The sequence below is a fragment of the Streptomyces sp. Isolate_45 genome (assembly GCF_024721315.2).
In the GTDB taxonomy this organism is placed as follows: Bacteria; Actinomycetota; Actinomycetes; order Streptomycetales; family Streptomycetaceae; genus Streptomyces.
Map to the genome: position 1 here is coordinate 1 of NZ_JANFAK020000007.1, position 55,212 is coordinate 55,212.

Below are 55,212 nucleotides of genomic sequence, written 5' to 3' on the forward strand. Positions count from 1 at the left end.
ACTGGAACACGGCGGAACGGTCCGGGGACTGGGCGAACAGGCTACTGCCGGCGGACACACCGCAGTTCGTGCTCGTCATGGTGATCGGGCTGTCGGGGTTCAAGACCAGCGGCCCCTGCCCCTGAAGGACGGGGTTGACGATGTGCTGGTTGTCGGCGTCCTGGTCGCTGCTGGGGTTGTAGAGCTGCTCGTAGTGCAGGTGGGGCCTGCCTTCCGAACCGACGTCCCCCATGTAGCCGACCACGTCGCCGCGCTTGACCCACGTGCCTTCCCTCGCCACGCCGGTCATGTGCATGTACGTGGTGAACCATCCGCCGCCGTGCCGGATCTCCAGCCCGCCCGGCGAGAAGGTCTCGTGCACGTAGCCGTCGGCCGAGGCCAGGACGGGGCTGCCCTCCCGCATGCCCTGCCGGTACATGTCCATCTTCTTGTCGTCCGGGTTGTGACCTCGGTAGGTCTTCACTTCGATCACGCTGCTACAGGGGAACGGAAGTAAGAAGTCCGGCCGTTCTGCCGCCGCGTTCACCTGTCGAGCCGGGGCGGAGGCCGAGGCGGGCGTGGGCGCGATCGGTGCGAGCAGCAGCGCTGCCGCCGCCGCTGCCAGGAGGCCGACCCGTGTGATTCTCATGCGTCTCCTTGGAGTGAGATGGACTCTGAAGGCCGTACGACTCGGGGTCGCGGAACGGCGTCAGTATGGTTTCTCGGGGCCTGGATATGGAACAAGTTTCTAGAAAAATATTTTAGTTTGGCGGGATGACGCTGCCGGAGCAACACGGCCCGACCCATCCGAAGCGGCCGCGAGGCCGGGCGGTTCTCACTGGCCGGCCCGCCCCGGCACGCGACCGCGCCGGGGCCCGAGATCCGCCACCCGGCGCACACTTCCGGTCGCGCACTAAACTCTCCGCCCATGGCAATGAAGCAGTCCCGTGGCGAGATCACCGTCGAACGCTTGCTGGCCGCGGCACTCCAGGTGTACGCCGCCGAGGGCCAGGCCGGCTTCACGGTCCACGCGATCACCTCGGCCAGCGGGGTCAGCCTGGGCAGCCTGTACCACCACTTCGGCAGCGTCGACGGTTTGGCCGCCGCGCTCTACTCGCGCTGTCTGGAGCGGCAGTACGGCGAGGTCCTCACCGCCTTCGGCCGGGCAAGGAGCGCCCGTACCGGAATCCGCGCACTGGTGACCACGTACCTGCGGTTCACGAGGGAGAACCCGGAGATGGCCCGGTTCCTGCACGGCTCGGCCTACTCCAGCTACCTGCCCGTCCACGCGGACCCGGCCCGCGGGGTCGAGCCGGACCACTTTCCGCGCGTCGCCGACCATTTGCGGCCGTGGGTGGAGGCGGGTGAGATCGCGGCGCTGCCCGATGCGCTGCTGGAGGTCCTGGTCGTCGGGCCGGTGGCGGTGGCCGCCCACCGCTGGCTGGCCACTCCGCAGGACATCGACCTCACCGAGGCCGCCCGTGTCCTGTCCGAACGCATCTGGCGTTCGATCCAGCCGTAGTCCCGGGCCGGGCACGGAGAAGGATCTCGTCACGGGTGATCGGGCCGCCCACGTCCGACCGGACGGGCTGGGCGGAGCGGAGACCGATGCCGTTTCCGGCGGCACTGGCCCCGGATCCCGTCGCGAGGACGTTTGCGCCTGCGAGGGATGTCGCAGCCGAAAGTCCACCGGCGGCTCTGAGGAGCGCTCTGCGGGAGGGACGGTGTGCGCTCACAACGGGCTCCTGGTCGGTAGCGGTACGAGGCACTACGGAAAAGGGACCCGTCGCGGTCGCGCTGGGTCACAGTGTGATCGCGCTCAAAGCTACCGAGAGGGACACGGCCCGGGGATCCGGAGAATTACGGGTGGTCACCCGCGGCCCCTCCCGCTAAGGCTCGCGCGCTTTGCCCGTCGGGCCCGTCAGGCCCCTCAGGCCCGTCATGTGATCATTCGGCGGTCTTGATCAGGTCGTCGATCCAGATCACTGCGGCGCGGAGGTGGAGGCCGGCGAGGTGGCCGACAGGGGTCTTGTCGACGAGTAGGCCTTGTCCTTGGCCACCGCGCCCGGCTTGGTGCGGGGACGACCGAGGGCCAGGCTGATTCTCACCTTCGCGAGCACCGGGACGAACTGCGGGCTGTCCCCGGCCTGCCCGACGGTCAAGACCAGTGCGAGCGGACGGCACAGTCTGTTCCTCCCGTGCGGGCACCCTCGGTGATCAGGCCTTCCAGTAGGGCGGTGAAGACACCGGCGTCCCGCCGGACGCGGAAGCGTTCGTGGACGGCGGCCCAGGGGCCATCCGACAGTTGCCTTCACGACATCACGCAGGTCCTAGAGGACGCGAGCCGGTTCTGTCAGTCCGTAAGGTTCCGGATACTCCTCCCGGGCGGTGATCACTAGCCTCCAAATCGCCCGTGCCGCCGGGACGGCAACCGGATCCCCAGTCAGCTCGCCCACAGGAGGTCACCTTGACCACGCAGAACCCCACCCGCAGGAGCATCCTCACGTCCGCGGGCGGGCTCGCCGCCGCGGTGGCCCTGGGAGCCGGCGGCGTTCTCGCGTCGGCGTCGGCGGCCTCGGCGGCCGACGACTTCCTGCGCGTCACGGAACGCAACGAGCAGGATCACCGGATGTGGTACTACCGGTTCCAAACCTCCGCCATCGGCGGCTGGACACCGGCCGTCAACGTGCTGCTCCCCGACGGCTACCACACCAGCGGGCGCCGCTACCCCGTTCTCTACCTGCTCCACGGTGGCCTGGAGGATTTCATCACCTTCGACGCGCACCACGACATCCGGGGCCTGACGGCCTGGAAGGACCTCATCGTCGTGATGCCCGACGGCGGGCGCGCCGGCTGGTACTCCAACGCGGTGAGCTCCAACATCGGCGCCCGGAACTGGGAGTACTTCCACATCGGGCAGCTGATCCCGTGGATCGACGCGAACTTCCGCACCTACGCCGAGTACGACGGCCGCGCCGTCTCCGGGTTCTCCATGGGCGGCTTCGGCGCCCTGAAGTACGCGGCCAAGTACTACGGCCACTTCGCCTCGGTCAGCGCCCACTCCGGCCCGGCCAACCTGCGCGGCGGCAACGGTGACCTGGTGACCCACTGGGCCAACGTCTCTTCCGCCGCCGTGGAACTGAACGGCGGCAGCGTCTACGGCGCGCCCTTCTGGGACCAGGCCCGGGTCAGCGCGGACAACCCGTGCGAGCGCGTCGAGAGCTACCGGCACAAGCGGGTCTTCCTGGTTGCCGGCACCAGCCCCCAGGACATCCAGGGTTACGCCAACGAGACCTTGGTGCTCGCCACCCAGCGGGAGTTCAAGTGGCACCTCGACCGCGCGGGCATCCCCTACGAGCAGCATGAGGTGGACGGCGGCCACTGGGTCCGCCGGCATCTGCTGGAGCGCGACATCAACGGCGTCATCGACCGCCTGCGCAAGGCGTGAAGGGGATACCTCGCGTGATGTCCCCATCGACCGCCTGCGGCAGGGCCCGGAGTGCGGATCGCGCCACGTTGAAGGGGTGAAAGGGCGGTTCCGCCGGGCCGTGCCCTCTCGGGCACGGTGACCTTGCCCACCCCGGCAGGTCCCGTACGCGACGTCCGCGACCGGGGGCGCAAGGGCCGATCCCGCACAGCCACTGGGACGCGGGGCCGGGCACGCGCGGCTGATCCGCCTCCTGGACTCCTTCGTCCTTGAGGCCCCGGACCGCCCCGCCCTGGACGGCCCGGAGTGCGCGGCGGCCGGCACGATCCGGGTGTTCAACGCGGAGAAGGGCTGCCAGGAGCGGGCCGACCGGGACCCGCAGTGCGGTCTGGGCCTGGCGATCGACCCGATGCGCCAGTACACCGCAGACAACGTCGTACTGTCCCGGGTGTGGCACGGTGACGTCCTCGCGGTCGACTGCCAGTTGCCCAACGGCCGGGTCGTCATCGACGAGGCGGACCCGCAGTCCACCCGCTGGTTCAACGTCCGCCTCCCGCCCGGCTCCACACCCCCGACAGCGTGGCTCCCCGTCGTCCGCACGAAGGACCGCCCGGCGCTGCAGGGGTGCGCGCACCCCGCGACCGGCCGCTGACGCTCCCGGCCGGTACGGCCGTAGCCCGACCAGCGGTGCGCGCAACGCTCTGCGCCGGGGAAGGCGTAGGTCTGAGCCTGCGTCGATGACGGACTCACCTGCCACGAACCGTTCCAGCTCCGCCGCAGCGGCCATCCCGAGCGGGTCGACGAGGGCGCGGGCACCAGCACCTGGCCGGAAGGACGGCCGGGTGGCTCGTACCGCCCCACCTCACAGGCTCGTACCGCCCCCCACCTCACAGGATGGTGATCACTCCGCTCGTCGGGGTGGGTCGGACCGCCGGTGGTCCGCCGGCGTCGTAGAGGACCTTTCCGGTGACGGTGTTGACCGTGGCCGCGAAGAGTTGCTCGCGGCCACCGACCGAGGCCCTGACGAAGTGACCTCCGTCGGCGTCGCGCTCCAGCGCGATGAACTCGATGTCGGCGCCTCCGGACACCTCGATCACGTCGTCGGCGTCGAAAGCTCCTTCGGCGTCGGGGCGGGTGGTGCCGGATTCGGTGGGCGCGCCGACTTCGTACACCGCCACGATCCGCCCCGTGGGGTCGACGACGTCGAGCCGGGCGGGAATCGAGGTCCCGCCGAACGCCACGAGTTCGGGTCCCTCGTCGCGGTAGTACAGAGCCAGCGTCGCCACGCTTCTGTCGGACACGGCTACCCCCTTGGCAGTCGAACGTTCACGGGACTCGGACGAACCCGTCACGGACTCCGCTGCGCGAAATCCCGCACCGCACGCGCGGTCCATCCGATTCGGGCCTGCCGCTCTGCTGCCCCGGGCCTCGAAGTTCAACCCGTACTCGGCGGGCCGCTCCCCGTCCCGGGACAGGGAGCGGCCCGGCCGACCGAGGCGGTGCACGTCACGGCGCACGCCACACGGTGCCCACCGTGCCGGCGCCCCGGCCGCGGCCCCGAGGGCTCACGGTTTTGTGGCTGACAGATCATCCGGGAGGTGCTTATGATGCCGGTGATGAACAACTTCCCCTGTTTCGGATTGGGGGAATCGTCCACGCAAGGTGAGTGCTGATGGCAACTCACTTCGTGGAACCGATTCCCGCCCGCCTACTGATGTGGCAGCGCGTACGCGATTACGCCGTGCCACCGTCCATGATCGAGAACGCGACCGCGCGCCGCGCTGTCGGTGACTGGGCCGGTGCCTGCGCCGTCGCCCGGATTGACGTCGATCTCGATCTGCGCGCCGTGCGCCACAGCCACGGCACTGAACTCGCCACCCGCCTAAGGGCGGATCTGCGCCGACTGGCGCCGGAACTGCTGCGCTGGAACATGCCCCGGATCGCCCCCGACGGGCGGCTCCGGCCCGGTCTCACCCTTTCGCTCGCCCGCTACGGAGCCCGGAGCCCCGCCGCGCCGCAGCTCGTCGTGCGGACGCCACCCGCCTGGGCGGACGCAGGTCAGCGGATGTCCCTGGCGCTCTGGGAGGATTCGCGGAGCGACGCACCGGAGCACCATCCGCATCCCCACCCCGACCGGCGTTTCCGCCTCGACCTGCACCGACACCTCTGGGACGCCACGCGCAGCGCCGAGCTGGCACAAAGGTGCGGCGCGGACGCGCCGTACCGAACCGACGGCCGTGGTCCCTCGTGGCCGCCCGACCACTGGGCCCACGAGGCGGAACTGCTCCTGCGGGCCGAGGGCCGTCCTCGCGGGGCCCTCACCGTGCGGCTCGGTGCGCGCAGCCACTCCGTGCTCGAACTCGTCGCCCCCGACGACAGCCATGCCCCGGTGCTCCGGCCGGTACGGGAGATGCCGCCGCCGCAGCGGGTCGCGGCGCTCCCGCTGCTTCCGGAGGCCGCTGCCCGGCCGCATCCGGACCTGGAGTTGCTGCGGGCCGGCCTGCTCCGTGTCGAACGGCTGCACCCGCTGGTCGCGGCAGCGCTGTCCGCGCCCGAAGTCGTGGGCTCGGCTTCCGGTCGGGTGGCGGTGCGCGACCTCGGAGGGACGGCGGACGAACCGGCCCCCGGGCCCACGGATCCGCATCGGGTCGAGTGCGTCGGGGAGGTCCACCGAATCGCGCTGCGAAACGGGACGCTGACGGCGGTCGACCATCATCCGGCCCAACTGGCCCGTGAGGAACTCCTCATGGCCCTCGGCGGGCCTGGACTGCCCTGCCTCAGGGCGATCGACACGGTGCACCGCACCCCCGAGGCGCTGCCGGCAGTCCGTGAACGGCTCGGCCACGGCGACGTGACCGGTGCCCTGGGCGTGGTCGAGGGGTTGCTCGGTCCCGGCGCCGTCCTGCGAGAAGGGCCCCTGCGGGAAGCACTGGAAGCGGCTGTGACCGGACGCCTCGACCACGGGGCCTTCCGCTCGGGGCTGGTACCGGTGCATCCCGCCGCGACGGCGACGGGGGACCCGGGCCACCGGCCACGGCTCGACCGTCGTCTGCCGGGGGAGATGCGCCGCAAGCGGGGCAGCCGTACCCGACCCCGGACCGGCCTGCAGAGCTGAAGGACCGTCGCGCCCGCGTCCGCGGGGCGGGTCGGCCGCACGGTCTCGTCCGAGAGCCCTCCGGCACCTGACTCACACCGGCAACGGCCCGGCCCGGACCCGGCCCGGCAGCCGGCCCCGACCCCTGCGGGCACTGCGCATGGCGCGCGTACGGCGCCCACGCCGTCGTGCGCCGCTGAACGACGACAACATCCAGGACGGTTCCCGTCCCCGAACACACCCAGGTGATGCCCGTGAACTCAAGCACCCTCCTCCCCGTCCCCGTCCCCGTGCCGATTCCGGCCGGTCGCACGCAACTCTCCCTCGCCGAAGACCTCCGAACCCTCCTGCGGACGACCACGACCGAGCCGCGCCCCGACGAGCAACTGGAGGCACTCACCCTGGCCGTCGCGGCCGACTTGCCCGTCCTGCTCTGGGGCGAGCCCGGTATCGGCAAGACGGCCGCGCTGACCCAGCTCGCCGCCTCCTTCGAACTGCCGCTGACGACAGTGATCGCCAGCGTCCACGAGCCGACCGACTTCTCCGGGCTGCCCATCGTGGGCGACGACCCCGCAGCGAACGGCGTGCCCATGGCCCCGCCGCAATGGGCCGTGGAGCTGGCGCGCGCCGGGCGGGGGCTGCTCTTCTTCGACGAACTGTCCACCGCCACCCCCGCCGTCCAGGCCGCACTGCTACGGGTCGTCCTGGAGCGGAGGGTCGGCACGCTGCAACTGCCGCCAGGCGTACGGATCGTGGCCGCGGCCAATCCGCGTGCGTCGGCCGCGGACGGATGGGAACTGAGCCCGCCGCTGGCGAACCGGTTCGTGCACCTGTACTGGGTGCACGACCGGGACGTGGTGGTGCGCGGTCTCGGTGGGGTCTGGCCGCGCGCGGAACTGCCCCGGCTCGACCCGGCGGGACTGCCGGAGGCGGTGGCGTTCGCCCGCCGCGCGGTCTGCGGCTTCCTGAACGCCCGGCCGACCCTCATCCACCGGCTGCCGACCACCGAGACGAAGCGCGGTGGCGCATGGCCCTCGCCTCGCAGCTGGGAGGCCGCGATGTCCCTGCTCGCCTTCGGTACGGCGGCTTCCGTCTCCCGGGACGTGCTGGCAACGCTGGTCCGAGGTGCGGTCGGTGACGGGCCGGGCCTCGAACTGCTCGCCCACATCGACCGGATGGAGCTGCCCGACCCGGAGTCGCTGCTCGCCGACCCGGCCGCCGCCGAACTGCCCGAGCGCGGCGACCTGCGCCAGGCCACCCTGGAAGCGGTGGTCGCCGCCGTCGGGGCGCGTCCGGAGCGGGAGCGCTGGGAGGCGGGCTGGGCGGTGCTGGTCAGGGCGCTGGAGACCGGCGCACCGGATCTGCTGGTCGCCCCGGCGAAGGCGCTGGCGGCGCTGCGTCGCGACGGCTGGGAGGTTCCGGACGCGGTGGAGCGCCTCGCCGCGGTCGTCGGCCTCGCCCGGCGGGTGGAGGATTCGGTGACCCGTACCGCGGCGGCCGCGGGCGTCAGGAGCGCGGCGGGTGGGCGCCGATGAGCGGGGCCGTGAAGCAGCCGCCGCCGCGCCCGCTACCGCGCCCCATGTCCCCGCCCCCACCGCCGCGGCCGGTGCGAATCGCGGTTCCCGGGGCACCGCCGGGCCCCGTGGTCCCGCTGGACATGGACAAGCTTCTGGCAGCGCGGCTGTACGCGGTCGCCGTCCGGCCGTACCTCGCCGGCGCGCTCTTCGCGCTCCACGTGGTGGAGGACCGGTCGGTGCCGACCATGGCGGTGGACGCCTACTGGCGCTGCTACGTCTCCCCGTCCTTCGTGTCGCGCACTCCAATGGAAGAGCTGGCGGGCGTCTGGGTGCACGAAGTCTCCCACCTCCTTCGGGACCACCACGAACGCAGCGCGCGGTACGCCCGGGAGCACGGGGAACAAGGGCCGGGGCAGCGGCTGAGGCAGAACGTCGCGGCCGACTTCGAGATCAACGACGACATCTACGGCGATGGCCTGCCGAAGCCGGCGGGGGCGGTGCTCCCGGCGTTGGTGGGCCTGCCCGAAGGGCTGCTCATGGAGGAGTACCTGCGGCGGTTCTCGATGGCGGGTCGCACACCACGGCTGGCCTGGCTGGACTGCGGCAGCGGCGCCGACGGGCACGCGCGGCCCTGGGAGTTGGGGCCCGAGGGATCGCACGGCCTGAGCCGGCAGCAGCGTGACGCGGTGCGCTTCCGGGTGGCCGAGGCGATCACCGGCCGGCCCGGGGACGCTCCGGAAGGGTGGCGGCGTTGGGCGGACGAGGCGTTCCACCCTCCGCAACCGTGGCGGCAGTTGCTCGGTGCGGCGCTCCGCGCGGCCGCGGGAGCTCCGGGGCCGGGCGAGGACCACAGTTACCGGCGTCCGTCCCGTCGCTCGGCCGGCGTCCCCGGCGTCGTGCTGCCGAGCCTGCGCCGGATGCCGCCCCGGGTCTGCGTCGTGATCGACACCTCCGGGTCGGTGAGCGACGCCGAGCTGGGCGGCGCGCTGCTGGAGGTGGCGGCGATCTCACGGGCGGTGGGCGGGCAGCGCGACCTGGTCTCCGTGATCTCCTGCGACGCGGCGGCGGGCGTCGCGGTACCGCTGTGCCGGGCCGAGAACCTCGAACTGATCGGCGGCGGTGGCACGGACCTGCGGTCCGGCTTCGCCCGTGCGCTGCGCTCCCGCCCCCGCCCGGACGTGATCGTCGCGCTGACGGACGGGCAAACGCCCTGGCCCTCCGCGCAACCGTCCTGCCGCACGGTCGTCGGCCTCTTCCCCCGTCCCCTCCGCACCGTGAACGAGGAGGATCCGGACTACGTTCCTGACGCTCCGCCCGCGTGGGCCCGCGTCGTTCCCATCGGCTGAGCGAGGCCGCCGGCGCGGGTCCACCCCTTCGCGGATCGCGGCCGTCCGTCGTCCGGAGGGGCGGAGGGGACCCTGGTCCACTCGGGCACCATGCCCCGGTGACCGGCGGTGGTGGCGGCCGGCCGGGGCGGCGCGGGCATGTCCTCCCGCTCGCGCCGCGCCCCCCGGGCGGGCCCGAGGGGCGCGGACACCTGGGGGTCGTGCCCTCCGCTTTCGTCGTCGCCGCGGAGATTGGCGCTCCGCGTGGTGGGCAGGGGTCGAACAGGATCCCTTCGCGGTCCGACCGCAACGTCGTCGGTTCTGCGGCCCGGGCCGGTATCGTGCGGTGGCGGTACGGGCAGGTCGGGCAATCCTAGGGAGGCTGGCTGTGAGAGCGGCGCGAGCCCTGACGAGACTGGACGAGGTCGAGCTCGGCGACCACGTGTGCTGGCGCATGGACCCGACCGCGACCCTGCTCACCGACGTGCGGGCGTACGTGGCCGACGGAGCCCTCTACGGGGACAAGGTCGTGATGATCGGCTCGACCGGTGCCGCCACGACCGCGCGTGACTGTTCCCCGGCGGCGTCGGTGATCCTCGACCTGCCGGACCTGGCGGACACGGACGTGATGCTGGCAGCGGTACGCCGCGAGGCCCGCACGGCCGTCCGCCAGGGCTTCCGATCGGTCCGTGTCCTCACGGAGCGGGCACCGATGACCGCGCCCGGCGGGGCCGAGGAAATGCTGGCGCAGGAACTCAAGCTCGACGAGTTCGCCTCCGAGAGCGGCGCCATCGTGGTGTGCGCCTTCCGGTCGTCGCTGTGGGACGCGCCGTCGATGGAGCGGGCGGCGTGTATGCATCCTCACGAGATGGGCACGCGCGCTGAGCGTCCGGCGTTTCGGATGTTCAGCACCGGTGCCAACGAGTGGAGCGTGGACGGAGTGATCGACTCGGAGGGCGCGGACGCGTTCAACGCCGCAGCGAGGGCCGCGATACGGCACACGCCCACCATGAAGCTGCGGTTCGACACCCTGGAGATGATCGACGCCGCCGGCATGCACGCGCTCGTGGACGCGGCCCGTCACCTGCCGGACCGCCGGATCGAGGTGGAAGGCGCGAACGAGACCGTGCGCCTGTGCTGGGAGCTCGCGGGCTACGCGACCGACGGAGTACCGGTGGTGATGGCGGCATGACCGCGACCGTGCCCTCGAAGCCGTCCGGAGAGGACCGGAGTCCCTTCCGTCACGAGCTGTACCCCTACCGCGGCGAGGCACAGTTCCTGTCCGGGACCCTGGGCTTCATCCACGAGGCCTTGGAGGGCGGTGAGGCGGTCGTCGTCGCCGTCCCCTCCGACAAGAGCTCGCTCCTGCGCGGCGAACTCGCCGACGAACCGGCCGTCACCTTCGTCGACACGACGACGGCGGGCCCGAACCCCGGCCGTCTCGTCGCCGCCTGGACCGCGTGGATGAAGGAGCGCGGCGAGGGCGACAGGCCCGTGCGCGGCATCGGTGAAACCGCGTGGCGCGAGGCGCGCAGCGCCGCGCACCTGTCCGAACTGCGCTACAACGAATGGCTGTTGAACCGGGCCTTCGCGCGCAGTTCCACCTGGTCGATGCTGTGTCCCTACGACGCGGCCGACGAGGACCAGGACGCCCTGCGGTCGCTGTCGATCTGCCACCCGCTGATCCGCCGGGACGGTCGGCAGGCGCCGAACGAGGACTACCTCGCCGGCGAGGAGTACGCCTTCGAGGCCCAGGGCGCCCCGTGCGACCCGTTCCAGGAGCTGAGCTATACGCAGGGCGACCTGGCGGCGATCCGTTCGAAGGTATCCCAGTGCGCGTCCGACGCGGGAGTGCCGCACGACCGGCTGTCCAAGCTGGCCGTGGCCGTCACGGAGATCGCGACGAACAGCATCCGCCACGGAGGGGGCGGCGGCACCCTGCGCACCTGGACCCAGGACGCGACCTTCCTCTGCGAGTTCCGCGACTCCGGCTACATCTCCGACGTCATGGCGGGCCGCAGCCGTCCCGACGCCCACCAGCTGGGAGGCCGTGGGCTGTGGCTCGCCCACCAGCTCTGCGACCTGGTCGAGATCCGCTCCACCCGCGACCAGGGGACCACGGTCCGCCTGCACATGGACGTACCGAGGTAGTACTGCCCGCGGCCCCGACGGGACCCACCCCGACGGGCGCCCTCCCGTAGGCCCCGCCGTGACGCCCGGGCCGGCGGCAGCGTCGGCAGACGGCCGGCCGGCCGCGCCGGCGCACGTGCCCGTCCGGGCCCGCCCCTCGGCCGGTACCTTGTTGCACATAAGTTGCAACTGCTTGATTGGTGCGAAAGGGGTCGTCGTGGGCTCTCCGGTGGTGCTGGGCATCGAGTCGTCCTGTGATGAGACGGGGGCCGGGATCGTCTCGGGCGGGCGGCTCCTGGCGCACGTGGTGGCGTCGAGCATGGACGAACACGCGCGCTTCGGCGGAGTGGTGCCGGAGATCGCCGCCCGCGCCCACCTGCAGGCCTTCAACCCGGTCGTCCAGGAGGCGCTTGACCGGGCGGGGCTGCGGATCTCGGACATCACCGCCGTGGCCGTGACCACCGGGCCGGGGCTGTCGGGTGCGCTGCAGGTGGGGCTGGCCGGGGCGAAGACCCTCGCGTACTCCGCGGGCGTGCCGCTGTACGGCGTGCACCACCTGGCCGGACACGTCGCCGCCGACACGCTGGAGCACGGGCCGCTCCCCAACCCGTGCATGGTGTTGATCGTGTCGGGAGGCCACACCTCGCTGCTGTTCGTACGGGACCTCGTACGGGACCCGATCCTGCACATCGGCGACACCGTCGACGATGCCGCCGGGGAGTGCTTCGACAAGGTGGCACGGGTCTTCGGACTGCCCTACCCGGGCGGACCCGCGATCGACCGGGCGGCCCGCGGGGGCGACGGGTGCGCGGTGGCGTTCCCGCGCCCCCTCACACGTCCGGGTGACGCCCCGTACGCCTTCTCCTTCTCCGGCCTCAAGACCGCCGCCGCCCGCTGGGCCGAGCAGCACCGCCTCGGCGGCGAGGAGCTCCCCCTCGCCGACGGCGCCGCCTCCCTGCAGGAGGCCGTCGCGGACGTGCTGACGCGCAAGGCGCTGGCCGCCTGCGAGGAGTACGGGGCGCGCACCCTCGTGGTGGTGGGTGGGGTCGCCGCGAACTCCAGGGTGCGCGCGCTGGCGGAGGAGCGCTGCGCGGCGGCCGGGGTCGAACTGAGGGTCCCCCCGTTGACCCTGTGCACCGACAACGGGGCGATGATCGCCGCCGTCGGCGACCTCCTGGTGCGGGCCGGCGCGGCTCCGGCGCGGCTCGACCTGTCGATCGACCCGTCGGCGCCCCTGGAACACGCCTCCCTGCACCCCGTCGCCCGCGGCGCCGTCCCGCTTCCCCTCTGATCGACCCGGTCCGTGGCGCTGAACGAGGCCGTCCGCGAGGTGCGTCGTCCGCTCCGGGGGAGGCGGACGCAGCCGCCCTGTCCGCCGGACTACCGAATCGCCTGTTCGAGGTCGGGCCGATCGACCTGGTCCAGGACCCGGACCGGGCCGTGTTCCTCCTTCGGCCGGTGGCGCGGCTACCGTCGACGGCATGACAGCTGACTCCCTGCGCTCCGTCACCGTCGAGCGGACCGGTCCGGGCACGTTCACCGCGACCAACTCCCGCGGTGACACCATCGCTTTCGCCACCGGGTCCGGCGGGGGCTTCACCCCCGTCGAGCTCTTCCTCGCCGCGATCGGCGGCTGCTCCGCGGCCGACGTGGACGTCGCCACCACCCGACACGCCGAACCCGGCGCGTTCTCCGTCGCCGTGCACGGGCACAAGGTCGAGGACGCGGGCGGCAACCGCATGACGGACCTGGAAGCCGCCTTCACCGTCCGATTTCCCGCAGGTGAGGGCGGCGACCGGGCCCGTGCGATCCTGCCGCGCGCCGTGAAGACCTCCCACGACAAGCTCTGCACGGTCAGCCGCACCGTGGAGGCCGGCACCCCCGTCACCGTGAAGGTCCTCGACACGGACTGACCGACCGTGACCAGCGCCAAGGATCCCGTCGCACCGGTGCGGGCGTGCCGGTGCGACGGCGCCTCGGCGGACGGCCGGTCGCGACCCCGTGCCGGGCTCCTGGTAGAACCGGTGCATGACATACAGGTTCACGGCCCGCGCGTTCGCAGCCGAGGCCGACGTCGATGGTGAGACGCAGGCCGGGGTCGCGGAGTACGAGGACGAGGACGGCTTCCTCCTGCTGTTCACGCGCGCCGTCGCCGAGCCGTCCGCGCAGGACGTCTCGCTCGGGCTCGACACGTACCGCGTGACGACCGAGGACCAGTGCACCGCCTACGGCTGCGTCCGCGAGGTGGCCCTGACGGGCAACCTGCTCACGGTGTCGCTGGATCCCGACCGCCTGGACGACTTGGAGTTGCAGGACGCGGAGATCGAGGCCGTGCTCGACATGCCGACCGAGGCCGTGGACGAGTTGCGCGAGGCACTCGTGAAGGTGCTGAACCACGGACGCCGGGAAGCCCGACCGCTGTTCACCGGTTTCCCGGTGGACCCGTGACCAGGGCCCGCGGGGTGGAGCGGGGCTCCTCGCCGCGCCCCGCCGCTCCTATGCGCTCGCCCGCTCCTACGCGCTCGCCCGGTCCCCTTCGGTCGGCGCGGGCACGGCGTACGGGCGGAGCACCATGAGGCGGTCCTCCGAGGTCGCCACCATGGCGAAGGGGAACCGGTCGAGTTCGAGACAGAGCGCGACGTCATCGGGATGCACTCCCTGACGCACCCCCTGCGCCAGCTCCGCGGCGGCGCGTGACTCGGCGCCGCGGCGGAGGAACCCGGTCGCGTCCGTCGCGGTCCCGTCGGCCCGCCGGGCGATGTACTGGGCGCAGGCCAGGTCCTCGTCGGCCCGCCCGTCCTCGCCGGTGACCACGAACGTGACGGCGTCGCACCCCCGCGTCCGCAGGAGCCGGGCCGTCGCCTCCGCCACCACGAAGCCGGCGCACAGCACCAGCGACGCCTCCTTGACCGCGAGCGCGCCGACCGTTCCCGCCGTGGTCTTCTGCACGACAGTGCGTCCGGTGAGGTCGACGGACCGCAGCAGGCCCGGCGAGTTGACGGCGTCGAACCCGGGCGCGTGCGCACCGTCCTTGAGCGCCACCCAATCCGGGTGCCGGGCCTTGAGCGCCAGGGCCTCGTCCGGTGACTCGGCGAGGACGATCTTCTCCGCGCCCTGGGCGAAGGCCCAGGCGGCCACCGTGTAAGCACGCATGACGTCGACCACGACCGCCACGGAGGGGGTTTCGACCAGTTCCGGGATACCAAGGAAACGAGCGTCCATGCTGTCATGATCACGCACGTCCGGCCCGAGGGGTCCGGGTGGTGGCGCGGGTCACACCGACGGCCCGGGAAGCCCGTGGGCGCCGCGCGCCCCGAGGCCTCCCGCGCCCCTGATCGGGGACGGCGGAGGCGTCGGGGCGCACGGGGTGGCGGGGTGTCAGACGTGTTCCGCGACCGGGGCGCGGAGCATCGTCGCGCAGCGGTGGAGTTCCGAGGCGAGGGCGTGACAGCGGCGCAGCAGTGCTTCGTCCGGCACGGGGGCGGTGCCGTGCGGTCCGGGGACGAAGTCGGCGGGACACGACGCGATCTGGGTGGGGGCCACCCAGCCCCCGAGTGCCCTGGCCACCGTACGCAGGTGTTCGCACACCACGCTGCCGGTCCGCGGGCCGGCGCCGTGGGCGAGGACCCCGACCGCCGTGTCGGCCAGCCAGTCGCCCGGCAGCTCGTCCAGCGCGAGCTTGAGCAGGCCGGAGTAGCTGGCGTGGTGGACGGGGCTGGCCAGGACGACGGCGTCGTAGGTCCGCGGCGCGCCCCGAAGGCGCGGCCCCGAGGCCCGCGCCAGTTCGAGGGACGTCACGGTGGTACCCCGGGCGCGCAGGGCGTCACCCACCAGCGCGGCCAGCGCGGTGGTGCCGGAGCCCACCCGGGGGCTTCCGCTGATCAGCAGGGCGTGCACGGTCGGTCGTCCTTTCCTCGGGCGGGTGGCGGCAGGGGCGCGGGCGGCGGGCCCTCGTCCCTCATGCGGCGTCGATCAACGTCCACGGCACGGTACGGCCGAGGGCCTGACGGGGCTTGCTCCGCGCCCAGTGCAGCACCGACGCCGCCATCACCCCGCCCGGGTCGGCGACCTTGTGCGTGGGTTCGAAGGGCTCGCTCATGCTCGTGTAGCTCTGGAACATCGCCAGCAGCTTCACGGCCTCCTGCTGGACGGGGGAGAGCCACTGCGCGGCCAACGGCAGGAAGAAACGGTTCCAGCTGTCCGTGGACACGGTCGGCGGCTGCGCGATCGGGTCGACGCCATGCTCGGCCCGGAAGGTGTTGAGGGTGTCACAGGTGATGCGGACCAGGTCGGACAGGCGCATGCTGTCCTGCCCCGCCGAGATCACCTCGGTGCGCGGCGACCCGGGCGGGGTGCCGAGGGCGGCCCCCGCGATCACCTCGGCGACCTCGTCGACGGGAGCGATCTCGGCAAAGCCGTCGGGGTCCCCGACGACGACGGCCGCGAGCCCGGAGACGAGCGCGGGGAAGAGGCTGTACGGGCCGGAGAAGCGGCCGATGGCACCGTCGCCGCGACGGCCGAGGACCAGCGGCGGGCGGACGATCGTCGCCGGCCCGCGGTGCTCACCGGCCACGATCTCCTCGCAGGCGGCCTTCGACCACTCGTAGCCGTTGCGGTAGCCCTCGAACTCCGCACCCCTGAGGTCCTCGGGGGCGCGTACCCCGCCCACGTAGGCGGTGGAGACGTGGACGACGTGGGTGTCCGGGCCGGCGAGCGCGAGCACCGCCCGCAGGGTCCGTATGTTGGCGTCGGTGGCCTCCTGGCGGGTCATGGTCCACCGGGTGGACGCCGCGGTGTGCACGATGACGTCCCAGGGCCGGCCGGTGAGGGGGTCCGGGGCGGGTTCGGCGCCGATGTCCCAGGGGACGGGCGCCGTCAGGGGACCGGTGTCGCCCGCGCCCGCACGGCGTGCGGTACGGACGATGCCGCTACCGGCACGGCCGGTGGTTTCCGCGGCGAGGCGCTCGGCCACTTCGGTGCCGACGACGCCCGAGGCGCCGGTGACGAGGATGCGCATGGCAGGGCTCCTGGGGTTCAGGTGGCGGGTTGCAGGACCAGGCAGACGTTCTGTCCGCCGAAGCCGAAGGAGTTGGAGAGCACCGGGGCACCGTCCACACGGCGCGGCGCTCCGGCGACCACGTCGATCCGGTCGGCCTCCGACGCGGTGGTGAGGTTCGCGACGGGCGGCACGATCCGCCGTTCGGCACAGACCAGGGCGATCGCGGCCTCCAGCGCGCCCGAACCCCCGATGAGGTGCCCGGTGACGCCCTTGACGGCGGTCACCGGCGGCGCCTGACCGTTGAAGCACCGGTGGATGGCGGCGGCCTCGGCCCGGTCGTTGGCCTGGGTGGACGTACCGTGCGCGCTGATCTGACCGATGTCGGACGGCAGCAGACCGGCGTCCGCGACGGCCTGCGCCATGCACGCCGCCGCGACGGCCCCGTCCGCGTGCGGGGCCACGATGTGATGGGCGTCGGCGTTGGTGGCGTAGCCGGCGATCTCACCGAGGATGGTCGCTCCGCGCCGCAACGCGGAGTCGCGCCGCTCCAGTACGAGCACGGCCGCGCCCTCGCCCATGACGAAGCCGTCGCGCCGGGCGTCGAACGGGCGGCTGGCGTTCCCGGGGTCGTCGTTGCGGGTCGACAGGGCCTGCATCCGCGAGAAGCCGCTGAGCATGAAGGTGGTCACCGCCGAGTCGAAGCCGCCGGCGACGGCCACGTCGAGCTCCCCGTACTGGATGCGACGGGCGGCCTCCCCGATGGCCGTGGCACCACTGGCGCATGCGGTGGAGTAGGTGACGCACGAGCCCTGGAAGCCGAAGCGCATCGCCACCCGGGCGGCCGCCGAGTTGGCCATGGTCCGGGGAACGGAGTGCACCGGCATGGCCGTGGGCTTCGCGTCGTTGTCCCGTACGAGCCCCTCCATGGTGGGGAGCCCGCCGATGCCGGTCCCGAGGTGGACGCCGACCCGGGACGGCGGCAGGTCGGGCAGCGCGGCCTGCCGTACGGCGTCGGCCGCCGCGCACAGGGCCAGCTCCGTCGGCCGGTCGATCTGACGGCGCTCACGGTGGGTGATGTAGGAGGCGATGTCGAACTCGGGTACCCGGCAGGCGATGTGCACGGGTGAGCCGGACTCGATCAGGTCCGCGTGCACCGCGGCGGTGGGACGCGCGGCGAGGACGGTGTCCATGACCTCGTCCAGCGTGAGTCCGGCCGGGGACTTCACGCCGATCCCGGTGACGACCACGCGCGGGCGCTCGGCGTGCCGGCCGGGGCCGGCCGCGGCGTGCCGGCGGGTCATGAACGGTCCGCCAGGCGCTCCGCGAGGAGGGCGACGGCCTGGCCGACGGTCTCGGACCGCATCAGGTCCTCGGCGGCGATGCGCACGTTGAGGGCGCGTTCGAGCTGCGCGCCGATCGACATCATCTCCAGGCTGTCGATGCCGTATTCGGCCCGCAGATCGGTGCTCTCCACGATGACGTCGGGGGCGGTTCCGAGGACGTCGGCGATGGTCTCGCGGACGATGCCGAAGAGGTCGTCGGAAGTGACGACGGCGGCTTCGGCGACGGGTTCGGTGTGGTTCACCTGGGGTTCCTCCGGTGAGGTGGTGCGGGGTGGTGGATCGTGATCGGGCTGGTGCGCGGGCCGCGGCCCGCGACGACGGGTGTCAGCCGGGCAGGCCGGCCGGGGCGGCCGCGGTCAGTGCCGTGTCGAGGATGTCGAGCGCCTCGTCGAGTTCCGCCTCGGTCGTGACGAGCGGGGGCAGCAGCCGCACCGTGGTGGGGCGGCCCAGGCAGGGCGAGACGAGCAGACCGTTGTTGGCGAGGGAGACCACGGCCTCGCCCGCCGCCGCGGGGGTGGTGAAGTCGATGCCCCACAGCAGCCCCCGGCCGTGATGGCCCGCCATCACCCTCGGGTGGCGCTCCCCGAGGGCGCGCAGCCCCTCGGCGAGGCGGGCCGACAACTTGTCACCGTGCCCGGCGAGTTCCTCGACGGCCTCCAGTGCGGCGGGCAGCGCGGCACAGCTCAACGGGTGGCCGCCGAAGGTCGCCGAGTGCAGGAAGGGGTCCTGTGCGAGCGGGGCGTACAGCTCCTCGCTGCACACCACCGCGGACAGCGGCACCACGCCGCCGCCGAGCGGCTTGCCCACGAGTACGGCGTCGACGGGCAGGCCGTCGGCCAGGGCGACCGAACGCTCGCCGCAGCGGCGCAGCCCGCACTGGATCTCGTCGGCGATGGCGAACGCGCCGTGGGCGTGCGCGTCCTCGCACCACTGGCGCAGGACGTCGGTCCGCAGCGGTGCTGCGCCGTTCTCCCCCTGGACGGGTTCGAACACCACGGCGGCGACCGGAGCCGCCTCCAGCTGCGCGCGGACGGCGTACGGGTCCTCCGGGTCGATGTGGACCACGTCGACGACCGCGCCCCGCAGCCCGGTCCGGAACAGCGGGCTGTGCGTCAGGGACAGGGCGCCCAGCGTCTTGCCGTGGTAGCCGCCGGTCACCGCGAGCACCCGGTCCCGGCCGGTCGCGAGCCGGGCGAGCTTCACCGACACCTCGACGGCGTCGGCGCCGTTCAGGCCGAAGTACACCTTGGGGAGCCGGTCACCGAAGTAGGCGGAGAGCAGCGCCGCCGCCCGCGCGGCCACCGGGTTGGCGAGGCTGCGCGTCGACGTAGGCATCACCTCCAGCTGCCGGGCGACGGCCGCCACCACGCCGGGGTGGCGGTGGCCGAGGAGGGCGACGGCGTAGGAGCCGAAGTCGAGCGCCCGACGGCCGTCGGAGAGCGTGACGCGGGAGCCCAGGGCTCCGGCCTCCACGGCTCCCTGGCCGGCGAACTTGCCGGTCAGCGCCAGCTTCGGGGACTGGTGCCGGCGAAGTTGGTCGAAGACCTCGGCGGCGTCGGTGTGCGGGGCGGTCGTGGACGGGTCGGCCACGGGGGACCTCCTGGAGAGGGGCGGAACGGGGGACGCGGGCGGAACGGACCGCATCAGCGGGCGGCGCCGCCGATGAGTCGCCGCTCAAGGGCCTGGAGCATCTGCTCGGCGTTCTCCCGCAGGGCGGTGGCGGCGACGGGGTTGAGCATGTCGGCGAGCAGCGGGATCCCGATCTCGAACTCGACGGTCAGCGAGACGTGGCTACCGCCGTCCTCGGACGGGCGGACGGCCCAGTGGCCCACGAAGTGCGCGAGGTCGCCGCTGACCTGGTGGAAGTCGAAGCGCCGGGCGGCGTGGTCGAGCCGTTCGGCCTCCACCCACTCCAGGACGGAGCCCTTGAGGTGGACGGACCAGGCCGTCGTGCGCTCGTCCGGGCCGGTGCGGTCGACGATCGTGACGGACTGGACGCTGTCCATGCAGGAGGAGTAGCTCTCGACGTCGATGACGGCGTTCCAACTGTCCTCGGGACGGGCGGCGATGGGGATCTCTACCTGGACGAGGGGCATGGTGGGTCTCTCTTTCCGGTGGTGGGGGAGCCCGCGGGGGGCTCGTCGACTACGTGCGGGAGGTTCCGCGGAGTCGGGGCGGATCAGGCGCGGGGGACCTGCGCCGGTTCGGGGGCGGTCCGTCAGGACTTGGGCGCCAGGGCCTGCTCGTGGGCCGCCTCCAGGGCGGGCGGCAGCAGGAGCCGCAGGACGGCGCGGGGCAGCCGTCCGGTGTGGTTGAGCGCGTACGACTGCTCGACGAGTTCGCAGCCGAACTCGCGCTTGGGCTCGTACGCGGTCTGCGCGAAGCGGATGTGGCGGCAACCCCGGGCGAGGGCCAGCTCGATCGCCGCGTAGTGCAGGTTGTGGTAGAGCCGCGCCCGGTGCGCCAGCCCGTAGTCCAGGCCGATCCGGGCCCCGACCGCACCGCGGCCGCGGAACAGGCAGTGCAGGTAACCCACCAGGCGGTCGCCCTCGAAGCAGGCGACGAGCCGCTGCTCGGTGCGCCCGCCGTCGTTCTCGTCCGCGTTGCCGGCGGACAGGGCCCTGACGAACCCCTCGTCGAGGACGTCGAGGGTCTGGTCGGCACGGTCCATGACCTGCCGGTACAGGCCCATCATCGCCGGGACGAGGTGCTCGAAGTCGTCGATGACCTCCATCCGCAGGTCCGTCTGCTGCTCGAACTTCCGGATCTTGTTCCGGGCGTTGCGTCGCGGCTTGGCCGGCAATGACGCCAGGAACGCGTCGAAGTCCGCGTGGTCCAAGGAGAGTTCGGTGTCCGGCAGGGAGGCGACGGTGAAGAAGCCCGCCGCGTCCAGACCCGGGCGCAGCGCGTCGAGGTCGTGCGGAGCGAAGTCCTTGAACACGACGGTGCCCAGTCGGTGTTCGCGGGCGTAGTCCATGACCTCCCGCACCAGCAGCCGGGCCGCCGGCGCGGGGAGCGGATCCCGACCCATGACGTGGCCCTGCCCGAGGAAGTTCCCGCAGAACAGCATCGGCACGCGCACGAGCCGTGGGAAGGCCCGGGCCACCGGCGCCATCAGGCGGCGTTCGCGCGGCCCCACGACCTGGTCGAGCCGCAGGCCGCGCACGGCGCTGAGCGGCAGCACCGCGAACGGCAGGCCGTCCCGGCGCACGAGCAGGTAGGCGTACGCGTCCGGGCCGATCCGCGCACCCTGCATGGCGGTGAACACGTCCTGCCCCCACATGGGGTCGTCAGCAGGGGCCAACTCGTCCCACAACCGGCGGGGCACGTCCTCGGCGTGGTCCAACCGCTCGACCGTGTAGGCCGGTTCCCGACGCTTCCCGTCGGCCCCCGCGAGGGCCGGCGTGGAGGCGGTCGGCGCCGAGGGCCCGGGGCCGGGAGCGTCCGGTGCGGCGGCCCCGCGGTCAGCCGACACGGAGCGGCTCGCCGTCCAGCACCGCGCACAGCGGCTCGGCCATCCGCGCCCGGGACGGCGGGTGGAAGTTCAGGCCCGCGGCCGCCGAGGCCAGGTAGGCGCCCTCGTCGGACCCGATGAACGACATGCCGCCGAGCGCTTCCAGGGCGGTCGCCGTGGTGCGCGCGATGGCGTCCTGCGCGGCGTAGCGCGCGGTGAGCGCGGCGACCAGCAGGGGTTCGCCCCATTCCGGGGATTCCCCCATCGTCCGGGCCACGGCTTCCACCGCGAGCATCGCCGCGTCGACCTCGGTCACGAGCGCCGCACGGACCGCGGCCGGTGCGCGCCCGTGCAGCAGGACACGTTCCACCAGAGCGCTCGCCGTGCCCAAGTAGCCAGCCGACATGAGCAGTTCGAACCAGAGGAACCCGGCCACGTTCAGGGAGTCCAGCACCGAATCGGCGGTGACCTCGGTGAGGACGACCATCTGCGGGTCGAGCGCGACGTCCTCCAGGACGACCTCGTCGCTCTCCGCGCCGGCCAGCACGGTGCTGCGCCAGAAGGGCCGGACGGAGACGCCGGGGGTGTCGGCGGGGACGATCGCGACCCCGAGCCGCTCGGCGCCGTCCTCGTCCGTCATCACCACCGAGGCCGTCAGCAGGTCCATCGAATGGGCCAGGCTGCACGGCTTCTTGCTGCCGTTCAACACGACCTCGCCGCCCCGACGCTCGGCCCGGATGCCGGGCCGCAGGATGGACTGGCCGGTCCGGCCCTCCGAGAATCCCGAGGCGAGCAGCATCTTCTTGCCGACGATGGCCTCCAGCAGCATCCACTCGAAGCCGGCCCCGTTCTTCGCGGCCTCCACCAGGCTCGCCACGGAGAAGTGGTGCATCGTGGTCGCGACCGCCAGCGACGGGCAGCGTGCGCCGACCGCGCGTTGCAGCCGGACGGCCTGCAGGGGGTCCGCCCCGATCCCGGTGTTCGGACTCGGCACGAGCAGGGCCGCGCCACCCGCCTCGCGGAACGCGGCGACGGCCGGGCTGCCCGGCCGCTCCAGCTCGGCCAGCGGATGACGGGCCAGCTCGGCGTCGAGGCCGGGGAGCAGTGCTTCCAGCACCGCGCGTTCGGTGTCCAGGAATGCCATGGGTTCAGTCCTTCGCCGTCGTGGTCGCGCCGACCGCGGCCCGCGTACGGGTCGTCCCGGCTCCGGCCGTGGTCGTCAGGGGCAGGTTTTCGTACATGCGCAGGCTGAAGGACTCGCGCCGTACCGGGGTCCCGGCCAGAGCCAGGTCGGGGAAGCGGGCGAACAGCCGGCGGACGGCGATGGATCCCTCCAGCCGGGCCAGGGCGGCGCCCATGCAGTAGTGCGGACCGGCACTGAAACTCAGCACCCTGCTCCCGGTCCGGCGCACGTCGAACCGGTGCGGGTCGGGGAACTGAGCCGGATCGCGGTTGGCGGCGGCGAGCACCGTCGTGACGTTGGCGCCGACCGGCACGGTCAGCCCGCGGATCACCGTCTCCTCGGAGGCGATCCGCTCGGTCATCTGGACGGGCGTGTCCCAGCGCAGCGCCTCGTCGACCGCCTGCCCGGCGAGCGCGGGATCGGCGCGGAGCGCCGCCAGCTGGTCGGGGTGGGTGAGCAGAGCGTGGGTGGCGATCCCCAGCATGGCGGCGGTCGTCTCGAAACCGGCGACGAAGGTGAGGATCAGGGTGTCGATGACCTCCTTGCGGCTGAGCCGCTCCTGCCCCTCCCCGGTCTCCAACAGCACGGTGGCGAGGTCCTCGCGGGGCTCCACCGCGCGCCGCAGCAGCAAGTCCTCGAAGTAGGCGCGCAGTTCGGTCACCGCGGCATCGGCGCGGGCCCAGTCGTCCTCGGTGCGCACCGGTTCCAGCAGCCGGCTGGCGTCGCCGCCCAGCCGCTGGAACCGGAGGCGGTCCTCGGCCGGTACGCCGATCAGCTCGCCGACGACCGCCACGGGCAGCGGATACCCCACCAGCTCCTGGAAGTTGGCGGCGGTCCCGTCCGCCGTGGCCGCGGCGAAGTCGTCGAGGAGGGAGTCGGTCAGCTGCTCGACCGCCTTGCTCAGCGCGGCGACCCGGCGCGGGGTGAACCCCGCACCGATCAGCCGGCGCAGCCGGGTGTGGTCGGGCTGGTTGGCGCGGAGCATCGAGGCGTAGAAGAAGTCGGCGGCCGGGTGCTCGCGCCAGTCCGGCAGGTTGTCCTCGCACCAACTCAGGTCGGGCGTGCGGAACGAGGTGTCCGTCAGCACCCCCTGGCAATCGGTGTAGGTCGTCAGGAAGTAGGTGTCGAGGTCCTTGTCGTAGTAGACCGGAAAGTTCTCGCGGAGCGCCTCCAGCGCCAGGAACGGGTTTTCCCGACCTTCCGGTGTGAACAGGGAGAAGAGCAGAGCCTGGGGGTCCAAGGGGAGTCCTCAGCAGATCGGCGTGCGGTCCCGGGTTACCGCGGTGTGCCCGGGCCGCCCCCCGGCAGGGATCTCCGAAGGGGGAGGACATCCGTGCTTGGGGCGGTGACAAGAGCCTGTCACCGCCCTGCTCGCGCGACGTCAACAGCGCATCAACCGGACGTCAACGCCCCCCGACGCCCGGCCCCCCCGCCACGCTTCATCCGGCGTCGAGCCGCGTCATTCGGCGTCGAGCCGCGCCTCGACGTCCGCCGCCTCCGGCATGCCCAGCTCCCGGAAGAGTCGCAGCGCCTGCCTGCGGTAGTACGTCGCCTGCCCCGCTCGTCCCAACCCGGCAACGGCGTCGGCGAGTTGGACGAGTGCGCGGCCGAGCAGGTACGTGTCACCGTGCAGGGTGGCGACGTCCCGGGCCTCCGTGGCGTGGGCCACGGCCTCCTCGTAACGGCCCAGCAGGTTGAACGCCTCGGCGAGCCCGCCCAGCACCAACGCCTCCCGGAAGGTCGAGCCCGTCGTACGCCACAGCCGCAGACTGGTGCGCATGCAGTCCAGAGCCTCGTGCCGCTGTCCCGTGTACAGCAGGACCTGCCCGAGCGAACGCAATGCGTTGGCCTCCCCGGGGCCGTCGCCGCAGGAGCGCGCCTGGGCGACGGCGGCGCGACCCGACCGCACGGCCTCCTCGGCCCGCCCGGTCGCCAGTTGCGCCAGACCCAGGAAACCGAGGGTGACGGACTCGCAGGCCGGGCTGCGCGGCTCCCGGCTGAGCGGCAGCGCCTCGGTGAGGTGCCGCACGGCGGTGGGGAAGTCCCGTTGGGCGAGGGCGCAGCCGCCGAGGGCGTTCAACGCGTGGGCGAGCAGGGGCCACCGCTCCTCGCGGCGGAAGACGTCGGCCGCGGTGCGCAGGTGGGGCAGCGCACGGCCCATCGCGAAGCGGATCGCGAAGGAACCGCCCAGCATGAAGTGCGCGATGCCACCGGCGACCGCGTCGTCCGACCGCTCCGCCGCCGCCAGCACCGCGCGCGCGGCCCGCTCCAGGTTCCGGGTACCGGTGCTGTCGCGTCCCAGCGGGTCGGTGGCCAGCAGCAGGTGCGCGCAGACGGCCGCCGGGACCTCGGGGAAGCCGGCGGCCTGTTCGACGAGCGCCAGCAGGTGCAGCCGTTCGTCGAACAGCCAGGTGGTGGCCCGTGCCGGGGAGGCGAACCGACGGTCTGGGTCCAGGCCGCTGCCGGGACCCACCGCGGCCGCCCGCGACGGGGCGTCCGGCTCCGTGGCCGGCGCTTCGTCGGCGGGGAACGGATCTCCCGCGGTCGCGGCCCGATAGGCCTCCCGTGCCAAGTCGGTGCAGGTGTCCAGCAGCCGCCGCATCGCCGCCCCGCGTTCGGCGGCGGGCAGTTCCTCGGCCCCGGACGTCCGGGCGAACAGCCGCAACAGGTCGTGGTAGCGGTAGCGGCCGGGCGCCGGCGACTGGAGCAGCCCGGCGTCGACCAGACCCTCGCACAGCGACTCCGCCTCCCCCCGGGGCCGGTCGAGCAGGGCGGCGGCGCTCAGCCCGCCCAGTTCCGGAAGGTCGGGCAGCGCCAGCAGCCGGAACGCCCGCAACTGCTCCGGGGCGAGCCGCGCCGTACCGAGCCGGAAGGTGGCCTCGACGGCGCTGTCGCCGCCGAGCCCCGCCGGCCGCCGTCGCTCGTCCGCGAGCCGCCGGGCGGTCTCCGCGACCGACAGCTCCGGGCAGCCGGCCATGCGGGCGGCGACGACGCGGATGGCGAGGGGCAGCCGCCCGCAATCGGCGACCAGGGCCCGGGCGGCCTCCTCCTCCCGCCGTACGCGCTGCTCGCCGACGAGCCGGACCAGCAGGTCCACCGCCACGCCGTCGGTCAGTTCGTCCAGGTGCACCAGGGTCGCCCCGCCGAGGTTGCCGAAGCCGGTGAGCCACGTCCTGCTGGTCACGAGGAGGCCGCAGCCGGGCGCGGTCGGCACCAGGTCGCGTATCTGGCGCAGGTCGTGGGCGTTGTCGAGGACGAGGAGCACGCGCCGGTCGGAGAGCAGCGACCGGTGGAGCGCGACCCGCTCGGCGGTCTCCGCCGGGAGCTGCGCCGGCGTCACCCCGAGGGCGCGCAGCAGGTCCCCCAGGACCTCGTGGGGATCGGCCGGCCGGGCGTCCATGCCGCAGAGGTCGACGAAGAACACCCCGTCGGGGAAACTCGCGGCGACCTCGTGCGCCACGCGCACGGCCAGGGCGGTCTTGCCGACGCCGCCCATCCCGCTGATCGCTCCCAACGCCGCCGCCGAGCCGCCTTCCAGGACTTGCCGCAGCCGGACGACCTCCGCGTCACGGCCGACGAGGTCCGCCGTGTCGGGCGGCAGGCCCAGCGTCGGCGACATCACGGCCGTCGGGGCGGGCGGGGGCGCCGGCGAGGCCGTCGGGGCCGGCGGGGCAGCGGCGGACGGCGCTGACCGAACCGTTCCCCGACCGGGCTTCGTCGGCGGCGACTCGGCATCCGTGGACGGTGGGTGCTCGGTGCTCCCGGGTCCGTTCACCGGCCCGGGGGGAGCGGCCTCATCGGCAGCGCCCGGTCCGGCCAGGATGCGCCGGCGTATCCGGTCGAGGCCTGCCCCGGCCCCCGGACCGTCCGCGCCGCGCAGGGCCCCGTGGGCACGCGCGTGGACGTCCAGTGCCTCGGTCTGACGCCCCGTCTCGTACAGCGCCGTCATGAGGAGTTCCTGGAGTCGTGCGCGCCGCGGATGGCTCTGCGCCGGCCCGCGAAGCTCCTCCACGGCCCGTGCGTGGCCGCCGAGCAGCAGCACCACCTCCCACCTGTCCTCCAGCACGGCGAGCCGCCGCTCGCGCAGCGCCGAACGCTGGGCGGCCGCGAACGGACCGGGCACCCCGGCCAGGGGTTCCTCCCCGTCCCACAGCCCCAGGGCGGAGTCGTACAGGGCGAGCGCGTCACCAGGCCGCCCCGCCGACACAGCCCGAGCGGCGCTGCCCGCACGCCGGTCGAAGACGGTCAGGTCCAGGGCGTCCGGCGGCAGGTGGAGGGCGTAACCGTTCGGGCGGGAGACCAGGACCCGCGCCGGGGTGCGCGGCGCCCGTCCGGGTTCGACCACGCGGCGCAGCGCGGCGACGTGGCCGCGCAGGGCCCCGGGCGCCCCGCCGGGCGCGCCGTCGCCCCAGACGTCGTCGATGAGCGCCTGCGTGCCGCCCCTCCGGCCGTGGCGCAGCAGCAGCGTGGTGAGCAGGGCGGCAGCCAGGGGCGGGCGCACGTCCGTCTCGACCTCCCCGATACGCACGCGCAACGGGCCGAGCACCCGGAAGGACAGGCCCGGCGGCGGTTCGGAGGCGCGGAGCGGGGCGGGGACGGGGCGGGGGGTGGCGTGCACGGGGAGGTTCTCCAACGGGGTGTACGGAAGGAGCCGCGACGGAATCGCCGTCGAGGCGCGGAAGCCCCGGGCCGCGGCCGGGGTCGGCCGTGCGGAGCGGGGCGGAAGGGGTTGCGGGTGGGACGGGGGAACGGGAACGGGAACGGGAACGGGGTACGGCCGGGTCCCGCCCGCCGGCGGGCCGGTGCGCACGGCTCCGGGCCCGCCGCCGCGACGCCCCGGCCCGCGCGCGTACGGCGCGCGTACGGCGCGCGTACGGGCAACCGACGGGCCACCGGCCGGGGTCAGGAGGCCAGGCCCTCCCGCAGGCCGTGGGAGGGCCGGAACGACCGGCCGCCGAGGCGGGTGTCGGCCCCGTCGGGGGCGAAGAGCATCGCCACGGGCCGGTCGCCGTCCGCGCGGGGCGCCGGTTCGTCCCGGTGGATGGACACGGCGAACTCGCGCAGCAGGCCGTGCACCTGGTAGCGGCCGGGCCGCGCGGACTCCAGCCAGCTGCGGTCCACCAACTCCTCGCACAGGGCGCGGGCCTCGTCCGCCGGAACGCCCAGGGCCGGTGCCACCGCCGTCGGCCCGAACCGTCCGTCCGGTTCCCGCAGCAGTGCCACCCTGGCGAAGACCGACCGCAGGGGAGCGGGCAGGCGTCCGTACTCCCGCCGGAACGCCTCCCGTACGGAGAGGTCCGCGATGCCGAGCACGGTCAACCGGTGGCGGCCGCGCAGGGCGCCCACCACCGAGGCGACGGCCCACGCCGGCCGGGTGGCGAGCCGCATCGCCACGATCCGCAGTGCCAGCGGCAGCCCTCCGCAGAGGTCGACCAACTCGGAGCAGGCCTGGGGTTCCGACGCCACGCGGTCCGCGCCGATCGCCGTCTCCAGCCACGACAGGGCCTCGGCGGGGGAGAGCACGCCCAGGTGGGTGTGGTGGGCTCCGGCGAGACCGGAAGGCCGGGTGGTGCTGGTGACGAGCACGGAGCAGCCCGGCCCGCCGGGCACCAGGGTGTCGACCGCCGCCGGATCCTCGACGTTGTCGAGGACCACCAGGACGCGCCGCTCGGCGAGATCCGACCGGTACAGCGCGACCCGGTCGGCCTGCTGCTCGGGCACCGGCCGGCCCGCGCCCCCGAGCGCGCGCAGGAAGGACTCCAGCACGCTCGCCGGCCGCACCGCGGTTCCGTCCGGGGCGCGCAGGTCGGCGTGGAGCTGGCCGTCGGGGAAGTGACCTCGCACCCGGTGGGCGGCGTGCACGGCGAGCGCGCTCTTGCCCACACCGGTCGAGCCGGACACCACGACGACCGGTGCCGCCCGGGCCGCGCCCGGGGCCGGCAGGCCGGCCCGCGCCCCCGTCAGCGCGCCGATCACCTGCGCGAGTGCCTCGTCGCGGCCCGTGAAGTCGGCGAGGTCACGCGGCAGTTGGGCCGGCCGCAGGAAGTCGTCGGGTGCCGGTCGCGGCCCGGTCCGGGTGCCGGCCCCGACGGCGGTCCCGCCGTCAGGTGCCTCGCACGGTCCCGCGCACGCCGACGCCCCCGCCGTCGCGGCGCCCCCCGTGACGCCCGCCCCCGGCGAGCCCGTACCGCCCGTACCGCCCGTACCGCCCGTGCCGCATGCGATGCCCTCGGCCATCGCGGCCATCTCGCGCCCCGGATCGATCCCGAACTCCGCGGCCAGGAGCCGCCGGGTCCGCTCGTGGACGGCCAGTGCCTCCGCGTCCTGGCCGCTCAGCACGTACGCGCGCATGAGCAGGGCGCCCAGCCGCTCCCGCAAGGGGTGACGTTCCGTCAATTCCCGTAGTTCCGCCAACACCGTTATGTGATGCCCGAGTTCGACGTCCAGAGTGAGGCGCGTTTCCAGAGCGGCGAGTCGCTGTCCGGCCAACCTGTTCCTCTCGGCCTCGACGCCGGGCCCTCCCAGTTCCGTCAGAGGCTCGTCGCCCCACAGGGCGAGTGCGGTGCGCAACGACTCCCGCGCCTCCTCGGGTCGGCCGGCCACACGGGCGAGGTCGGCGGCGGCCACCTGCCGCCGGAACAGCCCGAGGTCCACCGCCTCCGGCGGCAACCGCAGGGCGTAGGCCCCGTGTTCGGACACCAGCACCCGCGGCCCGTCGCCCGCGGGGCCCGGCGCCTCGATCTCCTTGCGCAGCCGTGAGACGTACGTGCGCAGCGACCCCACGGCGCGGGCCGGCGGCCGGTCGCCCCAGATGTCGGCCACCAGGGCGTCGACGGGCGCCGGCCGGCCCTCCCGCAGCAGCAGCAGTGCCAACAGGGTCCGCTGCTGGCGCGAACCCAACTCCAGTTCCCGCGAACCGCGCCACGCCCGCAGGCGTCCGAGCAGGGTGAACCGCAGGGTTATCGCGTCGGTGTCCATGTCGTGCCCCATGCCCTCGTACTGTCCGGCCCGGACCCGCCGGGCTGCTCCTGTGCCCCGCCGGGAAGGAGTGCGAAGTGCTTCGGGAGGTCAACCCCGCGAACACCTCGGTGACCTACGCCGTGTTTCGGTCGAGACATGTGCCCCGGCCGTGCGAAAGCCCCCTGAACAGCAGTTTCTCCCATGACCGGAACCGGACGGCCTAGTTCGGCCACCGGCGTGCCGCTCGGGGGCCCAGGCGCTCGGGCAGCCCGATTCCCCGCCCCGCGGGCGCCCGGGCGGGGCGGCCGTACCCCGCCGGGCCGGCGTGGCGTTCCGTGACGGTAGCGCCGTCGGCCGCCGGTGCCCCCCGGGCGCGCCGCGGGGTGCGGAGGTCGGCTGGATTCTTGCCCCCGCCCGCCCGGTTACCGTCAGTAAGAAGCCTCGGGGCGGCACTCCGGCCGTTTCGGGTCCGGTCGGCCGTGGCCGGAGCAGGTGTCCGGGACCACTCCCCGTGACACGATGGGTTCGTGATCGAACCGCGTGCGTTGACGAAGTCGTGGTGCCGGGGTGGCGGGTCCTACCTGTCGCTCTGGTCCAAGGACTCGGTGCTGTCGATCGGCTCGGTGGGCTCGGTCCTGTCGATCGGTTCGGTCGGCTCGGTGCTGTCCGTCGGTTCGGTGGGCTCCGCCCTGTCCGCCGCCTCCATCGGGTCCTCGCTCTCCCTGCTCTCCACCGCGTCCTGGCTCAGTACGGGCTCGCTGCTGTCCGCGCGGTCCCGCTGGTCGGTCCTGTCCTGGCGCTCGCGCGACGGGTTCATGGAGGCGGGCGTCCTCACCGCGGTCGCGGTCGCCGCCCTCGCCCTGCATGTCGGTGGGCGGCGCGGCGCGGTGGGGTTCCGGACGGGACCTGCCGCACGCAGGGGGTGACCGCCGGACCCGCCTCACGCGGGGGATGACCGCCCGTCGGACCGACGGACGGCCCGGCCCGAGGCGCTCGCGCGCACGGGACCGGCCCGGTGCGACCGTGGTCGCCCGGGCCGGGTCCTGGGGCGGGGCCCGCCACGCCGTGGCGGGCCGCGCAGGCCGTCCGCGTCATGAACTCATCAGGGGTGGCTCCGTCCGTCGGCGGGGGCGCGGGTGGGGGGTCCGGCCGTGCCGTGGTGTCCGGTTCAGATCCGGCCGCGCCACGCTCCGGTCGCCTGCCCGCGGTTCTCGATGAAGTGCTTGAAGCGCTGCAGATCGCCCTTGACCTGGCGGTCCACGAAGCCGAGCTTGTCGCCGATGTTCTCCGCCATCCCCTCGGGATCGAAGTCCATCCTCAGCGTGACCTCGGTGTGGGAGGGATCGAGCGGGCGGAACGTCACCAGTCCGGACTGCTCGGTGTCGCCGCCGACGCTGACCCAGGCGACCTTCGTGTCGGGGATCTGCTCCGTGATCTCCGCGTCGAACTCCCTCTCCACCCCGGAGATCCTCGTCTTCCAGTGCGTCAGCGTCTCGGTCCGCTGCTCGATCGTCACCACACCGTCCATGAACCGCGGGAACGACTCGAACTGCGTCCACTGGTCGTACGCGGTGGCGACCGGGACATCGACGGCGATGGATTCCTTGACCTGCGACATGGTTGACCTCCTGGTCACGACTGCGGGGTGAAGGTGACCGACGTCTCGGAGGGGGGTACCTCCGGTATCCCGGTACTCCGACGCCGGACCGGACAGCCACGCTGCTGTCCGCTCTCGGCGCCCCTGCCCCGAACCGGCGGGGGGCACTCCCCGAACGAGCGTTCCGGTCAGGGCCGCACCCGCCCGGGTCAGGCGGGGATGTCCACGACTCCGACCGGGGCCGTGGTCGGAGTCGTGGACCCCGCGGCCGACTCGACGGTGACGCCGACGGCCGTGGCCTGGTCCACCGGCCCGTCCAGCAGCTGGATGTGCCAGCTGCCGCCCCCTGCGAGGGTGCCCGCCGAACGGGTGGTGCCGTCGTCGTCGTACCAGAGCGCGTACACCTGGTCGGCGGGGAGCTTCGGCAGGCCCGTGGCGATGAAGGCGGCCTTGCTCTCGCTCCGGGAGACGATGACGCAGCCGGTGGCTCCGTCCTCGAACCGCGCGGCGTTGACCTGGGCGTCCGGAGCGGCGAGCACCTCCGCCAGCTCCCGGGCGGGGCCGGAGGCGCGGGACGCGGACAATCCGGCGCGGGCCTCCTCGGCCTCCTGGTGCTGCCAGAGGGCGATGCCGCCGAACGCCACCGCGGCAGCGGCGCAGCAGGCCAGGGCCCACCGCAGGCGCCGCACCGGCGGCCCGCCCCGCGGGCGCGCCCGGAGCGTGGGACGGGACCGGGCGGGGAGCCGTGGGGGAGCCGGTGGCCTCCTGCGGAGTACCGGCGATCCGTGCCAGCACCACGGCCCGCGATTCCGCGGGAGGCGCCATCGGTGGCGAGGCACACAGGTCCGCGACGACGGGGGCGAGCGCGGCCGCCTCGCGCCGGCAGGAGACGCAGCCGGCCAGGTGGCGGGCGAAGTCGTCCTCCTCATCGGGTGGCATCGCGTGCAGCAGGTACGCCCCGAGGGACGCGTGGGGGTCGGGCGCGACGCTCATCGGGACGCCTCCAGACAGCCGCGCAACCGGTGCAGCCCGTCGCGGAGCCGGGATTTGACCGTCCCCTCCGGCGCCTCCAGGGAGCGGGCCACCTCCCGGTAGGTCATCCCCTCGTAGAAGGCCATTCGTACGGCCTCCTGCTGGGGTCCGCTCAACCCGTCCAGGCAGCGCCGCACCCGTGCGTACTCGTCACGTCCCTCGACCTCGTCCGCGACCTCGTCGAAGGGCGGCAACAGGTTCAGCAGGGCCGCCTTCTCCTCCCGCACCAGGCGCGCCTCCGCGGAACGCACGCGGTCCACGGCCCGCCGGTGGGCCAGTACCAGCACCCAGGCCTTCGCCGTCCCGATCTCCGGACGGAACCGGGCTGCGGTCCTCCACACCTCGACCATCACCTCCTGGGTGACCTCCGCGGCCTGGTCCTCGTCGCGCAGGACCCGGCACACCACGCCCGTCACGGAGGCGACCAGCGCGTCGTAGAAGGGGGCGAAGGCTTCCGCGTCGCCGTGGGCGACCCGCAGCAGCAGGGCGTCCGGCCCGTCCTCCGGGTCGGCGCTCACACCGTCCGCGCTCACCGCCCTGTCCGTGCTGTCCGCCATCTGGGGTCCCGTGCTCCTCGGGTGCGTGCGTGGATCTTCCGATCCCATCACCGTTGTGGACCGGGCGCATCCGGAGAGGACGGGTACCACGCCGACGAGGGCCCGCGGCGCGGGCCCTCGTCGAACCGTGTGTTCTGCGGGTGGAAGCAGTCGCTACCAGCGGTGCTTGTACGAGCAGTCCCAGTGGCCCTTGACCCACTGCCTGTCCCACTCGCCGGGGACGTACACCCACTTCCAGTGCCCCTTGTTCCCCCGCCTGGAGTCGTCGTGGCCCCCGCCCCGGTCACGATCCCCGTTGCCGTTGCCGTTGCCGTTGCCGTTGCCCCGGTCACGATCCCCGTTGCCGCTGCCGTATCCGCTCCAGTTTCCGTTGCCGTGGTTGTCCCAGTGGTTCTTGACCCAGCGCTTCTCCCAGTGGCCCTTGACCCACCGCTTCTCCCAGTGGCCCTTCTTCCAGACGCACCGCTCGCCGCGGTCACCGGCGACGGAAGCGGAGGCGGCCTGCGTCGCGGCGGGCGCCGCCATCGCGGGGGCCGCGGCGCCGAGCGCCGCGCCGCCGACGAGGATGCCGGTCGAGGCGACGGCCACCGCCATGTGTCTGACACGGATGGGAACGGACATGGATCCCACCTCCTCGCCCTCACCGCAGTGAGAGCAGTGGCTGATGTGACACAAGTAATTCGATGCCACGGGTGGGTGTGGATGGGATGAGATGTCCCGTTTTTTGAAACCGGGGCCGAGGCCGGGGTCGGGGGCCCGGTGTCAGGGACGGGTGAGTTGACCCGTGAGCTTGCCGTGCAGGGCGGCGCTGGGACCGTTCAGGCCGGTGATCTCGACGGTCTTGCCGCGCTGTGCGTACCTCGCCCCGATCGCGTCGAGGACGGCGACGGACGAGGCGTCCCAGACGTGGGCCGCGCTCAGGTCGATGACGACGTTGCTCGGGTCGCCGGCGTAGTCGAACCGCCCGACGAGGTCGTTGGAGGAGGCGAAGAACAGCGCCCCGGTCACCCGGTGGACGACGGTGTCCCCGTCCGGGCCGTCGACGGTGGTGACCTCGGTGAGGTGGGCGACGCGCTTGGCGAAGACGACCATGGCGGTGACGGACCCCAGAACGACGCCGACGGCGAGGTTGTGGGTGGTCACCACGGCCGTGACGGTGATGACCATCACCGCGATCTCGCCCGCGGGCATCCGCGACAGCGTCCTCGGGGCGATGGAGTGCCAGTCGAAGGTCGCGAACGACACCATGATCATGACGGCGACCAGGGCGGCCATCGGAATCTCGGAGACGATCGGGCCGAACACGACGCACAGCACCATGAGGAACGCGCCCGCGAGGAAGGTGGACAGCCGGGTGCGGGCACCGGAGACCTTCACGTTGATCATCGTCTGGCCGATCATGGCGCAACCGCCCATGCCGCCGAAGAAGCCGGTGACGATGTTGGCGATGCCCTGGCCGATCGACTCGCGGGTCTTGCTGGATCGGGTGTCGGTGATGTCGTCGACGAGCTTCGCCGTCATCAGCGACTCCATCAGCCCGACGAGCGCCATGGCGAAGGCGTACGGGGCGATGGTGGTCAGGGTGTCCAGGGCGAACGGTACGTCGGGCAGGCCGGGCACGGGCAGCGAGGTGGGCAGGGCGCCCTTGTCGCCGACGGTGGGCACCGCGATGGCCGCGCCGACCGTGATGGCGGTGAGGACGGCGATGGACACCAACGGCGCCGGGACCGCGGTGGTGATCCGCGGGAAGAACACCAACAGCGCCAGGCCGCCGATGAGCAGCGGGTACACGGGCCAGGGCACGTTCCGCAGTTCGGGGATCTGCGTCATGAAGATCAGGACGGCCAGGGAGTTGACGAACCCGACCATGACCGAGCGCGGGATGAACCGCATCAATTTGGCCACGCCCAGCGCGCCGAGCGCGACCTGGAGGACGCCGGCCAGGATGACCGCCGCGATCAGGTGACCGAGGCCGTGTTCCCGGTTCAGCGGCGCGATCACCAGGGCGACGGCCCCGGTCGCGGCGGAGATCATGGCCCGCCTGCCACCGACGACGGAAATGACCACGGCCATGGTGAAGGAGCTGAACAACCCGATGGCGGGGTCGACCCCGGCGATGATCGAGAACGAGATCGCCTCGGGTATCAGCGCGAGCGCGACGACCAGACCGGCCAACACCTCGGTGCGCCACACCTTCGGATCGGACAGCCAGTCGGGCGTCAGGCCGCGCAGGCGCGCGCCCGGGGATGCGGTCGCAGCAGCAGAAGGCAAGGAAGTCGGACCTGTCGTGCTCGGGCACACCCCGTCGACGGGCCGGGTCGTGCTGGTGGAGGCGGAGGGCGGGATCGGCCTCCGAACCGGCGAGCGCGGGGCAACAAGCCGCTCGCGCCGCCCACAGACCGTACCCCAACGGCGCGGTGGGGTACGGAGTGCCGTCGGGGTACGCCGACCTCGTGGTACGACCGCCGTGTTCAGGCCGTCGGCGTGCCGTCGACGGGGACGCCCAGCCGGGCGGCCAGAGAGGTCAGCGCCGTCCCCAGGGGAAGCTCGACCCGGGCGGCGGCGTACCGGTCGCCCCGGGTCGGGTCCCGATTGACGATCACCACCGGCTTCCCCGCCCCCGCCGCCTGGCGGACGAACCTCAGCCCGGACATCACCGTCAGCGAGGAGCCCAGTACCAGGAGCGAGGAAGCGTCCTCGACCATGGCCCGGCAGCGCTCGACCCGCTCCCGCGGGACGGCCTCGCCGAAGAACACCACGTCCGGCTTGAGGATGCCGCCGCACCTCGAACAGGGCACCACCCGGAAGCCCGCGACCTGCTCGTCGGTGAGGTCGGCGTCACCGTCCGGATTCAGCCCGGCGGCCACGGGTTCGAAACCCGCGTTGACCTCCTCCAGCCGTCGGGCGAGATCACCCCGCGATCCGACGTCGCCGCAGGACAGGCAGACGACCCGGCCGAGGCTGCCGTGCAGTTCCACCACGTCCCGGCTGCCACCGGCCTGGTGCAGACCGTCGACGTTCTGGGTGATCACGCCCGAGAGCAGACCGTGCCGCCCGAACGCGGCCACCGACCGGTGACCCGCGTTGGGCCGTGCACGACCGAACGTGCGCCACCCGAGGTGGCCGCGCGCCCAGTACCGGCGCCGGGCCCCGGCGCTCGCGGTGAAGTCCTGGTAGGTCATCGGGGTGTGCCGGCTCAGGCTCCCGCCCTCGCCCCGGTAGTCGGGGATGCCCGACTCCGTGGAGATGCCCGCCCCGGTGAGCACCAGCACACCGCCGGTGCCCAGCACGTCACGGACCGGCTCCAGATCCGTGGTGCCGGGCTCCGGGGCCTCGGTGGGCGTCCAGCTCAGAGTGGGGCGCATCCGCATGCCGCCAGGGTACGGAACGGGCCGGACGCACGCACCGGGCCCGGGGATCGGGCCCCGTGCCGGGCCGGAGCCCGGGCACGGCGGGTACGCCGTGCCCGGCCGATGGGTCAGGTCAGTGGGGTGAAGTCCCGCGAGGCGATGAAGGACGGCCGTCGGATCGGCGCCGCGAACGGCTCCATCGGCAGGTTCTCCACGCTGTTGAACACCAGGAAGACGTTGCTGCGCGGGTAAGGGGTGATGTTGTCCCCGGAACCGTGCAGCGCGTTGCAGTCGAACCAGGTGGCCGATCCGGCCGCCCCGGTGAACTGCTGGATGCCGCACGCCGACGCGAACCGCGTCAGGGCCTCGGGGGAGGGGGTTCCGGCATCCTGCATCTGGAGCGACTTCTTGTAGTTGTCCTTCGGCGTCGCACCCGCGCAGCCGAGGAACGTGCGGTGGGAACCCGGCATGATCATCAAGCTGCCGTTGGTCGGGTGGTTCGGCGTGAGGGCGATGGACACCGACACCGTCCGCATCCGGGGCAGACCGTCCTCCGCGTGCCAGGTCTCGAAGTCGGAGTGCCAGTAGAAGCCGCTCGCGCCGAAGCCCGGCTTGGCGTTGATGCGGGACTGGTGGACGTACACGTCGGAACCGAGGATCTGCCGCGCCCGGTCCACGAGCCGCGGATCGGCGGCGAGCCGTGCGAACACCTCGCTGACGCGGTGGACCTCGAAGACCGAGCGGACCTCGCCCGAGCCGGGCTCCACGATGGCCCGCTCGTCGGACCGTACGGCGGGGTCCGACACCAACCGGTCCATCTCGGCCCGGTACTCCTCGACCTCGTCCGGACCGATCAACTGCTCGGCGGTGACGAAGCCGTCGCGTTCGAAGCCCTCCAACTCGCGCGCCCAGAACGGCCCGGGCGTACCGGGCTCGGACCACACGACGGGGTCCTTGCGTCCGATGAGGACTTCTTCGGAGCCCCGGGTGGGGTACAGGTCGGCGAGGGTGCGTTCGGTGGCAGTGAGCATGGCGTTGCTTGCCTCTCCTCTCGGTTTCGGTGGGTGCGGACCGGGTCGGGAAACGTCAGACCGGATCCGGTTCGGTGAGCAGCGGGTACACGCCGTTCTCGTCGTGGTCCTCACGGCCGGTCACCGGCGGGTTGAAGACGCACAGGCATCGGAACTCGCTGATGACGCGCAGGGTGTGCCGCTCGTGGCCGTCGAGGACGTAGACGGTGCCCGGCGTGATGGTGTGCTTCTCGCCGGTCTCCTCGTCGGTGAGTTCGGCCTCGCCCTCGACGCACACCACCGCCTCGACGTGGTTCGCGTACCACATGGACGTCTCGGTGCCGGTGTACAGGACGGTCTCGTGGAGGGAGAAGCCGACGCGTTCCTTCGCCAGGATGAGGCGCTTGCTCTCCCAGGTGCCGGAGGCCGCCTTGACGTGGCGGTCGGTTCCCTCGATGTCACGGAAGGATCGGACGATCACGGTGGTGCTGCCCTTCGTGGTGTCGGGTGCGGTGGCGTCAGGCCGTCTCGCGGACGGACCGCGCGAGGATGTCGAGGCCCTCGTCGAGCTCGTCGGCCGACACGGTGAGCGCCGGCAGCAACTTGACGACCTCGCTCTCCGGACCGGAGGTCTCGATGAGCAGGCCGTTCTCGAAGGCCCTGCGGCATACCTCGGCGGCGCGTTCCTTGCGGGTGAACTCGAGGCCCCACACCATGCCGCGACCGCGGTACGAGGCGCCGTCCCGCTCGTGCTCCGCACAGAGGTCCATGAGGGCCTGCTCGATGCGGTCGCCCTGGACGCGGGTGCGTTCGCGCAGGACGCCGTCGCGCCAGTACGTCTCCAGCGCGGCGGTGGCCGTGACGAAGGCCGGGTTGTTCCCGCGGAACGTGCCGTTGTGCTCGCCCGGCTCCCAGATGTCGAGCTCGGGCTTGAACAGGCAGAGCGCCATGGGCAGTCCGTAGCCGCTGATGGACTTGGAGACGGTGACGATGTCGGGCGTGATGCCCGCCTCCTCGAAGGAGAAGAAGTCGCCGGTGCGGCCGCAGCCCATCTGCACGTCGTCGACGATCAACAGCATGTCCCGCCGGCGGCACAGGTCGGCGAGGGCGCGCAGCCACTCCGCGCGCGCCACGTTTACGCCGCCCTCGCCCTGCACGGTCTCGACGATCACGGCGGCCGGGTTGTTGAGACCGGAGCCCTGGTCCTCCAACAGCCGCTCGAACCAGAGGAAGTCGGGCGTCCGGCCTCCGAGGTAGTTGTCGAAGGGCATCGGCGTGCTGTGCACCAGCGGAACGCCGGCGCCGGCGCGTTTGAAGGCGTTTCCGGTCACGGCGAGCGAACCCAGGGACATGCCGTGGAAGGCGTTCGTGAAGGAGACGACCGCCTCGCGACCCTTGGCCTTCCGCGCCAACTTCAGCGCGGCCTCGACCGCGTTGGTGCCGGTGGGGCCGGGGAACATCACCTTGTACGGCAGGGCGCGGGGGGCGAGGACGGTGGACTGGAAGGTCTCCAGGAAGGCCCGCTTGGCGGTCGTCGACATGTCCAGGGCGTGCGTGATGCCGTCGCGCTCGATGTAGTCGAGCAACGCCCTCTTCAACACCGGGTTGTTGTGCCCGTAGTTGAGCGAGCCGGCGCCGGCGAAGAAGTCCAGGTAGCTGCGACCGTTCTCGTCGTGGAGGCGGCTGCCCTGCGCGCGGTCGAAGACGACGGGCCAGGCGCGGCAGTAGCTGCGAACCTCCGACTCGACGGTTTCGAAGACGGTCGGGATCGGTGCTGTCGTGGTCAAGTGGACCTCTCCTGTGATGTGTGGTGATGGGTGGGTGGTGGACCTGCGGGCCGACCTACGTGGTCAGTGGCTCGCCGGGGGTGCCGATGCGGTGCAGCACCTCCGCGTCGTGCTGCCCGGCGCCGCCGGGGAAGTGCTCCTCGGCGAAGAGGACCTTCCGGGCGACGCGGGCGCCGTGGCGTTCGGCATAGGACGCGAACAGCCGCTCCGACGCAGTGTTTCCCGGGCTGATGGTGGTCTCCAGAACGTCGAGCGCGTGCTCTGCGGCGACCCGTTCGGTGAGGTGGTCGAGGAGGTACCCGGCGATCCCCTGCCCCCGGGCGGTGGCGTCGACGGCGACCTGCCAGATCAGCAGCGTGCCCGGCGCGTCGGGGCGCAGGTATCCCGTGACGAAGCCGACCGGACGGCCGGTGCGGTCGCGGGCGACGGCGGAGGTGGCGGCGAAATCCCGGCACCACAGCAGGTAGCTGTAGGGGGAGTTGACGTCCAAGGTCTGCGCTTCGCGGGCGATGCGCCAGAGGTCGGGGCCGTCCGAGACGTCGGGCCGCTCGGCTCGAATTCCGGGTGGGGCTGTGGGGGCGGGGGGTCGGGGACGGGTGGCCGGATCTGCGTGGACGGCGGTCATGCGGGCCGAAGCTACCGAGCATCTGCCCAAAAAACATGCCCATATGGGGTTCCGGACGCCGTACGTCCGTGTTATCCGACGGTGTCCATGATGTGGACAACCCCCTCGATGCCCCCGAACGAAACGCTAATTTATCGGTGTAAAACACCCCAAAATTTCAAAAGGTCACGAGACCGTAACGTCTTTGCCCTGTGCGATATTTGCGGTGTGAAAGCCGCGACATTCGGCCGTCCCCCCGTTTCGGCTCGGGGGAACGGGACATGTGAGAGGACCCCCTCGGTCGCACGGCCGCCGCGCACCGCCACCTGAGCGCCGGCCCGAGCGTCGGACCACTGGGTATCCCGAAGGATCAGGCGGTACAAAGGGGTATGACCGAGGAAACGCGACCCGCGGATCCCCCACCTGTCGTAGCCGTGGCCGACGAGGTCGACGACGTGACGCGCGCCGTCCTGGCCGCCTCCCACCTGCTCGTGTCCATCTCGACCAGAGCCCTGGCGGCGGCCGTCGGAGACGGGGTCACGCCCGCGCAGTTCCGAATGCTCGACGTCCTGGTGGCGCGCCGGCACGTGAAACTGGTCGCCCTCGCCGGGGTGATGGCGGTCAACCCGTCGACCGCCATGCGCATGGTCGACCGGCTGATCGCGGCGGGTCTGGCGGACCGCAGACCCAACCGGGAGAACCGACGGGAGACGGTGCTCACCGCCACGGACTCGGGCGCGCGTCTGGTGGCCACCGTCACGGCCCGGCGCCGGGCGGAGACGGCCGCCCTCCTGGCGCGGCTCGGGCGCACCGAGCGCGCCGGGCTGGTCGGGGCGCTCGGCGCCCTCGCCGCCGCGGGCGGGGAGCCCGCCGAGGTCGACCCGCACGGCTTCCCGCAACCCCTCGGGCGGACGGAACCCCACTTCACGGGCTGAGTCGGCGCGCACGGCGTGAGGTCCGGCGGGCTCGGGCGGTTCCCGCGGCCGAACCGGGTGCCGGGGGGCCGGGCGCAGGCCCGTCCCGGCCGTGCGAGGATGGCTTCCGTGCCGACCATCGGAACGACCGCCGTAGTGATCGAACTGCCTGCGGCCGAGGTGCTGTTGGAGGCCGTCGCCGGGGTGGACCCGAGCCTCGTCAGGACGGGCCTACCCGCTCATGTGACGGTCCTGTACCCGTTCGTGCCCGCCGCGGACGTCGACGACGACACGGAGCGCGCGATCCGCCGGCTCGCCGGGTCGATGCCGTCGGTCGACCTGCTGCTGAGGCGGTTGGTCGCCGCGCCCGGGTTCGTCGCGGTCGAGGCCGCCGAACTCGACCCCGTCATCACGGCGTTCCGCGACCGGTGGCCGGCGGTGCGCCCCTATGGCGGACGCTTCGGGGAGTCGCCCAACGCCCACGTCACGATGGCACTGGGCTGTGACGAAGCGGAAGCCCGACGCGTGGGCGACCGGGTGGGGGAACTCCTGCCCCTCCGGGCCCGTGCCGAGGCGGTCCACCTCGTCGTCCTGACCGACCACGGATGGCAACGGCGTGTCTCGGCACCGTTCGCCTGACCCCCGGCCGAGGCACCCCCCCCCGGCACGCGGGGCGAGGATCCTGGCCGGGGTCGGGTCCCGGGCGCTCAGGCGCTCAGGCGCTCAGGGTGGCGAAGAAGGCGCGGACGTCGGCCACGAACGCCTCCGGCTGCTCCAGCGCGAGGAAGTTGCCGCCCCGCTCCAGCTCGGTCCAGTGCGTGACGTGGTGGTCCCGCTCCGCGAAGCGGCGGATGGCCACATCGGTGCCGAGCGCGACGGCCACTCCGGTCGGGACGGTGCCGCGCGGCTTCGGCGCCCAGGCGCTCGCGTCGTGCCCCGCCTCGTAATAGAGGTTCGCCGAGGATCCGGCCGTGCCGCTGAACCAGTAGACGCTGATGTTGGTCAGCAGCCGGTCGAGGCCGACGGCGTCCTCGGGGAGCTCCGCCGAGGGGTCGGTCCACTCCTTGAACTTCTCCGCGATCCAGGCCAGTTGACCGACGGGGGAGTCGTGCAAACCGTGGGCGAGGGTCTGCGGACGGGTGGACTGGATCGCGTTGAAGCCCATCTTGTCCTGCTGGAACTCCTCCAGCCTGGCCAGCCGCTCCTGCTCGGAGTCGGTCAGCCCCTCGAACTCGGAGGGATCCCCCGAGGGGAAGGTGATCAGACCGTTGACGTGCACGCCGATGACCCGGTCGGGCGCCCGGCGCCCCATCTCGGCGACGATCCAGGCCCCGCCGCCGGTCCCCTGAACCCCGTACGAGCCGTAGCCGAGCCGCTCCATCAGCTCGACGAACGCCCCGGCGATCCGACCGGTGTTCCAGCCGGCCTCGCCGAGAGGCCCGGAGAAGCCGGTACCGGGCGTGGAAGTGACGATGACGTGGAAGTCCCGCGCCAGCGGCCCGATGACATCGACGAACTGGACGAACGAGCACGGCCAGTCGTGCACCAGGAGCAGCGGCACGGCCGCCGGGTTCTGCGAACGTACGTGCAGGAAGTGGACGTTCTGGCCGTCGATCTCGGTGGTGAACTGCGGGAACTCGTTGAGTTCCGCCTCCGCCTTGCGCCAGTCGAAACCGTCGGCCCAGTACGCGGCCAGGCCCTTGAGGTAGTCGGTGGGCACGCCGCGGCTCCAACCGGCGCCGGGGATCCCGCCGCCCCAGCGGGTGCGTGCCAGCCGGTCACGCAGGTCGTCGAGCTCCTCCTGCGCGATGTCGATGCGGTACGGGTGGATCCGGGCGTCGATGTCGCTGCTGTTCTCCATGGGTAGGACGGTAGTCTCCATATAGGCACGCCGCCTTCCTAATTACCTCACAGGCTTGGTTCCATGCTCGACACTTCCGCGCGGCTCCTGGCGCTCCTCTCCCTGTTGCAAACCCCGCGCTCCTGGCCGGGCTCCGAGCTGGCCGAGCGTCTGGGGGTCAGCGGGCGCACCGTCCGCAACGACATCGACCGACTGCGCGAACTCGGCTATCCCGTGGACGCCGCACGCGGGGCCGCCGGCGGCTACCGGCTGGGCGCGGGGGCGGCCATGCCTCCGCTGCTGCTCGACGACGAGGAGGCCGTCGCGGTGACGATCGCCCTGCGGACCGCCGCCCAGGGAGCCGTGCCCGGTACCGAGGAGACCTCCCTCAGGGCCTTGGCCAAACTCGAACAGGTGCTGCCGTCGCGGCTGCGCCGACGGGTGCGGACGCTCCAGGCGTACACCGTGGCCGTCCCGGCGGACCGCCCGGCCCCGACCGTCTCCGCGGACGTACTCACCACCCTCGTCTCCGCCTGCCGTGACCGCGAACGCCTGCGCTTCGACTACCTCGACCACGCCGGATCACCGACCCGGCGCACCGTGGAACCCCACCGGGCGGTGAACTGGGGACGGCGCTGGTACCTCGTGGCGTGGGACGTCGAACGGGAGGACTGGCGGACCTTCAGAATCGACCGTATGCGACCCCGTACCCCGACCGGACCGCGCTTCGCCCCGCGCGAGCCGCCCGCCGCCGACCTCGCGGCCTACGTCTCGGGACGGGTGGCGAGCGCGGCCTGGCGCCACCACGCACGCGTGACCGTCCACGCGCCGGCGGCGGCGGTGGTGGAGCGGATCAACCCCGCGGTCGGCACGGTGGAGGCCGTCGACGCCGACAGCTGCACCCTGATCACCGGGGCCGACACCCTGCGGGCCCTCGCCGTCCACCTGGGCATGCTGGACCTCGACTTCGAGGTCACCGGGCCACCGGAACTGGTGACGCACCTGCGCGGGCTCGCCGACCGCTACGCCCGCTCGACCCCGCCGGAGGACTGAGCCTCACGCCTCCAGCAGGGTCCGCCCGGTGGCGGCCGGCGCCTCCTCCCGTACCCGGACCGCCTTCGGGCCGACGCCGCGCCGGGCTGCGTACGTCGGCCGCCGCGACGGAGCGCCTCTCCCCGGCGGGGCGCCAAGGGGGGCGGGGGCCGGGCTCGTCGCGGAGGCTTTCGTCGGGATTCGTTCAAGGGTCGACCAAAGGCCGATCAAAGAAGAGTGCCGAATGGCATTTTGGAGTGCGGATGCGCCTATTTTGGTCCGCTATGACTCCTGATGTCGAACGTCATGAGGACCGGGGCCGGCGCCTGTTCGTGCGGGCCGCGCTGACGGGGACGGTTGCCGTCGGCGCCGGACTGATCGCGGGCCTGCCGGACGGCAGGACCTCCGGTCCGGAAGGACTGAACGGCCCGCGCCCGACGACGCCCGTGTCCGCGTTGCGGGCGCTCGACGCGGGGAACCAGCGCTGGAGGACGCTGCACGAACGGCATCCCGACGAGACCAGGGCGGTGCGCAAGACGCTCGTCAGCGGACAGCACCCCTTCGCCGTCATCCTGGGCTGCGTGGACTCCAGGGTGCCGCCGGAGCTGGTCTTCGACCAGGGCCTCGGTGATCTGCTGACCGTACGGTCGGCCGGCGAGGTCCTCGACGAGGCCGTCCTGGCCAGCATCGCGTACGGGGTCGTGGAACTGGCCATCCCGCTCGTCGTGATCCTGGGCCACCAGTCGTGCGGGGCGGTCGCGGCAGCCGTCCACGCGGACGAGAGCGGAGCGGGGCTGCCCGGCCACATGCAGTACCTGGTCGATCAGATCCGCCCGGCGATCGACCGTACGCTGACGGGCGCCGCGCGGGTGGACGCCGCCGTCGACGCCAACGTGCGGCTGGTGGCCGGACGGCTGTCCGCGGAGCCCGCCCTGGCCGCCAGGATCGAGGGCGGCGGACTCTCCGTCATCCCCGCCAGGTACGAACTGACCAGCCAGCGGGTCCACCGGATCGACGGCGCCCACTGACGTGCGCGGGCCGGGAGATCCGGGATCATGGACGCACTGTCCGCGCACGCACGCACAGACCGTCCGGAGTGGTGCCACCTTGAATCCCGAACCCACCGACGCCCGGTCCGACGACCGGCCCCTCGACGCGCCGGACCCGTCGATGCTCCACCCGATGCCCGGACAGCCGCGCGTCGTGCTCCTGAAGCCGCTGGTGACGTCACCGCTGATCGAGGTCGGCGAGTACTCCTACTACGACGACCCGGACGATCCCACCGCGTTCGAGACCCGCAACGTGCTCCACCACTACGGGCCGGAGAAGCTCGTCATCGGGAAGTACTGCGCGCTGGGCACCGGAGTCCGGTTCATCATGAACGGCGCCAACCACCGCATGGACGGCCCGTCGACGTTCCCGTTCCCCATCATGGGCGGCGGCTGGGCCGAGCACTTCGACCTCATCACCGGTCTCCCCGGACGCGGGGACACCGTCGTCGGCAACGACGTCTGGTTCGGCCACGGCGTCACGGTCATGCCCGGAGTCCGCATCGGGCACGGCGCGATCGTCGCCTCCGGAGCCGTCGTCGTCGCCGACGTACCCGACTACGGCATCGTCGGCGGCAACCCGGCCGAGCTGATCCGTACGCGCCACAGCGAGGCGGACGTGTCCCGCCTGCTCGCCCTGGCCTGGTGGGACTGGCCGGCCGAGCACCTCACCCGGCACGTGCGCACCGTGATGTCCGGCAGCGTCGACGACCTGGAGGCCGCGGCCCCGGCCGGTCCCCGGTGATCACCGGGGACCGGCCGGGCGCCTACTGGCCCACGCGTCCGTCGACGCACTCGCGCAGCAGGTCGGCGTGTCCGCAGTGGCGGGCGTACTCCTCGATCCGGTGGACCATCAGCTCCCGCACCGCGATGCCGTCCTTCCCCAGGCGCTCGCCGAGGTCCGGGTGCGCGGCCAGCGCGGCGTCGGTCGCCGCCTGCTCGCGCTCCAGATCGGCGTACGCGGCGTCGACCTGGGCCTGGTCCGCCACGACCCCGTCGAAGTCCGCGTCGCGCTTCCCGTACAACTTCGGCAGCGGATCACCGTCGATGATCCAGTTGTGCCAGTCCCGCTCCGCCTCGGCAAGGTGCCGCAGCAACCCGAGCAGCGACATCGTCGACGGTGGAACCGAACGGCGGGCCAACTGCTCCGGGGTCAGGCCCTCGCACTTCATCCGCAGGGTCATGCGGTAGCCCGACAGGAAGTCGTCCAGCGTGGCGAGCTCCCCGTCCGGGCTGGCCCGCATGTCGCGCGGGTCGTCGGCCGGGTCGACCCACATGTCGGGGTACACGGTTGCCTGGGTCCATCGCGAGGGTTGGTCGTTCATGCGGCGAATGATCCTCCACGAGCACCCGGTACCGCGAACGCATTTGCGGGTCCGGCCCTCATGCGAACGTGTCCGCCAGCAGTTTCGCGGTCTTGGCGATCAGGGTGTTGTCACGGGTCGCGTCCGCGTCCGGCATGGTGGAGAAGATCGACAGGATCACCGGGGGCCGCTCCGGCGGCCAGGCGATGCCCACATTGTTGTTGGTCCCGTAGGACCCGGCTCCGGTCTTGTCCGCCACGGCCCAGTCACGGGGCAGACCCGCCCGGAGCCGATCGCCGCTGGTGGTGTTGGCCAGCAGCCACCCGGTGAGCCGCTCCCGGTCCTCCGACGTCAGCAGGTGGCCGAGGGTGAGCCGCCCGTACGTCTGCCCGATCGCCCGGGGCGTGGTGGTGTCGGTCACCCGCGCGGGCTCGGCCGAGTTCAGTTCGGGCTCGCAACGGTCGAGCCGGGTCGTACGGTCCCCCACCGAGCGGCAGAACCGGGTGACCGCGGTGGGGCCGCCCAACTCGCGGAGCAGCAGGTTGGCGGCGGCGTTGTCGCTCTGGGCGATGGCAGCCGAGCAGAGCTCGGCCACGGTCAGACCGCCCGCGATGTTCTCGGGGCGCTTCGTGATCTCACCGCCGCCCGCGTCCGTGACCTCCTGCTGCGTGTAGTGGATGCGCTTGGCCAGGAAGGTCCCGTCCCGGTCCAGGTCGCGCAGCACGGCCGCCGCGGCGACGGTCTTGAACACCGAACACATGGGGAACAGCTCGTCGGCACGGTGGAGCACGGTCCGGCCCGTCGCGGTGTCCCGCGCGTACACTCCCAGCCGCGCCCCGTACGCGCGTTCCAGTTCGCGCAACTGCTGCACGACACCGCTCGCGCGCGGCGACGAGGCCGCACGGGCCGCGCCCGCCGGCAGTGCCACGGCCAGGGCCGCCCCCGCTCCCGCGGTCAGTAGTGAGCGACGGGACGGGATGGTTCCCCGGGTCTTCACGTCAGCTTCTCCTCTTCCGTCAGTCCTGTGCGGTCATTGATCGAGAAGACGCCGAACGTGATCAATTCGGTTCCCCAGTGGGACCCGTGTTGCCGTAGCGCGTTCCCGATGAATCGTCAGTTCACCTTTCCATCAAGGAACTTGCCGGTCGAGGAGCCACGGCGACGTCCGCCGGGAAACGGCGGCCGGAGGGTGACCCCCGGGATCGGCCGAAGACCGTCTGGTCCCGGTGAGGGGTCTAAGTGTGGAATGACGGCGATGCCGCCTATCGGGCGGTACGCACAGTCGCTCAACCCCGTGGCGGCCCACAGGCCGCCGCGGCCGACGACCAGGAGTTCAGCCTTGCGCCGCACCTCTCGCCTGCGTACGACCCTCCTCGCCCTCTCCGTCGCCCTCGCGGCTGCCGTGACCGCCGCCGCGCCGGCCGGCGCGGCACCGGCCCCCGCCCCCGCACCGGCGGCCGCCAATGTCGGACCCGTCGTGGTGTACCTGACCGGTATCGGCGGAGGCCCGCAGAACATCGCCGCGGCCGCCGCCTACGACCACCTGGGCCGGCAGGCCGCCGACGCCGGGTTCGCCGGCTCCCAGTGCCGGGTGACGGAGGGCCCGCTCTTCACGTACGTGACCGGGAACTACTACCAGGCCATGATCAAGGCCACCTGTAGTGGCGAGCCCGCGGTCACCGCTCCCACCCGTAGCCTCAACCGCCTCATCGGTCCGAACGGCGAACACATCAGCACCGTCTGGAACGTTCCTCCCGGCTACCAGGTCGAGGGCAGCCTCGGTCAGCTCTACACCAGCCCGCGCGAGGGCACGGTGCCGCTGTACCACTGCGTCGTCCGCAAGGACAACTTCCTCTCGGGCGACGTCAACTGCGAGGGCCAGACGTACGTTTCACGGCTCGGGTGGTTCTACCCGGGCCAACCCGCCGGAGTGGGCACCGCTCCCTTGATGCGCTGCATGGTCGGCAAGCACCGGGAGTTCTTCGAGTCCAACCAGACCAACTGTGAGGGCCAGGCCTCCGGCGGTCAGCTCGGCTGGATCTTCACCGGCTGAACCGCGCGCCGGGTCCGGGCGGAGGCTCGGCACTCCGTCCGGACCCGGCCGGGCGCGGCATCAGGAGGGCTTGGTGGCGGAGAACGCCGTGACGGTCACCTTGTCGTCGCACTCGGCGAACACCCCGTCGTCCATGGCGATCTGGTGCGCGCCCGCGCCCGGCACGCCGAGGACCAGCGTGGGGAAGCTGGACGGGGTGGCTCCGGACACGCAGTAGCCGTCCGCCTCGCCCTGCACCTGCACGAAGGTGAGCTTCGTCCAGGCGCGGGCCCCCGGGGCCAACGTCACCGGGACGGCCGTCCCGCCGCGGGTGACCGTGAGCGGTCGGTTCTTGTCGGGGGAGCCGTTGCCCGCGCCCGCGACGGTGGGGAAGCCGGTCAGCGCGCAGGGCTGCGACGAGGTGTTCGTGACCGAGACGACGGCGGCCCCCGTGCCCGTGCCGGGCGGCCGGACGTCGGCCTGGTGGCCCTCCGACACCTTGACGGCGCCACTCGCGCAGGGCTTGGCCCCGGTCGCCGGCGCCGACCCCGACGGGCTCGGCGTCCCCTTGCCCCCACCGCCGGAAGCGGTACCGCCGGAAGTCGCACCACCGGAAGTCGCACCGCCGGATCCCGGACCCGTCGGCGTGGCGGACGCCGTGGGCTTCGCCGGGCCGGACGCCGCGGGCGGGGCCGACGGGCCGGTGGCCGCGCCGTCCTCGCCGGTCGGCGTGCAACCCGTGACCAGGGCGGTGGCCGCCGCGGCCGCCACCAGAACCACCGTGCCGCGTCGGACGGTCGCTGTGTACCGCATGGGTGCTCCCGAGGCTCACGGGCCGGTCCCGCACCGGCTCTCGCACCGATGGACACGACCCCGCGCCCCACCCGGTTCGCGCCACGCCCGCCCTGTGGCGGATTCGTGACACGGCCATGAAAAAGAGTTCACTCACCGAACCATGTGATCTAGGGTCGGCGGCATGACGCTGCCCCGCGACTACCGCGGCCAAAGCTGCGCCCTCGCCCGCTCGATGGAGGTCATCGGCGAGCGCTGGACGCTGCTCATCGTGCGCGACGCCTTCTTCGGCGTCCGCCGCTTCGGCGACTTCGCCGCCCACCTCGGCCTCCCGCGCGCGGTCCTGACCGACCGCCTCACCACCCTCACCCGGGCCGGGGTCCTCGCCCGGGTTCCCGGACCCGGCAAGCGCGAGGTGTACGAGCTCACTGCCAAGGGGCTGGAGTTGTGGCCGGCCGTACGGGCCCTCACCGTCTGGGGGGAGCTGCACTACGCACCCGAGGGCGGCGGCCCCCGAAGGATCCTGCGCCACGCGGGAGACGGCGCCGCCCTCACCGGGGACGGCCGCTGCGAGGGGTGCGGCGTCCTGGTCGACGTACGGGACATCCTGCTCACCCCCGGTCCCGGACTCCCCGGACCCGACCCGGCCGACGATCCCGTGTCGGCGGCCCTGCACCACCCGCACCGCCTGCTCACCCCGCTGCCTCCCGCCACCTCCACGAACACGACCACGACCACGACCACGCCCACCCCCGCACCCACCCCTGCCCCTGTCACGAAAGGCACCCCCTCATGAGGATCCTCACGGTCGGAGCCGGCGCCGTCGGCGGCTTCTTCGGCGCCCGCCTCGATCGAGCGGGCCATGACGTCTCCTTCCTCGTCCGGCCCGCCCGCGCCGCCGCCCTGCGGGCCCGCGGCCTGCGGGTCGCGGGGCAGGGGGAGAGCCTGAGCCTGACCCCCGGTTTGGTGACGGCCGAGGCGCCGGGTACGGGCTACGACCTGGTGCTGCTGTCCGTGAAGTCGACGGCGCTGGAGGCGGCCCTGTCCGACCTCGCCCCCGCCGTCGGACCCGGCACGGCCGTGGTCCCCCTGCTCAACGGCATGGCCCACCTCGACGTACTCGTCGAACGCTTCGGGTCCGAAGCGGTCCTGGGGGGCGTCGCGAAGGTCGTCACCACCCTGAACGATCACGGTGACATCCTCCGCATGGCCCCGCCCGCCGTGATCCAGACCGGCGAACTCGACGGTCGTCCCTCCGCCCGCGTGGACGCCGTACGCGCCGCCCTGACCGGAGCGGGCATCGATTCGCCGGCCACCGACGACGTGGTCGGTGCCATGTGGCACAAGTGGGTCTTCATCGCCACCCTCATCTCGCTGACCTGCCTGATGCGCGGCTCCGTCGGCGAGGTCAACGCCGTCGCCGGCGGGCCCGAGTTGGGGCCCGCCCTGCTCGCCGAGGCGGCAGCCGTGGCCGCGGCCGCCGGACATCCCCTGCCGGAGGCCGAACGCGCCTTCACCGAGGGGGTGCTCACCGCGCCCGGCTCGCCGTTGACCCCGTCGCTCTACCGCGACCTCGTCGCGGGCCGCCCCACCGAGGGCGACCACGTCCTCACCGACCTCACCGTCCGGGCCCGCGCCGCGGGCGTCGCCACACCGCTGCTCGACCTGGCCGCACTGCACCTGCGCGTCCACGAGCACCGGCTCGCGGCGCGGCGCGGCTGACCGGCCGCTCCGTCGGCGCGCACCGTCAGTGGCGCGCCGGGACGGAATCCAGCCGGTAGTGGTCCCCGTGGGCACGGACGGTGCCCGCGGTGGGCGGCGGGAAGTGGGAGCCCAGGAGCAGGACGTCGGTGCCGGCGAGGGACGAGAGCAGTGCCCGGCGCGTGGCCTCCGACCGCACGGGGTCGATGTCGACGCAGCTGCCGATGTGCGGGTGCGGCAGTTGGACGGGGTGATGGACGCAGTCACCTGTGATCAGGGCCGTGGCGCCGCGGCTGCCGATTCGGACCGCGAGGTGGCCGGGCGTGTGCCCCGGGGTGGGGACCAGGCGCAGGCCGGGGGCGATGTCGAGGCCCTCCGCCGGGACGTCGACGAGGTCGAGCAGCCCCGCTTCCTCGACCGGATGGACGGAGTCGCGGAACATCTGCCGTCGCGGTTCGTCCATGGGGTAGGAGGCCCAGAACTCCCGCTCGGTGCGCGAGGTGAGGTAGCGGGCGTTGCCGAACGTGGGGACCCATTCGCCGTCCACCTCCCGGGTGTTCCAGCCGACGTGGTCGGTGTGCAGGTGGGTCAGGATCACCAGGTCGACGGATTCCGGCGGATGGCCCGCGGCCGTGAGGCGCTGGAGGTAGTCGGTGCGCAGGTCGTGCCATGCGGGGTTCGCCCGCTCCTTGCCGTTGCCGATCCCCGTGTCGACCAGCACGCGCAGCCCGCCGACCGAGAACGCGAAGCTGTGACTGGACAGGTGGAGGACGCCCTCCGGGTCGGCGAAGTCGGGCCGCAGCCAATCCTGTTCGGCGACGAGGGCCGGGGTCGCGTCGGGCAGCAGCCAGCGCCCGGTCGCAGGCACGAGGGGAACCTCGTCCACCCGATGGACGGTCACGTCCCCCACGGACCAGTGGGGGACGGCTGTGCGGCCGACATCGGCCGAAGGCGTGCTCGTCGTGTTCTTCGTGGTCGGCTCGTTCATGGCGCGACTTCCTCGGCACTGGGCAGGGGGGCGACGCCCCTGGCATTAAAGCTACGGGATTGCGTTAAGGGAACGTAGCCCCTACGGTCGGCCAAGGCAAACCGTTGGCCTTTGGCTGCTCGGTGGACTCAACTCCCGCCGGCCGTAGCCCCGATCCGGAAAGAGAACCCATGCCCGACGCCGAACTCACACCCGGGGAGGCGGCCCGATGGGCCGCCCGGACCGGACTCCCGCTCCCCGACGACCGCCACGCGGCCGTGGCGGCCACCGCGAACCACATCCACTCCGTCGTCTCGGTCCTGCGGGAACTCGACTTCGGCGAGACGTACCCGGCAACCGGCCACGACCACGCGCGGGGGGAGACCGATGCAGCCGTATGAACTCTCCCTGGCGGCCTCCGCCCGGGAGATCCGGGCCGGCCGCCTGTCACCCACCGAACTGGTCGACTCCGTACTGGACCGGATCGAGGCCACGGAACCGCTCCTGGGGGCGTACGTGACCGTGACGGCCGAGCGGGCCCGGCACTCCGCGCGCCGGGCCGAACGCGATCTCGCGGCGGGCCGCGACACGGGCCCCTTGCAGGGGATCCCCATGGGCCTCAAGGACCTGATCGACACGAAGGGCGTGGCGACGAGCGCGAGTTCCCGCGTACGGGAAGGTCACCGGGCGGACGCCGACAGCACGGTCGCCGAGCGCCTGGACGCCGCGGGTGCGGCGCTCGTGGGCAAGACGCACACCCACGAGTTCGCCTACGGCCTCACCACGCCCCAGACCAGGAACGCCCGGGACGCGCGGCGGGTCGCCGGCGGCTCCAGCGGGGGCTCGGCCGTCGCCGTCGCCGCCGGCGCTGCGACGTTCGCGCTGGGAACCGACACCGGCGGGTCGATCCGCGTACCGGCCGCCCTGAACGGCGTCGTCGGCCTCAAACCGACGTACGGGCTCGTCCCGCGCCACGGTGTGACGCCCCTGTCCTGGTCGCTCGACCACGTCGGCCCCCTCACTCGGACCGTCGAGGACGCGGCGCTCGTCCTCACGGCCCTGGCCGGGTACGACCCCCGCGACCCCGCGTCCCTGTCCGTGGCCCCCGCCGACCACCGCCCGGCCGTCGGTCGCGGACCCGTCGCCGCCGAGGACCTCGCCGGGCTGCGGGTCGGCGTGCCGGGCAACCACTACTTCGACCACGTCGCGCCCGACGTCGAATCCGCCGTCCGGCGGGCCGTCGACCACCTCGCCGAACTGGGGGCCGAACTCGTCGACGTCGAGATCCCGATGACGCGCTACATCCGGGCCACCCAGTGGGGCCTCATGGTCCCGGAAGCCACCGCCTACCACGAGCGGACGCTGAGGACCGTGCCGGAGCTGTACGCGCCGGACGTCCGGATCCTCCTGGAGGCCGGCGAACTCATGCCCGCCGGCGACCACCTGCGGGCCCGGCGGGCCCGCACCCTCATGCGGGAGGCGTGGCTCGGCCTGCTGGACACCGTCGACGTCATCGTCGCCCCCACCGTCCCGGCGACCGCCGCACCGGTCGGGCAGGAGGACTTCACCTGGCCCGACGGCACGGTGGAGACCGTCTCCGACAGCTACGTCCGCCTTTCGGCGGCGGCCAACATCACCGGAATACCGGCGCTGACCATGCCGGTCGGACACGACGCGGCCGGACTGCCGATCGGCATGCAGCTCATGGGACGCCCGCTCGGCGAGGCCACCCTGCTGCGGACCGGGCACGCGTACGAGCTCACCCGGCCCGTACGAGCCCTCGCGTCGGCGGGCCGTTCCGCGGTACGGGCGGACGGAGCCGGCGCCCCGGGCGGCGCCCCGGGTGTGCTTTAGGGTGGGGCGCATGCCCAGACCCATGGCCCGTCCCGGCGGGCGCAGCGCCCGCGTCCAGCAGGCGGTGCACGCCGCCGCGCAGGAGCTGGAGGCCGAGCTGGGCCGCGGCGCCCTCACCGTTCCGCTCATCGCCGGCCGGGCCGGCGTCACCCCGTCGACGATCTACCGCCGCTGGGGGGACCTCCAAGAACTGCTCTCGGACGTCGCCGTCGAACACCTGCGGCCCGACACGGAACCGGCGGACCTCGGTGACCTGGCGTCCGACATGCGGGCCTGGGGGGAGCAGTTCGTCGAGGAGATGGCCTCGGACGTCGGCCGCGCCTACATCCGGGACGCCCTCGTCGGCGACCCGGACGGCAGCAACGCCGGCCTGTGCTCCGGGTACGCCGCCGAGGCGATCGAGGTCATCCTGGGGCGGGCGACCGCCCGCGGCGAGACGGCCCCCGACGTCGAAACGGTCCTCGACGCCGTCGTGGCACCGATCATGTACCGCGTCCTCTTCCGGCCGAGCCCCTTGGACACCGCGTACGCGCGCCGCCTGGTGGCCGACTGCCTGAAGTAGGGCGGGGGCGGGGCCCCGTCGGTCAGGCCGAGGCGTCCCACGCCGTCAGCAGGCCGTCCAGCCACGCGGGCGGGAGTTCGGCCGCGTCCCACTCCTCCCGCAGCGCGGACGGGGCCGTCACGAGCCGCTCCAGCACGGCGAGGCTGGTGGGGGAGTGGATCAAGGAGTAGCGGCCGTGGATCGAGATGGCGCTGCCGGGCCCGTACTCGGCGTACAGCCGCTCCAGACGGGGCCGGTGGGCGGAACCGAACTCCGTGAGCTGCCCCGCGTACATCGCCCGCTGTCTGTAACCCATCGTGCCGAGGACGGCGGAGAGCACCTCCGTGGTGACCTCGGGGTCGAAGTCGGACACGGAGGTGAGGGACAGGTAGAGCGGGCTCACCGCGACCTGCGCCCGTTCCACCTCCATCCTCCGCACCCGCGGACGGTCCTCGGGCGCGGAGACCGGCGCGTCCGAGCCGACGGCGTGCCGCAGGGCCCGCTCGGCGATGCCGCCGAGTTCGTGGACGACGTCGACGGCGGCGCCGAGCCGGTCGGATCCGTCCGGTTCGCCTCCGCCGGCCGGAGCGCCCGGCACACCGCCGGTGAGCTCCTCGTACGCGCGGGCCAGGGCGCCGGCCTCGACGACCCCGATCAGTTCCTCCGCGTCGCCGGTGAAGACGCCCGCACGGGCGAGGAGCTGGAGGAGCGTCGTCTTCGCATTGGCGACGCTGGCCGCGTCCGGCAGCTGCGGACCTGCTCCGGCGGTGTTCATCGGATGCTCCTCATTGCTCGGGTGCGTCGCGCGGGTACGCGAAGTCGTTCGGTCCAAGGATGCGACCTCCGATGATCGCGCTGCGACCCACCCCTCCGGCGCGGCGCGAGCGCGCCGTCACCCGACCGGTGGGCGGTCGCGTACGGACAGCGGTCCCGGCCGGCGTTCCGCGCGACCGGGCGACGAGCGGAAATCCGCCCGGACGGCGGGTGTCGACCGGTCGTCCGACTAAGCTTCGCGGGGCTGGTGGGTGCACGTGTACCCGCCTGTCCGTTCATCGATTGTTCTATGCGCAGCGGGAGTTCGTCCGGTCGACCGTCGCAAGGGTTCTGTGCCCGGGACGGGTTGACGTGCCGACGCCCGCGTCGTGCGCCGCGTTGTTGACCGCGCGGGGAGGGGTGGGGTAGATGTCGGGAATGTCCAGGACCATAGTGTCGGCCGTGGTCGAGCAGGACGGGTGCCTGCTGATGGTTCGCGAACGTCCGCCGGCCGGGCCGGAGCAATGGGTCCTCCCCGGCGGGGTCGTCGAGCCGGGCGAACTCGCGCACGACGCGATGGTGCGCGAGGTCCACGAGGAGACCGGGCTGACCGTCGCCGGGCCGACGGGCCTGGCCTGCGTCTCGCAGCACGCGGTGACGGACGAGCCGGGGTGGGACGGGACCTGGACCGTCATCACCTTCCGGGCGGAGCGGCCGACGGGGACGCTGGGCCCCCTCGATCCGGACGGGGAGGTGCTGGAGGCGGCCTGGGTGCCCCTGGACGAAGCCCGGGCCCGACTGGCCGCACACCCGTTCCGTCGGCGCGGGGAACCGCTCATCGCCTACCTGACGGGCACCGCCCCGCCCGGAGCGCTGTGGCTCTGGCCCGACGGCCCGCAGGAACCGCCGGTCGTCATCCCGGCCGCGGCGACCGGGCCGATCACGCGGGGCCGGAGGGACAGCGATACCGGGACGGTCCGCGGACCCGGCTGAGGGCCGGCCGCGATACTGGCCGTCATGGCAAACACTCCGAGTACGCCGACGACCACCCCGTTCTCCCGGATCAAGGTCCGCGTCGCGGCCCT

Annotated in this window: 55 protein-coding genes and 2 pseudogenes (1 of these 57 only partly in view); 25 read left to right on the plus strand and 32 right to left on the minus strand. The window is 72.9% G+C overall.

Annotated features, from left to right (window positions below; translation table 11 throughout):
* A partial coding sequence (locus NOD94_RS04070) for a M23 family metallopeptidase (RefSeq protein WP_281204280.1) occupies window positions 1-628 on the minus strand: 628 nt, incomplete at its 3' end.
* A gap of 279 nt (window positions 629-907) precedes the next feature.
* Here NOD94_RS04070 and NOD94_RS04075 point away from each other — a divergent pair.
* The gene (locus tag NOD94_RS04075) at window positions 908-1,501 is read left to right on the plus strand and encodes a TetR/AcrR family transcriptional regulator (protein ID WP_281204281.1); all 594 of its coding nucleotides are present in this window, start codon (window positions 908-910) and stop codon (window positions 1,499-1,501) included.
* 425 nt (window positions 1,502-1,926) lie between these two features.
* Here NOD94_RS04075 and NOD94_RS04080 read toward each other — a convergent pair.
* A pseudogene (locus NOD94_RS04080) lies at window positions 1,927-2,275 on the minus strand (hypothetical protein); the annotation flags it as partial.
* Between the two features lie 171 nt (window positions 2,276-2,446).
* Between NOD94_RS04080 and NOD94_RS04085 the strand changes: the two are divergent.
* Together NOD94_RS04085 and NOD94_RS04090 are read left to right on the plus strand one after the other, a co-directional pair.
* Window positions 2,447-3,427 (plus strand): alpha/beta hydrolase-fold protein, encoded by a 981-nt coding sequence (locus NOD94_RS04085; RefSeq protein ID WP_281204282.1) that lies wholly within the window; start codon window positions 2,447-2,449, stop codon window positions 3,425-3,427.
* 310 nt (window positions 3,428-3,737) lie between these two features.
* The gene (locus NOD94_RS04090) at window positions 3,738-4,058 is read left to right on the plus strand and encodes a hypothetical protein (RefSeq protein ID WP_348652311.1); all 321 of its coding nucleotides are present in this window, start codon (window positions 3,738-3,740) and stop codon (window positions 4,056-4,058) included.
* A 235-nt stretch (window positions 4,059-4,293) separates the two neighbouring features.
* On the opposite strand, the gene NOD94_RS04095 is transcribed toward NOD94_RS04090, so the two are convergent.
* Window positions 4,294-4,707 (minus strand): hypothetical protein, encoded by a 414-nt coding sequence (locus NOD94_RS04095; protein WP_281204283.1) that lies wholly within the window; start codon window positions 4,705-4,707, stop codon window positions 4,294-4,296.
* Window positions 4,708-5,078: 371 nt separating this feature from the next.
* Here NOD94_RS04095 and NOD94_RS04100 point away from each other — a divergent pair, with 371 nt between their 5' ends.
* The 8 genes from NOD94_RS04100 to NOD94_RS04135 all read left to right on the plus strand — a co-directional run bounded on the left by NOD94_RS04100 (window position 5,079) and on the right by NOD94_RS04135 (window position 13,920).
* Window positions 5,079-6,521 carry a hypothetical protein gene (locus tag NOD94_RS04100; RefSeq protein ID WP_281204284.1) on the plus strand — a complete coding sequence of 481 codons (1,443 nt, stop codon included), beginning with the start codon at window positions 5,079-5,081 and terminating at the stop codon, window positions 6,519-6,521.
* 227 nt (window positions 6,522-6,748) lie between these two features.
* On the plus strand, window positions 6,749-8,035 hold the full coding sequence (locus NOD94_RS04105; RefSeq protein ID WP_281204285.1) for an AAA family ATPase: 1,287 nt from the start codon (window positions 6,749-6,751) through the stop codon (window positions 8,033-8,035).
* 122 nt (window positions 8,036-8,157) lie between these two features.
* Window positions 8,158-9,363 (plus strand): VWA-like domain-containing protein, encoded by a 1,206-nt coding sequence (locus NOD94_RS04110; RefSeq protein WP_281204286.1) that lies wholly within the window; start codon window positions 8,158-8,160, stop codon window positions 9,361-9,363.
* A gap of 367 nt (window positions 9,364-9,730) precedes the next feature.
* The gene (locus tag NOD94_RS04115; protein WP_281204287.1) at window positions 9,731-10,534 is read left to right on the plus strand and encodes an MEDS domain-containing protein; all 804 of its coding nucleotides are present in this window, start codon (window positions 9,731-9,733) and stop codon (window positions 10,532-10,534) included.
* A complete protein-coding gene (locus NOD94_RS04120) occupies window positions 10,531-11,493 on the plus strand; it encodes a sensor histidine kinase (protein ID WP_281204288.1) in 963 nt (320 codons plus the stop codon). Before NOD94_RS04115 ends, NOD94_RS04120 begins: the two co-directional genes overlap by 4 nt.
* 208 nt (window positions 11,494-11,701) lie before the next feature.
* Window positions 11,702-12,763 (plus strand): tRNA (adenosine(37)-N6)-threonylcarbamoyltransferase complex transferase subunit TsaD, encoded by a 1,062-nt coding sequence (tsaD, locus tag NOD94_RS04125; protein ID WP_281204382.1) that lies wholly within the window; start codon window positions 11,702-11,704, stop codon window positions 12,761-12,763.
* Window positions 12,764-12,953: 190 nt separating this feature from the next.
* Entirely contained in the window at window positions 12,954-13,385 is a 432-nt protein-coding gene (locus NOD94_RS04130; RefSeq protein WP_281204289.1) for an OsmC family protein, read from the plus strand.
* Between the two features lie 115 nt (window positions 13,386-13,500).
* Entirely contained in the window at window positions 13,501-13,920 is a 420-nt protein-coding gene (locus tag NOD94_RS04135) for an Imm10 family immunity protein (protein ID WP_281204290.1), read from the plus strand.
* 66 nt (window positions 13,921-13,986) lie between these two features.
* Here the strand turns inward: NOD94_RS04135 and NOD94_RS04140 are convergent, their stop codons facing one another.
* The 12 genes from NOD94_RS04140 to NOD94_RS04195 all read right to left on the minus strand — a co-directional run bounded on the left by NOD94_RS04140 (window position 13,987) and on the right by NOD94_RS04195 (window position 29,441).
* Window positions 13,987-14,694, minus strand: coding sequence for a 2-phosphosulfolactate phosphatase (locus NOD94_RS04140; RefSeq protein ID WP_281204291.1), 708 nt, complete (start codon window positions 14,692-14,694; stop codon window positions 13,987-13,989).
* A 156-nt stretch (window positions 14,695-14,850) separates the two neighbouring features.
* Complete coding sequence (locus tag NOD94_RS04145; RefSeq protein ID WP_281204292.1) at window positions 14,851-15,369, minus strand: NADPH-dependent FMN reductase; 519 nt, start codon at window positions 15,367-15,369, stop codon at window positions 14,851-14,853.
* Window positions 15,370-15,430: 61 nt separating this feature from the next.
* Window positions 15,431-16,489 (minus strand): SDR family oxidoreductase, encoded by a 1,059-nt coding sequence (locus NOD94_RS04150; RefSeq protein WP_281204293.1) that lies wholly within the window; start codon window positions 16,487-16,489, stop codon window positions 15,431-15,433.
* A 17-nt stretch (window positions 16,490-16,506) separates the two neighbouring features.
* Window positions 16,507-17,772 (minus strand): beta-ketoacyl-[acyl-carrier-protein] synthase family protein, encoded by a 1,266-nt coding sequence (locus tag NOD94_RS04155; protein ID WP_281204294.1) that lies wholly within the window; start codon window positions 17,770-17,772, stop codon window positions 16,507-16,509.
* Complete coding sequence (locus NOD94_RS04160) at window positions 17,769-18,056, minus strand: acyl carrier protein (protein WP_281204295.1); 288 nt, start codon at window positions 18,054-18,056, stop codon at window positions 17,769-17,771. The genes NOD94_RS04155 and NOD94_RS04160 overlap by 4 nt, the downstream gene beginning before the upstream one ends.
* A gap of 82 nt (window positions 18,057-18,138) precedes the next feature.
* Entirely contained in the window at window positions 18,139-19,404 is a 1,266-nt protein-coding gene (locus NOD94_RS04165) for an aspartate aminotransferase family protein (protein ID WP_281204296.1), read from the minus strand.
* 53 nt (window positions 19,405-19,457) lie between these two features.
* Entirely contained in the window at window positions 19,458-19,910 is a 453-nt protein-coding gene (locus tag NOD94_RS04170) for an SRPBCC family protein (RefSeq protein WP_281204297.1), read from the minus strand.
* A gap of 122 nt (window positions 19,911-20,032) precedes the next feature.
* Complete coding sequence (locus NOD94_RS04175) at window positions 20,033-21,289, minus strand: GNAT family N-acetyltransferase (RefSeq protein ID WP_281204298.1); 1,257 nt, start codon at window positions 21,287-21,289, stop codon at window positions 20,033-20,035.
* The gene (locus tag NOD94_RS04180) at window positions 21,279-22,412 is read right to left on the minus strand and encodes an acyl-CoA dehydrogenase family protein (RefSeq protein ID WP_281204299.1); all 1,134 of its coding nucleotides are present in this window, start codon (window positions 22,410-22,412) and stop codon (window positions 21,279-21,281) included. The genes NOD94_RS04175 and NOD94_RS04180 overlap by 11 nt, the downstream gene beginning before the upstream one ends.
* 4 nt (window positions 22,413-22,416) lie before the next feature.
* Window positions 22,417-23,691, minus strand: a complete 1,275-nt coding sequence (locus NOD94_RS04185; RefSeq protein WP_281204300.1) for a cytochrome P450 — start codon at window positions 23,689-23,691, stop codon at window positions 22,417-22,419.
* A gap of 219 nt (window positions 23,692-23,910) precedes the next feature.
* Window positions 23,911-27,069 carry a BTAD domain-containing putative transcriptional regulator gene (locus NOD94_RS04190; protein ID WP_281204301.1) on the minus strand — a complete coding sequence of 1,053 codons (3,159 nt, stop codon included), beginning with the start codon at window positions 27,067-27,069 and terminating at the stop codon, window positions 23,911-23,913.
* A gap of 284 nt (window positions 27,070-27,353) precedes the next feature.
* Entirely contained in the window at window positions 27,354-29,441 is a 2,088-nt protein-coding gene (locus NOD94_RS04195) for a BTAD domain-containing putative transcriptional regulator (RefSeq protein ID WP_281204302.1), read from the minus strand.
* 500 nt (window positions 29,442-29,941) lie between these two features.
* Between NOD94_RS04195 and NOD94_RS04200 the strand changes: the two genes are divergently transcribed.
* Complete coding sequence (locus tag NOD94_RS04200; RefSeq protein WP_281204383.1) at window positions 29,942-30,337, plus strand: hypothetical protein; 396 nt, start codon at window positions 29,942-29,944, stop codon at window positions 30,335-30,337.
* Between the two features lie 242 nt (window positions 30,338-30,579).
* Here the strand turns inward: NOD94_RS04200 and NOD94_RS04205 are convergent, their stop codons facing one another.
* From NOD94_RS04205 to ectA, 11 genes and pseudogenes are all read right to left on the minus strand, one after another.
* Window positions 30,580-31,029 (minus strand): SRPBCC family protein, encoded by a 450-nt coding sequence (locus tag NOD94_RS04205; protein WP_281204384.1) that lies wholly within the window; start codon window positions 31,027-31,029, stop codon window positions 30,580-30,582.
* A 188-nt stretch (window positions 31,030-31,217) separates the two neighbouring features.
* Complete coding sequence (locus NOD94_RS04210; protein WP_348652312.1) at window positions 31,218-31,937, minus strand: anti-sigma factor; 720 nt, start codon at window positions 31,935-31,937, stop codon at window positions 31,218-31,220.
* Window positions 31,928-32,001 (minus strand): annotated as a pseudogene (locus NOD94_RS41380) (hypothetical protein); the annotation flags it as partial. The gene NOD94_RS04210 and the pseudogene NOD94_RS41380, both read right to left, overlap by 10 nt.
* Window positions 31,998-32,597: an ECF RNA polymerase sigma factor SigK gene (gene sigK / locus NOD94_RS04215; protein WP_281204304.1), complete on the minus strand. Its 600-nt coding sequence runs from the start codon at window positions 32,595-32,597 to the stop codon at window positions 31,998-32,000. The pseudogene NOD94_RS41380 and the gene sigK, both read right to left, overlap by 4 nt.
* A 153-nt stretch (window positions 32,598-32,750) precedes the next feature.
* Window positions 32,751-33,218 (minus strand): hypothetical protein, encoded by a 468-nt coding sequence (locus tag NOD94_RS04220; protein ID WP_281204305.1) that lies wholly within the window; start codon window positions 33,216-33,218, stop codon window positions 32,751-32,753.
* Window positions 33,219-33,359: 141 nt separating this feature from the next.
* Window positions 33,360-34,868 (minus strand): SulP family inorganic anion transporter, encoded by a 1,509-nt coding sequence (locus NOD94_RS04225; RefSeq protein WP_281204306.1) that lies wholly within the window; start codon window positions 34,866-34,868, stop codon window positions 33,360-33,362.
* Window positions 34,869-35,068: 200 nt separating this feature from the next.
* Window positions 35,069-35,968, minus strand: coding sequence for an NAD-dependent protein deacetylase (locus tag NOD94_RS04230; RefSeq protein WP_281204307.1), 900 nt, complete (start codon window positions 35,966-35,968; stop codon window positions 35,069-35,071).
* 107 nt (window positions 35,969-36,075) lie between these two features.
* Window positions 36,076-36,978 (minus strand): ectoine hydroxylase, encoded by a 903-nt coding sequence (thpD, locus tag NOD94_RS04235; protein ID WP_281204308.1) that lies wholly within the window; start codon window positions 36,976-36,978, stop codon window positions 36,076-36,078.
* A 55-nt stretch (window positions 36,979-37,033) separates the two neighbouring features.
* A complete protein-coding gene (locus NOD94_RS04240) occupies window positions 37,034-37,438 on the minus strand; it encodes an ectoine synthase (protein ID WP_281204309.1) in 405 nt (134 codons plus the stop codon).
* A 37-nt stretch (window positions 37,439-37,475) separates the two neighbouring features.
* Entirely contained in the window at window positions 37,476-38,744 is a 1,269-nt protein-coding gene (gene ectB / locus NOD94_RS04245; protein ID WP_281204310.1) for a diaminobutyrate--2-oxoglutarate transaminase, read from the minus strand.
* Between the two features lie 55 nt (window positions 38,745-38,799).
* On the minus strand, window positions 38,800-39,369 hold the full coding sequence (gene ectA, locus NOD94_RS04250) for a diaminobutyrate acetyltransferase (RefSeq protein WP_281204311.1): 570 nt from the start codon (window positions 39,367-39,369) through the stop codon (window positions 38,800-38,802).
* 368 nt (window positions 39,370-39,737) lie between these two features.
* Here ectA and NOD94_RS04255 point away from each other — a divergent pair, with 368 nt between their 5' ends.
* Together NOD94_RS04255 and NOD94_RS04260 are read left to right on the plus strand one after the other, a co-directional pair.
* The gene (locus NOD94_RS04255; protein WP_281204312.1) at window positions 39,738-40,283 is read left to right on the plus strand and encodes a MarR family winged helix-turn-helix transcriptional regulator; all 546 of its coding nucleotides are present in this window, start codon (window positions 39,738-39,740) and stop codon (window positions 40,281-40,283) included.
* Window positions 40,284-40,382: 99 nt separating this feature from the next.
* Window positions 40,383-40,901 carry a 2'-5' RNA ligase family protein gene (locus tag NOD94_RS04260; RefSeq protein ID WP_281204313.1) on the plus strand — a complete coding sequence of 173 codons (519 nt, stop codon included), beginning with the start codon at window positions 40,383-40,385 and terminating at the stop codon, window positions 40,899-40,901.
* A 76-nt stretch (window positions 40,902-40,977) separates the two neighbouring features.
* Here NOD94_RS04260 and NOD94_RS04265 read toward each other — a convergent pair whose 3' ends face one another.
* Window positions 40,978-42,123 (minus strand): epoxide hydrolase family protein, encoded by a 1,146-nt coding sequence (locus NOD94_RS04265; RefSeq protein ID WP_281204314.1) that lies wholly within the window; start codon window positions 42,121-42,123, stop codon window positions 40,978-40,980.
* A 63-nt stretch (window positions 42,124-42,186) separates the two neighbouring features.
* Between NOD94_RS04265 and NOD94_RS04270 the strand changes: the two genes are divergently transcribed.
* The 3 genes from NOD94_RS04270 to NOD94_RS04280 all read left to right on the plus strand — a co-directional run bounded on the left by NOD94_RS04270 (window position 42,187) and on the right by NOD94_RS04280 (window position 44,928).
* Window positions 42,187-43,155, plus strand: coding sequence for a YafY family protein (locus tag NOD94_RS04270; protein WP_281204315.1), 969 nt, complete (start codon window positions 42,187-42,189; stop codon window positions 43,153-43,155).
* Between the two features lie 263 nt (window positions 43,156-43,418).
* Window positions 43,419-44,162 carry a carbonic anhydrase gene (locus NOD94_RS04275; protein WP_281204316.1) on the plus strand — a complete coding sequence of 248 codons (744 nt, stop codon included), beginning with the start codon at window positions 43,419-43,421 and terminating at the stop codon, window positions 44,160-44,162.
* 142 nt (window positions 44,163-44,304) lie between these two features.
* Window positions 44,305-44,928: a CatB-related O-acetyltransferase gene (locus NOD94_RS04280; protein ID WP_281204385.1), complete on the plus strand. Its 624-nt coding sequence runs from the start codon at window positions 44,305-44,307 to the stop codon at window positions 44,926-44,928.
* A gap of 22 nt (window positions 44,929-44,950) precedes the next feature.
* On the opposite strand, the gene NOD94_RS04285 is transcribed toward NOD94_RS04280, so the two are convergent.
* On the minus strand, window positions 44,951-45,508 hold the full coding sequence (locus NOD94_RS04285) for a DUF664 domain-containing protein (protein ID WP_281204317.1): 558 nt from the start codon (window positions 45,506-45,508) through the stop codon (window positions 44,951-44,953).
* Window positions 45,509-45,566: 58 nt separating this feature from the next.
* Window positions 45,567-46,484 carry a class A beta-lactamase gene (gene bla, locus NOD94_RS04290; RefSeq protein WP_281204318.1) on the minus strand — a complete coding sequence of 306 codons (918 nt, stop codon included), beginning with the start codon at window positions 46,482-46,484 and terminating at the stop codon, window positions 45,567-45,569.
* A 342-nt stretch (window positions 46,485-46,826) separates the two neighbouring features.
* Here bla and NOD94_RS04295 point away from each other — a divergent pair, with 342 nt between their 5' ends.
* Window positions 46,827-47,540, plus strand: coding sequence for a hypothetical protein (locus NOD94_RS04295; protein WP_281204319.1), 714 nt, complete (start codon window positions 46,827-46,829; stop codon window positions 47,538-47,540).
* Between the two features lie 60 nt (window positions 47,541-47,600).
* On the opposite strand, the gene NOD94_RS04300 is transcribed toward NOD94_RS04295, so the two are convergent.
* The gene (locus NOD94_RS04300) at window positions 47,601-48,332 is read right to left on the minus strand and encodes a DUF4232 domain-containing protein (RefSeq protein ID WP_281204320.1); all 732 of its coding nucleotides are present in this window, start codon (window positions 48,330-48,332) and stop codon (window positions 47,601-47,603) included.
* A 163-nt stretch (window positions 48,333-48,495) separates the two neighbouring features.
* Here NOD94_RS04300 and NOD94_RS04305 point away from each other — a divergent pair, with 163 nt between their 5' ends.
* Window positions 48,496-49,107 (plus strand): helix-turn-helix domain-containing protein, encoded by a 612-nt coding sequence (locus NOD94_RS04305; protein WP_281204321.1) that lies wholly within the window; start codon window positions 48,496-48,498, stop codon window positions 49,105-49,107.
* Window positions 49,104-50,033, plus strand: a complete 930-nt coding sequence (locus NOD94_RS04310) for a 2-dehydropantoate 2-reductase (protein ID WP_281204322.1) — start codon at window positions 49,104-49,106, stop codon at window positions 50,031-50,033. The genes NOD94_RS04305 and NOD94_RS04310 overlap by 4 nt, the downstream gene beginning before the upstream one ends.
* A gap of 25 nt (window positions 50,034-50,058) precedes the next feature.
* On the opposite strand, the gene NOD94_RS04315 is transcribed toward NOD94_RS04310, so the two are convergent.
* Entirely contained in the window at window positions 50,059-51,000 is a 942-nt protein-coding gene (locus tag NOD94_RS04315; RefSeq protein ID WP_281204323.1) for an MBL fold metallo-hydrolase, read from the minus strand.
* Window positions 51,001-51,170: 170 nt separating this feature from the next.
* On the opposite strand from NOD94_RS04315, the gene NOD94_RS04320 reads away from it, so the two are divergent.
* From NOD94_RS04320 to NOD94_RS04330, 3 genes are read left to right on the plus strand one after another with little or no spacing between them, the layout of a single operon-like run.
* Window positions 51,171-51,380: a hypothetical protein gene (locus tag NOD94_RS04320; protein WP_281204324.1), complete on the plus strand. Its 210-nt coding sequence runs from the start codon at window positions 51,171-51,173 to the stop codon at window positions 51,378-51,380.
* A complete protein-coding gene (locus NOD94_RS04325; protein ID WP_281204325.1) occupies window positions 51,367-52,833 on the plus strand; it encodes an amidase in 1,467 nt (488 codons plus the stop codon). Before NOD94_RS04320 ends, NOD94_RS04325 begins: the two co-directional genes overlap by 14 nt.
* Window positions 52,834-52,843: 10 nt before the next feature.
* Window positions 52,844-53,395, plus strand: a complete 552-nt coding sequence (locus tag NOD94_RS04330) for a TetR/AcrR family transcriptional regulator (RefSeq protein ID WP_281204326.1) — start codon at window positions 52,844-52,846, stop codon at window positions 53,393-53,395.
* A gap of 22 nt (window positions 53,396-53,417) precedes the next feature.
* On the opposite strand, the gene NOD94_RS04335 is transcribed toward NOD94_RS04330, so the two are convergent.
* The gene (locus NOD94_RS04335) at window positions 53,418-54,149 is read right to left on the minus strand and encodes a hypothetical protein (RefSeq protein WP_281204327.1); all 732 of its coding nucleotides are present in this window, start codon (window positions 54,147-54,149) and stop codon (window positions 53,418-53,420) included.
* A gap of 416 nt (window positions 54,150-54,565) precedes the next feature.
* Here NOD94_RS04335 and NOD94_RS04340 point away from each other — a divergent pair, with 416 nt between their 5' ends.
* Both NOD94_RS04340 and NOD94_RS04345 read left to right on the plus strand, forming a co-directional pair.
* Window positions 54,566-55,120: an NUDIX hydrolase gene (locus NOD94_RS04340; RefSeq protein ID WP_281204328.1), complete on the plus strand. Its 555-nt coding sequence runs from the start codon at window positions 54,566-54,568 to the stop codon at window positions 55,118-55,120.
* A gap of 24 nt (window positions 55,121-55,144) precedes the next feature.
* A protein-coding gene (locus NOD94_RS04345) for an NUDIX domain-containing protein (protein ID WP_281204329.1) crosses the window boundary here: on the plus strand, window positions 55,145-55,212 show its start. 478 nt of this gene lie beyond the right edge of the window; the window shows 68 of its 546 coding nt (coding positions 1-68); its start codon is at window positions 55,145-55,147; its stop codon lies off the right edge, out of view.

Excerpts from the sequence above, each read along its gene's own strand:
- NOD94_RS04075 (WP_281204281.1), top strand. The coding sequence starts at position 908 with ATGGCAATGAAGCAGTCCCGTGGCGAGATCACCGTCGAACGCTTGCTG.
- NOD94_RS04100 (WP_281204284.1), top strand. The coding sequence starts at position 5,079 with ATGGCAACTCACTTCGTGGAACCGATTCCCGCCCGCCTACTGATGTGG.
- NOD94_RS04105 (WP_281204285.1), top strand. The coding sequence starts at position 6,749 with ATGCCCGTGAACTCAAGCACCCTCCTCCCCGTCCCCGTCCCCGTGCCG.
- NOD94_RS04110 (WP_281204286.1), top strand. The coding sequence starts at position 8,158 with ATGGACAAGCTTCTGGCAGCGCGGCTGTACGCGGTCGCCGTCCGGCCG.
- NOD94_RS04120 (WP_281204288.1), top strand. The coding sequence starts at position 10,531 with ATGACCGCGACCGTGCCCTCGAAGCCGTCCGGAGAGGACCGGAGTCCC.
- NOD94_RS04130 (WP_281204289.1), top strand. The coding sequence starts at position 12,954 with ATGACAGCTGACTCCCTGCGCTCCGTCACCGTCGAGCGGACCGGTCCG.
- NOD94_RS04135 (WP_281204290.1), top strand. The coding sequence starts at position 13,501 with ATGACATACAGGTTCACGGCCCGCGCGTTCGCAGCCGAGGCCGACGTC.
- NOD94_RS04140 (WP_281204291.1), bottom strand. The coding sequence starts at position 14,694 with ATGGACGCTCGTTTCCTTGGTATCCCGGAACTGGTCGAAACCCCCTCC.
- NOD94_RS04150 (WP_281204293.1), bottom strand. The coding sequence starts at position 16,489 with ATGCGCATCCTCGTCACCGGCGCCTCGGGCGTCGTCGGCACCGAAGTG.
- NOD94_RS04155 (WP_281204294.1), bottom strand. The coding sequence starts at position 17,772 with ATGACCCGCCGGCACGCCGCGGCCGGCCCCGGCCGGCACGCCGAGCGC.
- NOD94_RS04170 (WP_281204297.1), bottom strand. The coding sequence starts at position 19,910 with ATGCCCCTCGTCCAGGTAGAGATCCCCATCGCCGCCCGTCCCGAGGAC.
- NOD94_RS04180 (WP_281204299.1), bottom strand. The coding sequence starts at position 22,412 with ATGGCATTCCTGGACACCGAACGCGCGGTGCTGGAAGCACTGCTCCCC.
- NOD94_RS04195 (WP_281204302.1), bottom strand. The coding sequence starts at position 29,441 with ATGGGGCACGACATGGACACCGACGCGATAACCCTGCGGTTCACCCTG.
- NOD94_RS04205 (WP_281204384.1), bottom strand. The coding sequence starts at position 31,029 with ATGTCGCAGGTCAAGGAATCCATCGCCGTCGATGTCCCGGTCGCCACC.
- NOD94_RS04210 (WP_348652312.1), bottom strand. The coding sequence starts at position 31,937 with ATGAGGAGGACGACTTCGCCCGCCACCTGGCCGGCTGCGTCTCCTGCC.
- sigK (WP_281204304.1), bottom strand. The coding sequence starts at position 32,597 with ATGGCGGACAGCACGGACAGGGCGGTGAGCGCGGACGGTGTGAGCGCC.
- NOD94_RS04220 (WP_281204305.1), bottom strand. The coding sequence starts at position 33,218 with ATGTCCGTTCCCATCCGTGTCAGACACATGGCGGTGGCCGTCGCCTCG.
- NOD94_RS04230 (WP_281204307.1), bottom strand. The coding sequence starts at position 35,968 with ATGCGGATGCGCCCCACTCTGAGCTGGACGCCCACCGAGGCCCCGGAG.
- thpD (WP_281204308.1), bottom strand. The coding sequence starts at position 36,978 with ATGCTCACTGCCACCGAACGCACCCTCGCCGACCTGTACCCCACCCGG.
- ectA (WP_281204311.1), bottom strand. The coding sequence starts at position 39,369 with ATGACCGCCGTCCACGCAGATCCGGCCACCCGTCCCCGACCCCCCGCC.
- NOD94_RS04255 (WP_281204312.1), top strand. The coding sequence starts at position 39,738 with ATGACCGAGGAAACGCGACCCGCGGATCCCCCACCTGTCGTAGCCGTG.
- NOD94_RS04260 (WP_281204313.1), top strand. The coding sequence starts at position 40,383 with ATGGCTTCCGTGCCGACCATCGGAACGACCGCCGTAGTGATCGAACTG.
- NOD94_RS04265 (WP_281204314.1), bottom strand. The coding sequence starts at position 42,123 with ATGGAGAACAGCAGCGACATCGACGCCCGGATCCACCCGTACCGCATC.
- NOD94_RS04270 (WP_281204315.1), top strand. The coding sequence starts at position 42,187 with ATGCTCGACACTTCCGCGCGGCTCCTGGCGCTCCTCTCCCTGTTGCAA.
- NOD94_RS04275 (WP_281204316.1), top strand. The coding sequence starts at position 43,419 with ATGACTCCTGATGTCGAACGTCATGAGGACCGGGGCCGGCGCCTGTTC.
- NOD94_RS04280 (WP_281204385.1), top strand. The coding sequence starts at position 44,305 with ATGCTCCACCCGATGCCCGGACAGCCGCGCGTCGTGCTCCTGAAGCCG.
- NOD94_RS04285 (WP_281204317.1), bottom strand. The coding sequence starts at position 45,508 with ATGAACGACCAACCCTCGCGATGGACCCAGGCAACCGTGTACCCCGAC.
- NOD94_RS04300 (WP_281204320.1), bottom strand. The coding sequence starts at position 48,332 with ATGCGGTACACAGCGACCGTCCGACGCGGCACGGTGGTTCTGGTGGCG.
- NOD94_RS04305 (WP_281204321.1), top strand. The coding sequence starts at position 48,496 with ATGACGCTGCCCCGCGACTACCGCGGCCAAAGCTGCGCCCTCGCCCGC.
- NOD94_RS04310 (WP_281204322.1), top strand. The coding sequence starts at position 49,104 with ATGAGGATCCTCACGGTCGGAGCCGGCGCCGTCGGCGGCTTCTTCGGC.
- NOD94_RS04315 (WP_281204323.1), bottom strand. The coding sequence starts at position 51,000 with ATGAACGAGCCGACCACGAAGAACACGACGAGCACGCCTTCGGCCGAT.
- NOD94_RS04320 (WP_281204324.1), top strand. The coding sequence starts at position 51,171 with ATGCCCGACGCCGAACTCACACCCGGGGAGGCGGCCCGATGGGCCGCC.
- NOD94_RS04325 (WP_281204325.1), top strand. The coding sequence starts at position 51,367 with ATGCAGCCGTATGAACTCTCCCTGGCGGCCTCCGCCCGGGAGATCCGG.
- NOD94_RS04330 (WP_281204326.1), top strand. The coding sequence starts at position 52,844 with ATGCCCAGACCCATGGCCCGTCCCGGCGGGCGCAGCGCCCGCGTCCAG.
- NOD94_RS04335 (WP_281204327.1), bottom strand. The coding sequence starts at position 54,149 with ATGAACACCGCCGGAGCAGGTCCGCAGCTGCCGGACGCGGCCAGCGTC.
- NOD94_RS04340 (WP_281204328.1), top strand. The coding sequence starts at position 54,566 with ATGTCCAGGACCATAGTGTCGGCCGTGGTCGAGCAGGACGGGTGCCTG.